This window comes from Pseudomonas sp. 2725 (assembly GCF_050434585.1).
Classification (GTDB): domain Bacteria; phylum Pseudomonadota; class Gammaproteobacteria; order Pseudomonadales; family Pseudomonadaceae; genus Aquipseudomonas; species Aquipseudomonas jessenii.
Genome location: NZ_JBNDIV010000006.1, coordinates 283565 through 339913, shown reverse-complemented (window position 1 = coordinate 339913; position 56349 = coordinate 283565). Strand labels below are relative to the sequence as shown.

Sequence of the window (56349 nt, the reverse complement as noted above, 5' to 3'; positions counted from 1 at the left end):
CGGACCGACGTCGCCCGGCCAGCAGGTTTGCACCGGCAGCATGGCCAGGTCGACGTCGTCGCCTTCGATGACCACTTCCTGGCACACCGCGTCCTTGACGACTTTCGGCGCCATCGAAATGATCTTGCGGAAGATCGGCAGCTTGGACCAGGCATCCTTCAAGCCTTTGGGCGGCTCGGGTTCCTTTAGGAACGCCAGCAGCTTGCCGATCTCGCGCAGCTCGCTGACCGACTCGGCACCCATGCCCATGGCGACCCGCTCGGGGGTGCCGAACAGGTTGCCGAGCACCGGGATGTCATAGCCTGTCGGCTTTTCGAACAACAGCGCCGGGCCTTTGGCACGCAGCGTGCGATCACACACCTCGGTCATCTCCAGCACTGGAGAGACGGGGATCTGGATGCGTTTCAACTCTCCGCGCTGCTCAAGCTGCTGCACGAAATCCCGAAGATCCTTGAATTTCATTGATGATGGCACCCGAAAAATAGGCGTACATCCTACCTGCTCTGCCGGCCGCTGGCAGCTTATCGCTGCTTATCTGGATGCATTCACCTGCGGTTTCCCCGGGTTTGCCCTGGCTTGCAGACTGACAAACAGCGGTTCGAGGATCGGCGCCACGAACCGCGCACCGACTTCCGAGAGGTGATTGTCATCGGTGTACAACGAGTAGCCGCCGCGTTCGGCGCGGCACAGGCCGCTGGCATCACACAGTCTTGGCGCCGGATCCACCACCTGTACCGCCGGGTCCTGCGCCAATTGTGCGAACAATTGACTGATGAATGCCTGGCGCTTGTGATGCTCTGCGAGCGCCAGCCCGACATCGTCGACCGGACGGGCCAGCATTGCCAGACGGGTGAGGCGATACGGTGGGCTGAAGGCCTGCAACGGCGCCTCTTTTACCAGCCAGACCCGATGCCCGCCGGCACGCAATTGCGCGACCCGGGTACGCAAGCCATCGGCCAGACGTTGTTCGGCAATTGCGCGATCGTAATGCCCGTCAGGGTTTTTCAGAACGTGGCCCAGATCACCTTTGGCATCGCCGTAGAGGTATAGGCTCCAGTGCGCAACCAGCACCACATCGCTGACAGCTTGCGGCTTCAGGGCTTGTTCAACACGTCGATTGAACCGCGCACAACGCGCATCGTGCTCCAGGCCTGCGACAGGCAAACAGCCGGCAGAACTGGCGAGCATCACATTGACGCCATGGGCCTTGGCACCCTCGTCGAAAACCGGAATCAACGCCGTGGCATGGCTATCGCCCCAGACAAGCGCTGGGGGCAGGCGGTTTTGCGCGCCATAACGGCAGAACAACTTGTCATCCGGCGTCTTGTCATCGGCCAGGCAGGCCATCAGCTCTGGCCGCCATTCGCGACCCTTGGCGTATTGCAGGGCCTGGTCAGACAGACGCCATGGCAAGCCGTCGGTCCATCGCAAGGCTTGTCCGGCCAGGCCGAGCACCAGGACGCCGCAGGCACCAGCGAGCAGAATCTGCCGGCGCCCGGCGAGCAGGCGACGCTCACGAAACGGGGTTTCGACGAATTTCCAGGACAGATAACCCAGCAACAGCGTCAGTAAAATCAACCCGACACTGTCGAAAACACTCGTTTCACCGACGCTGGCATAGCTGGAGAATACGAACACCGGCCAGTGCCACAGGTACCAGGAATATGAAATCAGACCGAGGCCGACCATTATCCGACTGCTCAAAAATTGACCAACCCAGGTTTCACGATGACCGTTGGCCAGAATCAGCAGCACCACACCCGGCACCGGCAGCAACGCCGCGACACCCGGGAATGGCGTGGCCTTGTCATAACCGAACACCGCCAAGAGGATCAGCAACATACCGAGCAGGCTCAGCCACTGCGCCGCCATCGGCTTGAGACGCCATGCAGACTTGGGCGCTACCGCCAGCATCGCACCGGCCAATAGCTCCCACGCACGCATAGGCAACAGGAAGAAAGCTTTTTCCGGATGATGGGCGACAGCCCACACGCTCAAACCAAAGGACAGCAGCAATACGCTGAACAGCGCCAGTCGCCAATGCTTGAGACGGCTCGACAGCAGTGTCAGCAGCAACGGGAAGACGATGTAAAACTGCTCCTCTACCGCCAGCGACCAGGTGTGCAGCAGGGGCTTGAGATCGGAGGCGACATCGAAATAGCCGTCCTGGCGCATGAACAGGATGTTGGAGACGAACATCACCTGGTAACGCACCGATCGCCCCAGCTCTTCGTAATCCTTCGGTGCCAGCAAAAACCAGCCGACCGCCAGCACCGCAATGATCATCGCGAACAACGCCGGCAAAATCCGCCGCGCACGCCGGGCCCAGAAATCGACGAAGCTGAATTGCCCGGCCTGGCGCTGACTCCAGATGATCGACGTGATCAGGTAACCGGAAATCACGAAAAACACGTCCACGCCGACAAAGCCGCCGGTAAACCCAGGAACGCCAAAGTGAAACAGCACGACGGCGATCACCGCCACTGCGCGCAAGCCGTCGATATCCCTTCGATAAGCCAGTGAGCTCATAAGCATTAAACCAGTCAGATCGTTATTTTCAGCGCGCTTGAGCATCGCCCCCGGAGATGACTGCAAACGCGGCTGGTTGAAGTGCTAACCAACTGACCTTGGCCAATCAAAAACCTCCCATGGCCCAGGCAAAAAAAAGGCGCCCCACCGGGGCGCCATTCTCTTGAACTCAACGGGCGATGTTACTTGCGCTTCATCGACAGGAAGAATTCGTCGTTGGTCTTGGTCGTTTTCAGCTTGTCGACCAGGAACTCGATGGCAGCAATTTCATCCATCGGGTGCAGCAGTTTGCGCAGAATCCACATGCGCTGCAGCTCGTCGTCGGCGGTCAGCAACTCTTCGCGGCGGGTGCCGGAACGGTTGATGTTGATGGCCGGGAACACGCGTTTTTCAGCGATGCGGCGATCCAGAGGCAGCTCCATGTTGCCGGTGCCTTTGAATTCCTCGTAGATCACTTCGTCCATCTTCGAACCGGTTTCAACCAGCGCGGTGGCGATGATGGTCAGCGAGCCGCCTTCTTCGATGTTCCGCGCGGCACCGAAGAAACGCTTCGGTTTCTCCAGGGCGTGGGCATCGACACCACCGGTCAGTACCTTGCCGGAGCTCGGGATCACGGTGTTGTAGGCGCGCGCCAGACGAGTGATGGAGTCGAGCAGGATCACCACGTCTTTCTTGTGCTCGACCAGGCGCTTGGCCTTCTCGATCACCATTTCGGCAACCTGCACGTGACGGGTTGGCGGCTCGTCGAACGTCGAGGCAACCACTTCACCGCGCACGGTGCGCTGCATTTCGGTTACTTCTTCCGGACGTTCGTCGATCAGCAGCACGATCAGGTGAACTTCAGGGTTGTTACGCGCGATGTTCGCGGCAATGTTCTGCAGCATGATCGTCTTGCCGGCTTTCGGCGGTGCAACGATCAGACCGCGCTGGCCTTTACCGATCGGGGCGCACAGGTCGATGACACGACCGGTCAAGTCTTCGGTGGAACCGTTACCGGCTTCCATCTTCATGCGCACGGTCGGGAACAGCGGGGTCAGGTTCTCGAAGAGAATCTTGTTCTTCGCGTTTTCCGGACGGTCGAAGTTGATCGTGTCGACCTTGAGCAGCGCGAAATAACGCTCGCCTTCCTTTGGAGGGCGGATCTTGCCAACGATGGTGTCACCGGTGCGCAAGTTGAAACGACGGATCTGGCTCGGCGAGACGTAGATATCGTCTGGACCTGCGAGATAGGAAGCGTCAGCGGAGCGCAGGAAGCCGAAGCCGTCCTGGAGAATCTCCAGCACGCCATCACCGGAGATTTCCTCACCGCTTTTCGCGTGCTTCTTGAGCAGGGAGAAAATCACGTCCTGCTTGCGCGAACGGGCCATATTTTCTATGCCCATCTGTTCGGCCAATTCGAGCAGTTCGGTAATCGGCTTTTGCTTGAGTTCAGTCAGATTCATATAGGAATGACGTAATCATTTATGGAGGGGGGAAATTAAGCTTTTGGCTTAATGAGGCCGCGCCGCAGAGAAGGCGACAGGATCGCGTACTTATTCGAAAAGGAGTGCGTCGGCGACGGCTAGCAGGGGGCAATGGAGAAACCAGTGCGGGGCCGAATGTACCACCTGAGTTTAGGAGCGTCTAGCCCTGAATACGCAAAAAGCCCCGCTATTTGCGGGGCTTTTTCAGGACACTTTGCAACGACGCTTAGATGTTGGCGTCGAGGAAGGCAGCCAGTTGCGACTTCGACAGTGCGCCGACCTTGGTCGCTTCAACGTTGCCGTTCTTGAACAGCATCAGGGTCGGGATACCGCGCACGCCGTGCTTGGCCGGGGTTTCCTGGTTTTCGTCGATGTTCAGCTTGGCAACGGTCAGCTTGCCTTTGTAAGTCTCGGCAATCTCGTCCAGAACCGGAGCGATCATTTTGCAAGGGCCGCACCATTCAGCCCAGTAGTCGACCAGTACAGCGCCTTCGGCCTTGAGTACGTCGGCCTCGAAGCTAGCGTCGCTAACGTGTTTGATAAGATCGCTGCTCATGGAATTCTCCAGGTTGTAAGCAAAAAAACGTGGCCCATCATAGCGGTCCTTCCCTCGTTCAGGAAGGTGCAGATGATTGAGTCTCGCTATGGTGATCCATGAGTTTGGGTATAGCTCAGGTCATGAAGTGGCGGGAGCGATGAACGCGATTCCGGTGCGCAACGCGGCGTTACGTACGTGCTCTTGCATGGCCTTTTGCGCGGCGCCAGACGCTCGGCGAGCCAGCGCACGAAGGATTTTGCGGTGTTCCTGCCAGGTTTCCATGGCCCGCTCGACCCGGATGAACGGTAGCTTCTGGCTTTCCAGGAAGATGTCGGCGCTGGCGGTCAGGATGCTCAGCATCGCCTGATTGCCGCTGGCCAGCAGGATGCGGCGGTGGAATTCGAAATCCAGGCGGGCCGCGGCTTCGAAGTCGCCGGACTTCAGCTCATTGCGCATGGCGGCGACATTGTCTTCCAGCGCATCGAGTTCGTCGGTGCTCAAGGTTACGGCCGCCAACCCCGCAGCAAAACCTTCCAGCGCATAGCGCAACTGAAAGATGTCCAACGGCGAAGCCTGCGCCGCGAACGGCCAGCCCGGCGCCGCATCGCCCCGCGGTAGCTCCACGGGCGATTGCACGAATACGCCTTTGCCCGGCTGGATACTGATGACCCCCAGCGCACTCAGCGATGACAACGCCTCGCGCAACGACGCCCGACTGACCCCCAATTGCACCGCCAGGTCCCGTTGCGAGGGCAAGGCATCCCCCGGCCCGAAGCCCTGTTCGGTAATCAGTTTGCGGATGGCTTGCAGCGCCACTTCAGGTACGGCGCGGGAGATCGAGTTCATGGTTTTCCAGACGAACCAGCCAATGTGCGCTCAGTTGTAAAGCTATTCGCGACGTCCGGCAAGTCGTGCCCCATGGGGGTTCGGAGATTTTCACGGCTGCGCCATCGGGGTGCGAAAAGCAACCTGACTGTTCAGACCAGTAAGACCGTGCGACGCCAGTAAAACCGTGCCCTGGCGCCCTCAAAACCCCATGTTGGCATGGCCCATGCTCTGTCGATCCGCAGAAATCACTTCTTGCCGATCCGGAGATTTGCCATGACCCAGCGTTACAGCGCCCTCCTCGCAGCCTTGTTCGCCAGCCTGATGCTGAGCCAGGCACCCGCCCACGCCGATGGTCTGGAGGATGTGGTCAAGCGCGGCGTCCTCAAGGTGGCCGTGCCCCAGGACTTCCCGCCATTCGGCTCGGTCGGCCCGGACATGAAACCCCGCGGCCTCGATATCGACACCGCGAAACTGCTGGCCGACCAGCTCAAGGTCAAACTCGAACTGACGCCGGTCAACAGCACCAACCGCATCCCGTTCCTCACCACCGGCAAGGTCGACCTGGTGATCTCCAGCCTCGGCAAGAACCCGGAGCGCGAAAAAGTCATCGACTTCTCCCGCGCCTACGCGCCGTTCTACCTTGCCGTGTTCGGTCCGCCAGACGCCGACATCAAGGGCCTGGACGATCTCAAGGGCAAGACCATCAGCGTCACCCGTGGTGCCATCGAAGATATCGAGCTGACCAAGGTCGCCCCCGAAGGCGTGACCATCAAGCGTTTCGAAGACAACAACTCGACCATTGCCGCGTACCTGGCCGGGCAAGTCGACCTGATCGCCAGCGGCAACGTGGTGATGGTCGCCATCAGCGAGAAGAGCCCGAAACGCGTGCCGGCGCTGAAAGTGAAGCTCAAGGACTCACCGGTCTACGTCGGCGTGAACAAGAACGAGTCGGCGCTGCTGGACAAGGTCAACCAGATTCTGGTGACCGCCAAGAGCGACGGCGCGCTGGAAAAGAACGCCCTGACCTGGCTGAAAGAACCGCTGCCGGCCGATCTCTGATTCGGCGCGCTGGAGACGTTTTATGGCTTATCAGTTCGATTTCCTGCCGGTGGTGAACAACACCGATCTGTTGCTGCGCGGTGCGTTGTTCACCCTTGAGCTGACCGCCATCGGCGCTGTGCTCGGCGTGGGGCTGGGCATCGTCGGGGCGCTGGTGCGGGCGTGGAACATCCGGCCTTTCGCGGGGATTTTCGCGGTCTACGTCGAGTTGATCCGCAACACGCCATTTCTGGTGCAGTTGTTTTTCATCTTCTTCGGCTTGCCGTCCCTGGGCGTGCAGATTTCCGAATGGCAGGCGGCGGTGCTGGCGATGGTCATCAACCTGGGCGCCTATTCCACCGAGATCATCCGCGCCGGCATCCAGGCGATCCCTCGGGGTCAGCTGGAAGCCGCAGCGGCACTGGCGATGACGCGCCTCGAAGCGTTCCGCCATGTGGTGCTGCTGCCAGCACTGGGCAAAGTCTGGCCAGCCCTGAGCAGCCAGATCATCATCGTGATGCTCGGCTCGGCGGTGTGTTCGCAAATCGCGACGGAGGAGCTGAGCTTCGCCGCCAACTTCATTCAGTCGCGCAACTTCCGCGCCTTTGAAACCTACGCCCTGACCACACTGCTGTACCTGTGCATGGCGCTGCTGATCCGTCAGTTGCTGAACTGGCTTGGCCACCGCTTCATCGCAAGGAGCAGCCGATGAGCGACTTCACTTTCTGGGACATCGTGCGCAACCTGCTCACGGGCCTGCAATGGACGCTGGCGCTGTCGCTGGTGGCGTTCATTGGCGGCGGACTGATTGGCTTGCTGATCATGGTCATGCGCATCTCGAAAAAATCCCTGCCGCGCAGTTTCGCCCGCACTTACATCGAACTGTTTCAGGGCACACCGCTATTGATGCAGCTGTTCCTGGTGTTTTTCGGCGTGGCGTTGGCCGGGATCGAGATTTCGCCGTGGATGGCCGCGGCGATTGCACTGACGTTGTTCACCAGTGCTTATCTGGCGGAGATCTGGCGCGGTTGCGTCGATTCGATTCCCAACGGTCAGTGGGAAGCCTCATCGAGCCTGGCGCTGAACCCGCTGGAACAATTGCGCCATGTGATCCTGCCCCAGGCCCTGCGCATCGCCGTGGCGCCGACAGTGGGGTTTTCGGTGCAAGTGGTCAAAGGCACCGCCGTCACCTCGATCATCGGCTTCACCGAGCTGACCAAGACCGGCGGCATGCTCGCCAACGCCACCTTCGAACCGTTCATGGTCTACGGCCTCGTCGCCCTCGGCTACTTCCTGCTCTGCTACCCCTTGTCGCTCAGTGCGCGATACCTGGAAAGGAGACTGCATGCCTCTGCTTAGAATTTCCGCCCTGCATAAATACTATGGCGATCACCATGTGCTCAAAGGCATCGACCTGAGCATCGAGGAAGGCCAGGTGGTGGCGATCATCGGCCGTAGTGGCTCGGGCAAGTCCACCTTGCTGCGCACCCTCAACGGCCTGGAGTCAATCAATGACGGTGTGATCGAAGTCGACGGCGAGTACCTCGACGCCGCCCGCGCCGACCTGCGCAGCCTGCGGCAGAAAGTCGGCATGGTGTTCCAACAGTTCAATCTGTTCCCGCACCTGACTGTGGGCGAAAACGTCATGCTCGCGCCGCAAGTGGTGCAAAAAGTGCCGAAAGCCAAGGCCGCCGAACTGGCGCGGCAGATGCTGGAAAGGGTCGGACTGGGGGAAAAGTTCGATGCCTTCCCTGATCGGCTGTCGGGCGGGCAGCAACAGCGGGTAGCGATTGCCCGGGCACTGGCGATGTCGCCGAAGGTTTTGCTATGTGACGAAATCACCTCGGCACTGGACCCGGAACTGGTCAACGAAGTGTTGAGCGTGGTCCGGCAACTGGCCAGGGAAGGCATGACGCTGATCATGGTCACCCACGAAATGCGCTTCGCCCGGGAGGTTGGGGATAAGTTGGTGTTCATGCACCAGGGCAAGGTGCATGAGGTTGGGGATCCGAAGATTCTGTTCGCGAATCCGCAGACGGCGGAGCTGGCGAATTTCATCGGGACGGTTGAGGCTGTGGGCTGACAGAGCTTCAGCACCAGCGAGACCGTCATCGCGAGCAAGCTCGCTCCCACAGAGGGCCTGCGTCGGTCGCGGGATTAGAGACACCCTGGAACCCTGTGGGAGCGAGCTTGCTCGCGATTGACCGCGAAGCGGTCACCGGTTTTCATGCACTGGATCAAGGCTTTGAACACTGCGCGTTGGCGCCAGCCTTTGATCGTGGCACGATGTCGAGGTTATCGACCGAGACCCCTGACCATGCCGCAATCCAAAGCCAAGAATCTGTCCCTGATCGCCGCAATCGACCTGGGCTCCAACAGTTTTCACATGGTCGTGGCCAAGGCCCAGAACGGCGAGATCCGTATTCTCGAGCGTCTCGGGGAGAAGGTTCAGCTGGCCGCCGGCATCGACGAAGAGCGCCACCTCAATGAAGAATCGATGCAACGCGGGCTCGATTGTCTCAAGCGTTTCGCCCAACTGATCAGCGGTATGCCCACCGGCGCCGTGCGAATCGTGGGCACCAACGCCTTGCGTGAAGCCCGCAACCGTGCCGAATTCATCCGTCGCGCCGAAGAAATTCTCGGCCACCCGGTGGAAGTCATTTCCGGTCGTGAAGAAGCGCGCCTGATCTATCTCGGCGTGTCCCACACCCTCGCCGACACCCCGGGCAAGCGCCTGGTGGCCGACATCGGTGGCGGCAGTACCGAGTTCATCATTGGCCAGCGCTTCGAACCGCTGCTGCGCGAAAGCCTGCAGATGGGTTGCGTCAGCTACACCCAGCGCTATTTCAAGGACGGCAAGATCACCCCGGCCCGTTACGCCCAGGCGTACACGGCAGCACGGCTGGAGATCATGAGCATCGAGCATGCCCTGCATCGCCTGACCTGGGATGAAGCCATCGGCTCCTCGGGCACCATCCGCGCCATCGGCCTGGCGCTGAAGGCTGGCGGCCACGGCACCGGTGAGGTCAACGCCGAGGGCCTGGCTTGGCTCAAGCGCAAACTGATCAAGCTGGGCGACGTCGAAAAAATCGATTTCGAAGGTATCAAGCCGGATCGCCGGGCGATCTTTCCGGCGGGCCTGGCGATCCTCGAAGCGATCTTCGACTCCCTGGAACTGCAACGCATGGATCACTGCGAAGGCGCCCTGCGCGAAGGCGTGCTCTATGACCTGCTGGGCCGCCATCATCACGAAGACGTGCGCGAACGCACCCTCACTTCGCTGATGGAACGCTACCACGTCGACCAGGAACAGGCGGTACGGGTCGAGCGCAAGGCGCTGCATGCGTTCGATCAGGTGGCCGAGGACTGGGACCTGGAAGACGGCGTCTGGCGCGAACTGCTCGGCTGGGCGGCCAAGGTTCATGAGGTGGGCCTGGACATCGCTCACTACCAGTACCACAAGCACGGCGCCTACCTGATCGAGCACTCGGACCTCGCCGGGTTCTCCCGCGAAGACCAGTTGATGCTCGCGCTGTTGGTACGCGGCCACCGACGCAACATTCCCAAGGACAAGTTCGCCGATTTCGGCGATGACGGCATCAAACTGATTCGCCTGTGCGTACTGCTGCGCTTTGCGATCCTGTTCCACCACATCCGTGGCACCCAGCAAATGCCCCAGGTGGAACTGAATGCCAATGGCAACAGCCTGGAAGTGGTGTTCCCGGAGAACTGGCTGGACGAAAACCAGCTGACCCAGGCCGACTTCGAAATCGAAGCGCAATGGCTGACCCGGGTCGACATTGTGTTGAGCGCTCGCTGAAATTGAAAAAAGGCCTTCTTCGGAAGGCCTTTTTTTGTCTGCGATTCTGCAAACGCCACTATCCCCTGTGGGAGCGAGCTTGCTCGCGATGGCGGATGGTCAATCAACACATCGTTGCCTGACACACCGTCATCGCGAGCAAGCTCGCTCCCACAGGTTGCAGTCGTTACCGAACAGCCAGGATCGGACTGCCCAAACGCTCCAGCAATGTCGCCTGGGCGCTGCGCGGGTTCTGGTTGCCGGTCGGAGTGTTACGGATGTAACGGCCGTCCGACTGCAGGCTCCAACTGTGGGTGTTATCGGTCAGATACAACTCCAGCTCTTTCTTGACCCGCATGATCAGCTTCTTGCCCTCCACCGGGAAGCAAGTCTCGACGCGCTTGTCGAGGTTGCGCTCCATCCAGTCGGCACTGGACAGGAACATCTGCTCGTCGCCACCGTTGAGGAAATAGAAGACCCGGGTGTGTTCCAGGAAGCGGCCGATGATCGAACGCACGTGGATGTTGTGGGAAACCCCGGCGATGCCCGGTCGCAGGCAGCACATGCCACGCACCACCAGATCGATGCGCACGCCCGACTGGCTGGCCTTGTACAGTGCGCGGATGATCTTCGGATCGGTCAGCGAGTTGAACTTGGCAATGATGTGCGCCGGTTTGCCATCGAGGGCGAACTGGGTTTCGCGGGCAATCATGTCGAGCATGCCCTTTTTCAGGGTGAACGGCGCATGCAGCAGTTTTTTCATGCGCAGCGTCTTACCCATGCCGATCAACTGACTGAACAGTTTGCCGACGTCTTCGCACAAGGCGTCGTCGGAGGTCAGCAGGCTGTAGTCGGTATACAGGCGGGCGTTGCCGGCGTGGTAGTTACCCGTACCGAGGTGCGCATAACGCACGATTTCACCCGCTTCGCGCCGCAAAATCAGCATCATCTTGGCGTGGGTCTTGAAGCCGACCACACCATAGATCACCACCGCACCGGCCGCTTGCAGACGGCTGGCCAGTTGCAGGTTGGACTCTTCGTCGAACCGTGCGCGCAGTTCGATCACCGCGGTGACCTCTTTGCCGTTACGCGCCGCATCCACCAGCGCATCGACGATTTCCGAGTTCGCACCGGAGCGGTACAGGGTCTGGCGCACAGCCAGCACGTGCGGGTCCTTGGCGGCCTGGCGCAGCAGGTCGACCACCGGAGTGAACGACTCAAACGGGTGCAGCAACAGGATGTCCTGCTTGCTGATCACGCTGAAAATGTTCTCGCTGTTCTGCAGCAGTTTTGGAATCTGCGGGGTGAACGGCAGATATTGCAGCTCGCGCTGGCTGTCCAGGCCGGTAATGCTGAACAGCCGCGTCAGGTTCACCGGACCGTTGACCTGATACAACTCCGTCTCGCTCAGGTTGAATTGCTTGAGCAGGTAGTCGGACAGGTGTTTCGGGCAGGTGTCGGCCACTTCCAGACGCACCGCATCGCCATAGCGACGGGAGAACAGTTCGCCGCGCAAGGCACGGGCCAGGTCTTCGACGTCTTCGGAGTCCAGCGCCAGGTCGGCGTTACGGGTCAGGCGGAACTGGTAGCAGCCCTTGACCTTCATCCCCTGGAACAGGTCATCGGCGTGGGCGTGGATCATCGACGACAGGAAGACATAGTTGTCGCCGGCGCCGCCGACTTCTTCCGGCACCTTGATGATGCGCGGCAACAGGCGTGGCGCCGGGATGATCGCCAGACCGGAATCGCGGCCAAAGGCGTCGATGCCTTCGAGCTCGACGATGAAGTTCAGGCTCTTGTTCACCAGCAACGGGAACGGGTGCGTCGGGTCGAGGCCGATCGGGGTGATGATCGGCGCGATCTCGTCACGGAAATAGCGACGGACCCAGGTCTTGAGCTTGGCCGTCCAGTTACGGCGACGGATGAAGCGGACCTGATGCTTTTCCAGTTCCGGCAACAGGATGTCGTTGAGGATCGCGTACTGGCGATCGACGTGACCATGGACCAGTTCGCTGATGCGGGCCAGGGCCTGATGCGGTTGCAGACCATCGGCGCCGGCCTGTTCACGGGCGAAGGTGATCTGCTTCTTGAGGCCGGCGACACGAATTTCGAAGAACTCGTCCAGGTTGCTGGAGAAGATCAACAGAAACTTCAGCCGCTCCAGCAATGGATAGGACTCGTCCAGCGCCTGCTCCAGCACGCGGATGTTGAACTGCAGTTGCGAGAGCTCGCGGTGGATGTACAGGCTGCTGTCATCCAGGCCGGGAATGGCCAGCGCTGGCGCCGGCGCTGTCACGGCGGTTTCGACGACCGCCGCGGGCGGAGCTGGCTCCAGCTCCGGCGGGGTCTCGTCGACTTGCTCCACCACAGGTTGAGCGTCTTTTACGGCAACTTCAGTGAGCACTTCGGTATTCATCGAATGTTCCTGGGAGGGCTATTTTTGCTCTCGTAACAATTGAGCGGCACGAACGGCGAAGTACGTCAGGATGCCATCAGCCCCTGCACGTTTGAAAGCGGTCAGGGACTCGAGGATAACCCCTTCGCCCAACCAGCCATTCTGGATCGCCGCCATGTGCATGGCGTATTCGCCGCTGACCTGATAAACAAAAGTCGGCACTTTGAATTCTTCTTTTACCCGGCACAGGATGTCCAGGTACGGCATGCCTGGCTTGACCATGACCATGTCTGCACCTTCTGACAAGTCCGCCGCCACTTCGTGCAGGGCTTCGTTGCTGTTGGCCGGGTCCATCTGATAGGAGGCCTTGTTGGCCTTGCCCAGATTCAGCGCCGAACCGACCGCATCACGGAACGGGCCGTAATAGGCACTGGCGTACTTGGCCGAGTAGGCCATGATCCGCACATTGACGTGACCGGCCACTTCGAGAGCTTCGCGGATCGCCTGGATGCGACCGTCCATCATGTCCGATGGAGCCACGACCTGAGCGCCGGCTTCAGCGTGGGACAGGGCTTGCCTGACCAGTGCGTCGACGGTGATGTCGTTCTGCACGTAGCCTTCTTCATCAAGAATGCCGTCCTGGCCGTGGGTGGTGAACGGGTCCAGGGCAACGTCGGTGATCACGCCCAGCTCAGGGAATTGCGCACGCAGCGCACGGGTTGCGCGCTGGGCGATGCCTTGCGGGTTCCACGCTTCGGCGGCGTCCAGGGACTTGAGTTCCGCTGGCGTCACCGGGAACAGTGCCAGCGCCGGTATCCCCAGTTCGACCCACTTGGCCGCCTCTTCCAGCAACAAATCGATGGTCAGGCGTTCGACACCCGGCATCGAAGCCACCGCTTCGCGACGGTTTTCACCGTCCAGTACGAACACCGGCAGGATCAGGTCATCGACGGTCAGGACGTTTTCACGGACCAGACGACGCGAGAAGTCGTCACGACGATTGCGGCGCAGGCGGGTTGCTGGGAACAAACGGTTGGCGGGGGTAAAGCTCACGGCAGACTCCTGAGCCCGCAGGCGTGCGAGCGTGACAGTTATAAGCGGCCATTATGACGAACGTATTACAGTTGTGTGCACCCCTGTGACAGGTAGCCGCATTCCATTGTCGTTGTAGGAAATGTTCACGTCGAGACACATTTGGACACTTTCCTGAATGTGTCCGAAGGGTTAGGCTGCGCGTTCATTTCGCCAGCACCCAGACAATGCTCCAACAATTTCTGCATGACTTCGGCTATTTTGCCCTTTTTCTAGGCACGTTCTTCGAAGGCGAAACCATCCTGGTACTCGCGGGCTTCCTCGCGTTCCGCGGATACATGGACATCAACCTGGTGGTGGTCGTGGCCTTCTTCGGCAGCTATGCCGGCGACCAACTGTGGTATTTCCTGGGACGCAAACACGGCCGCAAACTGCTGGCGCGCAAACCCCGCTGGCAAATGATGGGTGACCGGGCGCTGGAACACATTCGCAAGCATCCGGACATCTGGGTATTGAGCTTCCGCTTCGTCTACGGTTTGCGCACGGTCATGCCGGTGGCCATCGGGCTGTCGGGCTATCCGCCGGGCCGTTACCTGCTGCTCAACGGCATTGGCGCAGCGATCTGGGCCACAGCCCTGGCGGCCGCCGCGTACCATTTCGGCGCGGTGCTCGAAGGCATGCTCGGCAGTGTGAAGAAGTATGAACTCTGGGTGCTCGGTGCGCTGCTGGTCCTGGGCTTCGTGCTGTGGCTGCGTCGGCGCTTCAAGAATGCCCGCCTGGCCAAGCAGGTCTACGCCGACGAACAAGCCCTGAAGGCCGAACGAACCAAAGCCGAAGGCCCTACTACGCCAGCCGAGTGATGCGGTTTCTGCAACAGTAGAGACCGATACCGCTCAACAGACTGTAACTGAACAGGCCGACCCAGCCCACAGCGCTGGCCGGCCACAGCCCCACCATCGGGGCCAGCCATACCAATGGCAGATTCGACGTCAGCCGCAGCAGCTCCAGCTTCAACGCCCACGGGCGATTCTCCAGAGCCACGCCCAGCACAAACAGACCGAACGCCACCGCTCCCCAGCCCAACACCAGGGCGACGACGGGCAGCTTCGGTTCAAGATTCATCAAGTAACTGCCCAGCGCGATATAGACGCAGAACTGCAGGAGGACGTAGAGCTGCTGACGCCCGTCCAGCGCCACCTCGAATTTGCGAAACTGGCTCAGGTCCGGCTTGTTCATCGGGTATCTGGCAGCCACCTCCGCCGGGCGCCAGCCGGTGCGCATGAACCAGATCCGCAGCTTGTCCCAGGTGCTTTCGGCACGACGCGCATCTGCCCACAACTGCGCGTAGAACTGCACGTTCGCCCACACGGGGTTCCAGCTCGCCAGTGGCGTGGTCACGCCGAAAATCACCGGCTCGTTGTCGTCTTCTTCCTGGAACGAGCCGAACAGACGGTCCCAAATAATGAACACGCCGCCGTAGTTGCGATCCATGTAGAGAGCGTTCTGTGCATGGTGAGCCCGATGATTGGACGGCGTGACAAAGAACCATTCGAACCAGCCAAGCTTGGGAATGTGCCGCGTGTGCACCCAGAACTGGTACAGCAGGTTCAGCGCCGCGACGCTGACGAACACCAGCAGCGGCACGCCGGACACCGCCATCGGCAGATAGAAGATCCAGCCCAGCAGGAAGCCGGTACTGGTCTGGCGCAAGGCCGTGGACAGGTTGTAGTCCTCGCTCTGGTGATGCACCGAATGGGCGGCCCAGAGGATGTTGCGCTCGTGACCCATGCGATGCAGCCAGTAGTAGCAGAAATCGTAGAAGACAAAGGCAAACACCCAGGTCCAGATGCTGTCGGCCGACAACTCGAACAACGCCAAGTGCTTGAGGGCAAAGGCGTAGGTCACCAGCCCCACCCCCTTGGTCAACAGACCCGTAGTGGTCGACAGCACGCCGGTGCTGATGCTGTTGATCGCGTCTGCCACCCGATAATTGCTCACCCCGCGCCAACGGTCGGCCAACAGCTCGGCGGCGATCAGCACAAAGAAAAACGGCACCGCATACAGAATGAAGTCCATGACGCGCCCTGATCGGAATCTTGAGGACAGATGCTATGTGCAGCCGTGAATTAACCCTATGGCAACGCGGGACAAATTAGTGGACATTTAACGCCATGAATCTGGAGAAAAGCCCATGAGCAAAAAAGTTGCAGTGATCCTTTCCGGTTGTGGCGTGTACGACGGCGCCGAGCTCCACGAGAGCGTCATCACCCTGCTGCGCCTGGACCAGCGCGGGGCCCAGGTGCAGTGTTTCGCACCTGACATCGCGCAGTTGCATGTGATCAACCACCTGACCGGCGAAGAAATGCCCGAATCGCGCAACGTGCTGGTGGAGTCGGCGCGGATTGCCCGGGGCAACATCAAGGATATCCGAGACGCGAACGTCGATGAGTTCGATGCACTGATCGTGCCCGGAGGCTTCGGCTCGGCGAAGAACCTGTCCAGCTTCGCCATCGAAGGCGCCGCCTGCACCGTTCAACCGGATGTGCTGGCACTGACCGAAGCCTTTGCCGAGGCCGGCAAACCGGTGGGGTTGATGTGCATCTCCCCTGCCCTGGCGGCAAAGATCTACGGCCCTGGCGTCACCTGCACCATAGGCAACGACACCGACACGGCAGCTGCGATGAACAAGATGGGCGCGACCCATACCGATTGCGCGGTCAGTGACATCGTCGAGGACAAGGCACGCAAACTGGTGAGCACACCGGCTTACATGCTGGCGCAATCGATCAGTGAAGCGGCTTCAGGCATCAATAAACTGGTAGACCGGGTACTGGAACTGACCCACGAAAACGACGCCTGACACCCTCCAAAACTGTGGGAGCGAGCTTGCTCGCGATGGGGCCAGCACATTCAACATCGATGTTGTCTGTAAGTCCGCTATCGCGAGCAAGCTCGCTCCCACAGGGTTCGCCACTGGTCTTAAGAACTGCGTGCCAAACGTGTGAGAATCCGGTCCAGCGCATTGGCAAACGCCTGCTTCTCACGGTCGCCAAACGGCGCTGGCCCTCCGCCCATTTGCCCTTGTTCGCGCAAATCGGTGAACAGGTTGCGAACCGCCAGCCGCTCGCCCATGTTCTGCGCATCAAACTCCTTGCCCCGTGGGTCGAGCGCTGCCACGCCCTTCTTCACCAGACGATCGGCCAGCGGCACATCGCTGCAGATCACCAGCTCACCAGGCACCGCGTGTTCCACCAGGTAGTCATCGGCCGCATCCGGGCCGCTCGGCACCACGATCAGCTTGACCAGTGCCAGCCCCGGTTTGGTCTGCGGCTGCCCGGCCACCAGCACCACTTCGAACTGGCGCTTGAGAGCGAACTTCACCACCAGATCCTTGGCTGCCCGAGGACAGGCGTCGGCATCGATCCACACACGCATTGAATTTTCCTCTGTTGAAAAGCATCGCGGGCAAAGCGAATGCCGTTTAAGAAACCTGCACCCGCTGCCTCTCAACCACCCGGCTACGACCGTACAACACGACAATCGAAATGATCGCCACAGCCTGGGCGCTCAACGAATAGGCATCGGCATGGATCCCCAGCCATTCAAAGTCAAAGAACGGCACCGGCCGCGTACCGAAGATCCCGGCTTCCTGCAGCGCTTTCACGCCATGCCCGGCAAACACCACCGACAAGGCGCACAAAAGACCGGCGTTGATGCTGAAGAACAACGCCAGCGGCAACTTCGCCGAACCGCGCAAAATCACCCAGGCCAGGCCGATCAGCAACACCAGCGCCGTGGCCCCACCGGCCAGCACCGCGTTGTGCCCCGCGGGACCTGCCTGCAACCACAGGGTTTCGTAGAACAGGATCACTTCGAACAGTTCGCGATACACCGAGAAGAACGCCAGGGTCGCAAAACCGAAACGCCCGCCACCGCCCACCAGGCTGGTCTTGATGTAATCCTGCCAGGCCGCGGCGTGACGACGGTCATGCATCCACACGCCCAGCCACAGCACCATGACGCTGGCAAACAACGCCGTCGCACCTTCCAGCAATTCGCGTTGGGAACCGCTGACATCAATCACATAGGCTGCCAGCGCCCAGGTGCCCAGCCCCGCCACAAACGCCAGGCCCCAGCCGACGTTAACGCTGCGCACCGCCGCCTGTTGATCCGTGTTACGCAGGAAAGCAAGGATCGCCGCCAGCACCAGAATCGCTTCCAGACCTTCGCGCAGCAGAATCAGCAGGCCGGAAATGTAACTCAGCGACCAGCTCAAACCCTCGTTGCCCAACAGGCCGGCCGATGCCTTCAACTTGTCCTTGGCCACGTCCAGGCGCTGCTCGACCTCGCTCACCGGCAAGCCGTCCTGCAACGACTGACGGTAGGCCATCAGGGATTTTTCAGTGTCTTTACGCACGTTGGCGTCAATGTTATCCAGCGAGCTCTCAACCAGCTCGAAGCCTTCCAGATACGCCGCTACCGATAAGTCATAAGCCTGATCATGCTCACCGGCACGATACGCCGCGATGCTCTTGTCCAAAGTGGCCGCGGTGTAGTCGAGCAGTTGCGCCGGACCACGCTTGACCTGCGGCGGTTGCGCTCGCTGGGCACGGAAGGTCGCGGCGGCTTGCAGGCCTTCGACAGCCTGTACTTCGGCCGGGGTCTGACGAGCGAGGTCGGCGATGTTGTAGGTCTTTTCAGCCTTGGCCGTCGCCGGGTCGACACTGAAGCTGGCGATATAGGTGGCCAGGTCCCAACGCTGACGATCATCCAGTTGATCGGCAAAGGCCGGCATGTCAGTCTCTTCGACCCCCAGGCCCAGGGTGCTGTAGACCGCGTAGAGGCTCAGTCGGTCCAGTCGTGTGGTATCACGCAGATTGGATGGCGGCGGCGTCATGCCGACACCTGCCGGGCCGTCGCCGGCCCCTGTATCGCCATGGCAGACCGAGCAATGCTGAGCGTACAGCGGCGCACCACGCACCGGGTCCGGCGTAATGACCGGGGCCTGGCTGACTTCATAGGCCACGGCCAGCTTCGCACCCAGTTGCCGGGCCTGGCGCGCGACGTCGGCACCGTCCTGATGGGCGTCAATGGAATTTCCCAGCGCGGCCAGGCTTTGCTCCAGAGCGGCTTTTTCCGGCTTGGCCGGCATGGCTGCAATCAGATTTCCCAGCGTCTTGACCGAGTCTTGCTGCACGCGAAATCCGGCCTGGTCCGTGATGCTGCCCGCCTGCACCGTGTCCGGGTAATCCGCGCCGATGTAATCGAGCAAGTGCAGCGCCTGCGGCGCACCTTCGGCGGGAGCGGCCAGTAGCTGAAAACTGCACGCAGCCAACAGCGGCAGCAACAGCCAGGCCAGGAAACGGGAGGGGGCAATCATGAATGAATCTCAATTGGAAATACGAAGTTACATATTGTTAACGCCAGACGGGTTTCGCTCAAGCTTTGTTGATATCTCTTCGTAATTGCATCAGTTTCGAGAGCGGCTCCTCCAAACAAAAAAGGCGACCTCCAGGGTCGCCTTTTTTTATATCGCCGTTTTACACAGCAGCTTTGCGCAACGTCGCCATGAACGCCGCCGCCCCGATGAACAGCCCGGCAAAGGTCCGGTTCATGCGCTTTTGCTGTTTCGGTGTGCGCAACAGACGCAGCACTTTGGACGCCAGACCGGTGTAGCCGGCCATGACGATCAGGTCGACGCAAACCATGGTCACACCGATTATCAGATACTGAATCAGCAGTGGCGCATGGGGGTCGATGAACTGCGGCAACACCGCCAGCATGAACACCAGCGCCTTGGGGTTGCTGATGTTCACCAGAAAACCACGGAACACCAAGGCCATCGGCTTGCCGATCTGGCGCAGCGCCGCGTCATCGCTCATATCGCTGGGCAGCGCACGCCATTGCTTGATCGCGAGGTAAACCAGATACGCCACGCCAAACCATTTGATGGCGTAGAAGGCCGTGGCCGACGCCGTGAGAATGGCGCCGACACCGGCGCCGACGATGGCGATCTGCAAAGCCAGGCCCAGTTGCAGGCCCAGGGCGTTCCAGTAGCCGCGCCAGAAACCGTATTGCAAGCCGCTGGACATCGACGCAATGGCGCCGGCACCGGGGGACAGGCTGATCACCCAGCAGGCGGCAAAAAACGCCAGCCATGTTTGAAGCTCCATTGCACACCTCGACTCAGACTCGTGACAGATGTCTAAGCTAATGCGGCTTTGATTGGATGACTACCGATTTTTTGTAGGACATGACGACTGCTGACTTGAGGCCCCCATCGCGAGCAAGCTCGCTCCCACAGAGAAGTCTCTGGTGCTCACAAGATTTGTGCTCACTGAAGATCGACTGTGGGAGCGAGCTTGCTCGCGATGGCGATATGTCAGGCGACAAAAAACTTACTTTTCAAACCCGCTGGAAGGAAACACATCCGTCCCGCGCCAGCGCCGTACCGAACGCTGGAAGAACAAACTGTTGGGCACCTGCACCATGGCGCTGCCAGTGCCGACTTCTTCGGCCTCGATCAGCGTGGTGTAAAGAAGATTGATCGCCACTACCCGGCCTTTGACGCCGGGCTTGTCGGTGGTGTCCACCAACTCGACCACGTCACCTATGCGAAACGGGCCGACGGTAAAGATCAGGATCGCGCACAGCAGGTTCGAGAGCACGCTCCACATGGCGAAAAACGCCACCGCCGCGACTGCGACGAATCCGGACAACGCGGTCCAGAGCACCGTGGCCGAAACACCGAGGCGCTCCAGCACGAAAATCAATGCACTGCCCATGATGAGCCAGCGCAGGCCACCGCGCAGCGGCATCAGCAACTGCGGCGGAAACGGGTAGCGCTCGCCGAGACGGGTCAGGCATTTGGCGACGAAACGCTGGGCGATGTATCCGGCCAGCAGGATCAGCAGGATTTGCACGCCGAGCCAGATCGGCTCGACCCACACCGCCGGCAGCGGCAGCTTGAAGGCGTCCATCAGGACAGCTCCTCCAGCTCCGCCTGCATGTTTTCCAGCAACTCCAGGGCTTCCATCCAGGCTTCTTCCAGCTCCGCCTCACGCACCTTCAGCTTGGCCTGTTCGGCCAGCAGATCCCGCAATTCGTTCTTGCGCGCCGGCTCGTAGATGTCGCTGTCGCCGAGGCTGGCGTCGATCTTCGCCAGCTTTTCGTGGAGCTTGCCGAGTTCGGCTTCAAGCTTGTCAGCTTCGCGTTTGTGCGGCGCCAGTTGCTGACGCAACGCAGCAGCGGCCTGACGCTGGGCTTTCTTGTCGGTCTTGTCCGGGTTGACCGGCGTGTTGCTGACCGGGGCGTTGCGCTGGCGATACTCCACCAGCCAGCGGGTGTAGTCCTCCAGGTCGCCGTCGAATTCCTCGACCTTGCCGTCCGCCACCAGATAGAAATTGTCGGTGGTGCTTTTGAGCAAGTGGCGATCGTGAGAGACCACCAATACCGCACCACTGAATTCCTGCAGGGCCATGGTCAGCGCCAGACGCATTTCCAGGTCCAGGTGGTTGGTCGGTTCGTCGAGCAGCAACAGGTTCGGTCGGTCCCAGGCGATCAAGGCCAACGCCAGGCGCGCCTTTTCGCCACCGGAGAAATTCAGTACCGGCTCGTCGATTCGCGCACCACGGAAGTCGAACCCGCCGAGGAAGTCGCGCAGGGTCTGCTCACGCTCGGTCGGTGCCAGGCGTTGCAGGTGCAGCAACGGGCTGGCCTTGGAGTCCAGCGAATCCAGCTGATGCTGGGCGAAGTAACCGACAACGGTGTTCTCGCCACGGGTCAAGCGGCCGGCCAATGGCGAGAGTTCACCGGCAAGGTTCTTGATCAGGGTCGATTTACCGGCGCCATTCGGGCCGAGCAGACCGATTCGCGCACCCGGGGTCAGTTGCAGCTTGACCTTCTCCAGCACGGCCTTGTCGCCGTAACCCAGGCGGGCATCGGACAGGTCGATCAGCGGGCTGGAAATCTTCTGCGATTCACGGAAGACAAAGTCGAATGGCGAGTCGACGTGGGCAGCGGTCAGCTCTTCCATCCGCTCCAGTGCCTTGATCCGGCTCTGGGCCTGGCGGGCCTTGGTTGCCTGGGCCTTGAAGCGGGCGATGTAGCTTTCCATGTGTGCACGTTGCACCTGCTGCTTCTCGTACGCCTGCTGTTGCTGGGCCAGGCGTTCGGCACGGGCACGCTCGAAAGCGCTGTAGCCACCGCGGTACAGGGTGATCTTGCGCTGATCGACGTGGGCCACGTGGTCGACCACGGCATCGAGGAAGTCCCGGTCGTGGGAAATCAGCATCAAGGTGCCGGGATAACTCTTGAGCCACTCTTCGAGCCAGATGATGGCGTCGAGGTCCAGGTGGTTGGTCGGTTCGTCGAGCAGCAGCAGGTCCGATGGGCACATCAAGGCCTGCGCCAGGTTCAGGCGCATCCGCCAGCCACCGGAGAAATCCCCGACCTGGCGATCCATCTGCTCGTTGGTGAATCCAAGCCCGGCCAGCAGCTTGCGCGCCCGGGCATCGGCGGTGTAACCGTCGGCGCTGTCGAGTTCCGAGTGCAGTCGGGCCTGAGCGGCACCGTCATGGGCCGCTTCGGCTGCCGCCAGGTCGCGTTGCACCTGGCGCAGGCGCAGGTCGCCATCGAGCACGTAGTCGACCGCCAGGCGTTCGAGGGTGTCGACCTCCTGGCGCATGTGGGCGATACGCCAGTCGGCCGGCAGGAAGCAATCACCCGAGTCCGGGTGCAGCTCACCCCGAAGCAAGGCGAACAGGCTCGATTTGCCAGCGCCGTTGGCACCGATGAGGCCGGCTTTCTGGCCGGCGTGCAGGGTCAGCTCGGCGTCTTCTAGCAGACGTTGCGGGCCACGCTGTAAAGTCAGGTTCTGAAGTCGAATCATAATGGCGGCGGAGTCTACCAGCTTCGCTCGCAACTGGCGCGAGTAGCACTATGTCCTCTGACCTGTGGAGCTTTTCCCTAAGTACTTATGCCCAGCCCGGCGTTGAACCCGCATGCCTGCAATTGCAGTCGGCGGGCATCAATGTGTGCTTGCTCCTCTGCGGACTGTGGTTGGGAGAACGTGGCGTCGCCTTTAACGAACACCGATTGCAGCAACTGCGTAGCGTGGCCGAGCCGTGGGACGCAGACGTGGTGCGACCGCTGCGAGCCTTGCGGGTGAATTGGAAGGTCGTTGCCGCCGACGACGGCGAACTGAATGCTTTGCGCGAGCAAGTGAAGGCACTCGAACTGGAAGCCGAGCGACATCTGTTGGTACGACTGGAACGATCGGCGTTGAGTTGGCCGCAAGGTGAGGCGACCGATCTATCGGCCTGGCTCAATGGTGTGACGGCAGGCGCCGCCCACCTGGACCGCGACGCGCTGCATCAGCTGCGCGTCGCGGTAACCGGCACTTAGGAAGCGCTGGTTGGGGTGGTTGCTGCGATCGATGCGGCGGCCGGCGTTGGCGCTGGCGTGCCTGTCGAGGTGGCTGCTGCTAAAGCAGACGGTGCACCCGGAGCCGGATTGGCTGGCTTGGCAACTGGCGCGGCGGCCGGCTTGGCGGCAACAGGTTTCACTGCTGGTTTTGCAGCTGGCTTCGCCGCCGCTGGCTTGGCAGCGGGTTTGGCGGTGGCCGGCTTGGCAGCAGCGGCAGGTTTAGCCGCAGCAGGTTTGGCTGCCGGTTTAGCAGCTGGTTTAGCGGCCGGCTTGGCCGCTGCTTTTACAGCGGGTTTGGCCGCAGTTTTCGCAGCAGGTTTTGCAGCGGGTTTAGCCGCGACAGATTTGGCGGCCGGCTTCGCAGCAGGTTTCGCTGCTGCAGTTTTGGCTGCTGGTTTAGCGGCTGGTTTTGCAGCCGGTTTAGCGGCCGGTTTAGCGGCGGCGGTTTTAGCCACGGCTGGCTTGGCAGCAGCGGCTCTTGCAGCGGTAGGTCGTGCGGCGGCTGGTTTGGCAGCCGTGGTTTTAGCCGCAGGTTTTGCAGCGCTGGCAGCAGCCGGTTTTCTCGCAGCCGGTTTGGCTGCAGGTTTGGCTGCGGCAGTTTTAGCTGCTGGCTTGGCAGCTGCAGGTTTTGCGGCAGGTTTGGCCGGTGCTTTTGCAGCAGCCGGTTTGGCAGCGGCTTTCTTCGCAGGTGCCGCAGCAGGCTTGGCCGCACGCAAGGACAACACCTTGCCGACAGCCTCTTGTACACGACCGACGCCCTGGGCCAGTTTCAGGCTTTCCTGAGCATCGCGCTTGAGTTGCAGAATGTAGCCGCGGGTTTCCGATTGACGATCCTTGAGGGCATCGAGCAGTTCCTCAAGATCGGCCACTGCGCCCTTGGCCTTGGCTTGTGCCTTGGCTTTTCCGGCCGCCGCAGCGTCCTGCAATTTGGTGCGGGATTTGTGCAGTTTTTCTTGCGCTTTTCCGCGCTGCTTTTCCAGCTTGGCGAGCAGTTTTTCAGCATCAGCCAAGGCTTCGGAACAAGCGGTTTCCAGATGCTCGAGCAGGCTGCTCGAGAGTTGTTGGAGCAAGTGCAACGGAGTGTTTACTGGCTTCTTGGTGGCCGACATGGTTTACCTCCTGGCTGAAGTGAGTGCGGCTCATACTAGACCTCTGCTGCAACCGCCGCTAGGGCATGTTGACACTATCGAAAGCGCTGTGTTGCAAAGGATTGAAAAACTTCTGCCTCGGCGCAAAAGCAGTTCACCGTTGCGCGCATTCTCGCTGGCATAATCGCCCGCAATTCAGGTCGGAGAGTGCCCATGTCGCGCTACCTTTTTTTATCGCTGTGCGTGTTTTTTTCGGTGGCCCAAGCCGGCGAAACAACGCAGGAAAATGAAGCCCACGATCTCGCTTACAGCCTGGGTGCAAGCCTTGGCGAACGCTTGCGCCAGGAGGTTCCCGACCTGCAACTCCAGGCATTGGTCGAAGGATTGCAGCAAGCCTATCAGGGCAAACCGCTGGCGCTGAAGGACGAGCAGATCCAACAGATACTGACCGAGCATGAAGCCCGCATCGCCATGCAGTCCGACGAGCCGCAAAGCGAAATGGCACTGGAAAAAGAACAGCGTTTTCTCGCCACAGAAAAAGCCAGGCCCGGCGTGCGCGAACTGGCTGATGGCGTGTTGCTGACCGAGTTGACGCCAGGTACCGGCGCCAAGGCCGGACCGAACGGCAAGGTGCAGGTGCTGTACATCGGTCGATTGCCCGACGGCAGTGTGTTCGATCAGAACAGTCAGCCGCAGTGGTTCAGTCTCGACAGCGTGATCGCCGGATGGCGCAGTGCGCTGCAAAACATGCCGGTCGGGGCGAAATGGCGACTGGTGATTCCATCGGCTCAGGCCTATGGCGCCGACGGTGCCGGTGACGTGATCGCACCATTCACACCACTGGTGTTCGAAGTCGAACTGCGCGGCGCCACCAGCTGACGATGCAAACGAAAAACGGCGTGCCTTGGCACGCCGTTTCCGGATCTTGCAGAGAAGCGCTTCAGGCCTGAACCGAGTCGGCTTCCTTGTGGGCGGTGTGCAGCACTTCGATCAGGCAGTCTTCCAGTTCAAAGCGCTCGTGCAATAGTCCGCCGAGTGTCTTGAACTCTTCGGCGACACACTTACCTGCGTCACACAGGTCATTGAAGGCGAGCAGCTTTTCGGTGATGACGTCGATCCGCGGGTAGATCGTCTCGGCGAGCTCCAGGCCACGCTTGTCGTTGAAGGCCTTGGCCTCCCCCGTCAGCTGCTCGTAGATCTCGAAGTGCCCGGCCGATACATAATCGACCAGCACGCCGCAGAATTCCTGCAAGGGCTTGCGGTTCTCACCCAGCGCCTCAGGCTTTGCGCCGAGAGCGTCATAGGCCCCGATCAGTTCGTGTCGTTCCTGCAACCAGCGATCGATCAGCAGGTGCACTCCGCCCCAGCGTTCCTGAGCATTCTGACAACTTTCGAGCATGGTGATCTCTCTTCCCTTGTGGGTCAGCTGCTCTATGCCCGCTCGCCTCTTGTAACGTCGGTGGGCGGTCAGGCAGAGCGTCATCGAGCAACATAATTCCAATGACACGTGCGGGCCAGATTATGCCCGCACGACACTGGCTTCAAGGTACGCAGGCGATAAAGTTCATACAAGTGTTTAATCACCCGCAAAGGCCCGGTGCGACGACTCGCCGCTGAGTGGTCGCTGATAGCCGGTCCAGACCAGTCGCAGCGACTGGTAAACGGCCAGAATCATCATCGCGACGAAGAGCAGCAGGCTCCACTCGGTGAGACTCAGATCGAACAGCGTCCAGGAAATTTCCACACAATCGGCAGCGCCCTTGAACATTTGCTGTACGACCGAAAGCCACGGAGAGTTGGCCAACAGGTCCGCCAGATGAGTCGAGCATGTCGCTACCTGTTCCGCTGGAAGGCTTTGCAGCAGGACCTGTCGCCATGCAGTGACAGTGCCGGCCAGGCTGCAACAAAGACTGAACAGCCAATAGAGAACGTTTCCGATGCGACCGGGGCCATGGACCGAAGCCATCAGGCAGACGCCGGTAAGGAGCGCCAGGCAAAACCGCTGCACAAGACACAAGCCACAAGGCCGCAGGCCGACTGCATATTCCAGGTAGTAGGAAACACCCATCGCCAGGGCACCCGCAATGAAAGCCATGAAAAACAAGGAGCGTGAAAGACATGGCTTTTCCGTAAAAGTAGTGACAGACCATTACGGTAGAGGAAAGCGCGACAGCCTTTCAAGGCAAGTGCCCACAGAGACTTCAGCGCAGGTGTAGGGAAATCCCGACGCAGACGAGAGGATAAAATGTAGTCCTCTGTAGGACTTTGTCTGCGATGAGATTTCGCGACTGAATTTCAACTAATCATCGCACTGCGGCGAGGGTGATTGCCCCCTCGTCGCAGGTCATCGCTCAGGCGCCGGAGCCCGGTGCCTGCGAGTGGGTCAAGCGCCGACTGGCGTTGGCAGAGGGGCCGCGAGCAAGCGCTCATCCAACAACCCCAGGCCTTCCTGAAACAGCTGGTTGCTGCGCTCGGCATCGCCCATTTGCGCCAGCAAGCGTGCCAGCTCGGCACAGGCTTCCGGATTGCGCTGTACACGCAGGCTGCTTTCCAGATAGTCCCGGGCCTTGCCCCACAAACTGTTTTGCAGGCATAGACGACCCAGTGTCAGCAGCAGGCCCGGATCGGCCGGATGGTCCTTGAGCCAGCCTTCGGCGGCCTGCAGCTGGCGGGCCGGATCATTGCCGCGAACCAGTCCGTAGAGTCGGGCCAGATGACTGTCGTAGCTGCGCTTGAGCGCGGTGCGCAGCACTTCTTCGGCCTCGACCTGAGCCCCCAGTTGCCGCAACTGCTCGGCATACGCCAGCACCAGTTGCGGCTCCTGACGCTGTGCCGAAGTCAGTTGCTGCCAGGCACGTTCCAGCGATTGCAGCCCCACCGTTCCGTCTTCTTCCCGTTGCGCCGCCAGGGACAGGTTCGCCCCCCAGGCCCGACGCTCCAGCTCGGCGAGCTCCGCCGCCGGCAGGATTTTGTCCTTGCGCAGCTCCGGCAGCAGGCGAATCACTGCCGACCAGTCACCACGCTGCTGAAGCAGGCGCTGCAACTGACGCAGGGTCTGTGCGTTATGAGGATGGCGTTCACGCATGGCTTGCAGGGTGGCCAGGGCGCCTGCGGTATCACCGCGATCGGTCTGTAACTGGGCGTGGCTCAAGGCGATCGCCAACTCGGCCTGGGGCTGACGCTCGAGGGCGCGCTCCAGCAAGTTGTCGCTTTCTTCGTGATTGCCGAGTTCGTTCGCGGCACGAGCAGCGCCGAGGTAGTAAAGCAGCGGCTGACGCTCGGCTTCGGCAGCCCGATGCAAGTGACGTTGCGCGCTGGCCCAGCGACCCTCGGCCAGGTCCAGCTGACCGTGCTCGATCGCCACCTGCACTCGACGGCTGCGGTTACGCCGTGACCACGGATTGACCACGCCACTGGAAGCCATCACCAGTTCGACCAGCGACCTGATGCCCCAGATCACCAGCCAGAGCACAGCCACCAGCGCCAAAGTAGCCCACAGGCTCGACTCATAACGGAAGGTCTTGTAGGCAATCAGCACGTAGCCGGAATGCTCGGCAATCGCCAGCCCCAGCGCAGCGGCAGCGGCGATCACGAGGAACACGATCACATAGAGGCGTCTCATGGCGTGGCCTCCGGCGCGGCGCTCGCGGCAGGCCTGGCCAGTGGCTTGACCGAATCCTCGGCGTTGACGTTGCGCCGCTCCAGGTACCCCTGCACCGCGCTCAGGGTGCCGGTCATATCCGGCGTGACGACAGTGACAGGTTGCACGCTCAACTCGGCCACCTGTTCAAGCATGACTTTGCTTTGTGCGTTGTCCGGATTGAAGTTGCCCTTGAGGATGTCCCGCGCCTCGTCCAGCACTTGGGAGTAAACCGCCGCTTGGCCATTGAGTGCGGCCCACTGCGCCTGCTCCAGCGCCAGGCTCAGGGCCAGGCGTACCTGGCTCAGACTCTGGCCTGCCAGCAATGGGCGAACGTTCTTGTCGGCATTGAAGTCGATGCGGATGTAGCGCGAAATCTGATCCCACCATTGCGCCCAGCGACTGGCACCGTCGCCATCGGCAGTCAGGCCCAGCAGCGAATCGCCACGGTCCTTGTACTCCGGTGCCAGCTCGGTGAGGCTGGCCACTTGATCGCGCAGCGCGCCCAGACGCAGAAACAGCCCGGTGCGATCCGGTTGTTCGGTGCTGCGCAAGGCGATCAGGGTTTTGGCTACCTGCTCGCGAGCGGCAAAGGAGCCCGGATCGTTTTGCTCACGCAGTATCTCGTCGGCACCCTGGACCAGTGCCTGGGCACTGCTGATGTCCTGCAAGGCGGACAGTCGCAGGCTGGCCAGACGCAGCAGGTGCTCGGCCTCGGCCAGACGCCAGTCTTTGCGGCTGGCACCGAGAACGGTTTCCAGCCGCTGGTTCAACCGCTGCTGATCACCTTGCAGCTGAATCACCAGACGACTGCGTGCTTCCAGCTCATCGGCGGGAGGCAATTGCGCCAGGCGTGCGCTCAGGCGCTCCTCATTGAGCTTGAGGTTTTGCGCCTGGTCATTCAGCGCCTGCACCTGGCTCAGTTGCTGCTGATTATTGGCCTGCAGGTGACGCACCTGCCAGACACCCCAACCGCCCACCGCTACACCGGCCGCGCCCAACAGCAGCGCGATGATTGCCAGACCATTGCCTCGACGCTGCCCGGCAGCAGGTGTCGGCGGCGGCATTTCATCAACAGGTGCATCAACAGGTGCATCAAGCACCGGTCGCGAGTCATCTTTAGGCAAGGCTGTTTCGCTCACGTATCCATCCTTTGCATTAGAAAACGGGTACGGGATGCTCCCGTAACGCCGTCAGCAAGGCCGCGGCACTGGCGCCACGACAATCCACAACTGTTTTGGCCCCGGCGGCACGCGCCAGCTCGGCAACCCTGGGGCTCGGTACAAACAACGGCAACCGCGCCAACTGCGGCCAGGCATCGCCGGCCAGTTGATGCAGGTGCTCAAAACCTTGTCCACTGCTGACCACCAGCCCGTTCAGGCGTTCCGCCTGGATCCGTTGCGGCAGCAGTGTCGGCGGGTAAATCGGCAATCCCCGGCGGTACAGCTCCAGATACTCGACACTAGCACCAAGCTCACGCAAACGCTCAGCCAGCAACTCGCGCCCGCCCTCCCCGCGCAGGATCAGCACTCGTGCATCGGGTTGTGCGATAGCCTCGCGCAGTCGGGAAAGTTCGAGCAAGGCTTCACTGTCATCGCCTTCTGCCGGGAAGCTCACGTCCAGCCCGTGATCCCCGAGGATCTGCGCGGTCGCCGCGCCGACGCTGAACCACTTCACACCGGGCGGTGTTGGCCAATACCGCTCGAGCAGTTCGACGCCGATCCGGGCGGCCGGCTTGCTGACCACGATGACGGCGCAGAACTGATCCAGCGCCAGAATCACCTGGCGCATTGTGTCAGTGGCCTCAATGGGCATGATGTCCAAAAGCGGCAGACTGTTACTGAATATCCCCTGCTCGGCCAAAAAACTGCTCAGCGCCGCCGCTTCTTCGGCGGGACGCGTCAGCAGCAAGCGCCAGCCGATCACTCGTGACCAGCCTCGCCATAGACCGCTTTGAGGATGGCGTCGGCACCCTGGCTGAGCAGGTCTTCGGCGACTCGCACACCCAGTGCCTCGGCATCGCCGCGAGGGGCGCGGGCTTGTGCGCTGAGCAGCAGGCCACCGCCTGGATCGCCCACCAGTCCGCGCAACCAGACCTGGTCACCCTCCAGCACGGCGTAGCAGGCAATCGGCACCTGGCAGCCGCCATTGAGGTGCTTGTTGAGGGCTCGTTCGGCGGTCACGCGGGTGGCGGTGTCCTGGTGATGCAGGGGTGTCAGCAACGCATGGATTTCACTGTCGGCGCTGCGGCATTCGATACCCACCGCGCCCTGGCCACCGGCCGGAAGGCTGTCGTCGACGCTGATGGCCGAGGTGATGCGGTCTTCGAATCCCAGGCGGATCAGGCCGGCAGCGGCGAGGATGATGGCGTCGTATTCGCCGGCATCGAGCTTGGCCAGGCGGGTGTTGACGTTGCCGCGCAGGAAGCGGATTTCCAAATCCGGGCGACGGGTCAGCAATTGAGCCTGGCGGCGCAGGCTGGAGGTACCGACGATGCTGCCCTGTGGCAACTCATCCAGGTTGGTGTAAGTGTTGGAAACGAAGGCATCGCGCGGGTCTTCCCGCTCGCAGATACAGAACAGACCGAGGCCTTCGGGGAAGTCCATCGGCACGTCCTTCATGGAGTGCACGGCGATGTCGGCTTCATTTTCCAGCAGCGCGGTTTCGAGTTCCTTGACGAACAGGCCCTTGCCGCCGATTTTCGACAGCGGAGAGTCAAGCAGCTTGTCACCACGGCTGACCATGGGGACGAGGGTCACCAGCAGGCCCGGATGGGCTGCTTCAAGACGGGCCTTAACGTATTCGGCCTGCCACAGGGCGAGAGCGCTTTTGCGGGTGGCGATGCGGATCTGGCGAGAGGACATGGATCAATCCGTACTGAATAGATATGACGGATAATAACAGCTCAGCCAAATCCACTTTGACTTGTATCAGATACTACTCGGCCTCCCTGGCCCCGGATGTCCGGCAATCGGGTGTGAAATTGGCCTGCGAACAGCTTTTTAAAGCTGTTGCATCATTTTGCGTACCCCAGCCACATGACGACGGCTGACGATCAGCGCATCACCGTTGAGGCCTTTGAGGAACAGCTGAAAATGCCCCAGGGGTGTGCGTTGCAATCGCTCGATACGCTCGCGGGCAACCAGTGCATTGCGATGGATACGCACGAAACGGTCACCGAATTCATCTTCGAGGGCCTTGAGCGGCTCATCGAGCAACACTTCGCCGCTTTCGTGGCGCAAGGTCACGTATTTGTGGTCGGCAATGAAATACACCACCTGATCCAGCGGAATCAGCTCAATCCCTTTACGGGTTCGGGCGCTGATATGGCTGCGCGGGCCGTTGCCGCTTTCGGCAGCAGGGCGGGTCAGGGCGGAGAGCTGGGCACGATTGGGGCGCTCGGCTCTCTTTAATGCGTCATGTAATTGTTCAGTTCTCACAGGTTTCACCAGATAGCCTACGGCGCTGGCCTGTAAGGCTTCCACGGCAAATTCATCGGGCCCGGCGCAGAACACCACGGCGGGGGGAGTTTCGCGTTCACACAACCGAGCAGCCACTTGCAGGCCATCCAGGCCGGGCATGCGGATATCGAGCAGCACGATATCCGGCTTGTGGCTGTCGATCAGTGCCAACGCCTCTTCGCCATTCGTGGCACTAGGCTCCAGGACACTGTACCCCTCGAGTTCGCCAACCATTCGGCTCAGGCGCTCGCGGGCCAAGGGTTCGTCATCAACGATCAGGACATTCATATTGCGCTGGATTCCTGCGTGAGTCTCGCACAAGGATAGCGTAGACAGGTGAAGTGACGTCCGTCACCGCGATCCACGCTAAGACTAGCGCGAGCGTCAAAAAGTGCCGCTGGTCCGACGGCTAAATTTTCATCTGCCGGGCGATTGGCGGCCCAGGCCCGCGTTGGCGATGCATCGCCACAGGGTTTGCTGATACGCAATATGAACACCCCACTCTTCTTATAGTCAGCGGCTGCACCGAGAAATGCGCTGATCCTACTGTCCAACTGTAGACGGTTGCCGGGACGATATTGCTCAATTGGAAAATATCGTTCGGCAAAAATGCGCGGCTCTTGCCCCGGCCCGGACTTTCCCTCCCCCAAAAAAACGTATCGACCAGTGTCAGCGACAGGATTGGTAACCCTGTTATTATCCGCGCCAGCGTTCCACGCCTTCTTACTTCAAGCCGATACGAGCGAATTCATGAGCACTGACAAGACCAATCAGTCCTGGGGCGGCCGCTTCAGTGAACCCGTCGACGCCTTCGTCGCCCGCTTCACCGCCTCCGTCACCTTCGACCAGCGCCTGTATCGCCACGACATCATGGGCTCAATCGCCCACGCCACCATGCTGGCCAAGGTCGGCGTGCTGACCGATGCCGAGCGCGACAGCATCATCGATGGCCTGAACACCATCCAGGGTGAAATCGAGGCCGGTCAGTTCGACTGGCGCATCGACCTCGAAGACGTCCACATGAACATCGAGGCGCGCCTGACCGACCGCATCGGCGTGACCGGTAAAAAACTGCACACCGGCCGCAGCCGTAACGATCAGGTCGCCACCGACATCCGTCTGTGGCTGCGTGACGAGATCGACCTGATCCTGGCCGAAATCACCCGCCTGCAAAAAGGCCTGCTGGAGCAGGCCGAGCGCGAAGCCGCCAGCATCATGCCGGGGTTCACCCACCTGCAGACCGCACAACCGGTGACGTTCGGGCACCACATGCTGGCCTGGTTCGAAATGCTCAGCCGCGACTACGAACGCCTGGTCGACTGCCGCAAGCGCACCAACCGCATGCCACTGGGCAGCGCGGCGCTGGCCGGCACCACCTACCCGATCGATCGCGAATACACCGCCCAACTCCTGGGTTTCGACGCGGTTGGCGGCAATTCGCTGGACAACGTCTCCGATCGTGATTTCGCCATCGAATTCTGCTCGGCGGCCAGTATCGCGATGATGCACCTGTCGCGTTTCTCCGAAGAGCTGGTGCTGTGGACCAGCGCGCAGTTCCAGTTCATCGATCTGCCCGACCGTTTCTGCACCGGCAGCTCGATCATGCCGCAAAAGAAAAACCCGGACGTGCCGGAGCTCGTGCGTGGCAAGACCGGTCGCGTGTTCGGCGCCCTGATGGGCCTGCTGACCCTGATGAAAGGCCAGCCTTTGGCCTACAACAAGGACAACCAGGAAGACAAGGAACCGTTGTTCGACGCCGCCGACACCCTGCGCGACTCACTGCGGGCCTTTGCCGACATGGTCCCGGCGATCAAGCCCAAGCACGCGATGATGCGCGAAGCGGCCCTGCGCGGTTTCTCCACCGCCACTGACCTGGCCGACTACCTGGTGCGTCGCGGCCTGCCATTCCGTGATTGCCACGAAATCGTCGGCCATGCCGTGAAGTACGGCGTGGACAGCGGCAAGGACCTGGCGGAAATGAGCCTGGAAGAACTGCGCAAGTTCAGCGACCAGATCGACCAGGACGTGTTCGCCGTGCTGACTCTGGAAGGCTCGGTCAATGCCCGTAACCACATCGGCGGCACCGCGCCGGCGCAGGTGAAGGCTGCAGTGGCTCGCGGTCAGGCGCTCCTCGCCAGCCGCTAAAAGCTTCGCGGGCAAGCCCGCTCCCACAAGGATCCAGTACTTGCCAAAAATCCATGGCAAACAAAGAAACCTGTGGGAGCGGGCTTGCCCGTGATGACTGACCTCAAAACGCTACGAAACTTATCTCTTGGACGCGATCATCGCCATAAACGCAGGCATCGCCGCGTCCTTGTCCGCCGCAATCCGCTGCACGTTCGGATTGTCCCCCAGACGCTCCAGTAGCGCCTTGGCCGCCGGCAATTGCGCCAACAGATCGATATCAAACAGCTTCTTCGCCACACCACACGCCAACGGCACGCTGTACAGGAAGTACAGATCCGCCACGCTCAAGCTGTCGCCGGCCACATACGGGCTGAATTTGCCGTGCCGGCCCAGCGCCGCCATCCCCTGCAACAATTCGGCTTTGGTTTTTTCCTTGATCGCATCCGGCAGGGTCATGCCGAAAAAGGCTTCGGGATAGCAGGCCCGGCCTGGCAATTCGATGTACAGCTCGATTTCCTTCGCCAGTGCCAGCACCTGCGCGCGCTCGAACGGATCGCTCGGCAGCAGCGGCGTGCCTTTCTGGCTTTGCTCGATGTATTCGAGGATCACGCTGGTTTCATTGATGAAGCCCTGCTCTACCTGCAGCACCGGGACCTTTCCGCGAGGGCTGATGGCCAGTGCCTCGGGGCTGGTGCCAGCGTAAAACGGTACTTCTTCGAAGGGCAGGCCTTTTTCCAGCAGCGCCAGTTTGACCATGTTGTAGTAGTTACTGACGGAGAATCCATAAAGCTTGATCATCACAAAGCCTCCAGGCCATGCGGGGTGGGCAGTGCCTGTTTATAGAACGCTGCCGGGATTCTTGCCAGCAGCATCACGCCGCTGAATGCGGGTAAACTGGCCGCCTTTCCCTGAGGAGCCTGCCATGAGCGAGCCAACCGATATCGACAACGACGAAGAAGAGTTCGCCGAAACCACCCTGATCCAGGCCATCGAAAACCAGATCGAAAGCGACAACCCGCCGGCTGCCAAGGCGACGTTCAACAAGCTGACGCTGGTGGGTTACGAGCGGGAAGAAATCCTCAACCTGATGGCCCACGTTTTGGCGGTAGAAATCGACGCGATCCTCGAAGAAGACCGCGCGTTCAACACCGAATGGTACGAAGCTGCCCTGCGCGCCTTGCCCGAGTTGCCGCTCGAAAAGCAGTAAGCCCACCCCCCCTGTAGGAGCGAGCTTGCTCGCGAAAAACCCGAGAGCGCCACGGGGCATCTGGTTTTACGCGTCATCGTTGACGACCTTCGCGAGCAAGCTCGCTCCTACAGAGTAAAAAAACCCTGTCGCGAGCACTGGACATGCCGGACAAGCGGGTTCACCTTAGGGGCGCTGTCGTCCAATTCCTAGAAAGTCTGGAGTCCTTATGTCGCTTACCCCTGAGTTGGTTGCCGAACTGGAAGTCCTCGCACTCTTCAACCTGGACAGTTCCCAGGAAGGTCTGAAAATTCATCAGACCGCTGCCCCGAAACACATTGCCGCCGCCAAACGCCTCTTTGAAAAAGAACTGACCGACCAGCCTGATGGCGGTTACCTGACCAGCCTGGGTCGTGACGCCGCGCAAAATGTGCAAACCGTGCTGACCATTCTTAACGCCGAAGTAACAGCCTGAATTCTGCCGCATCGCCCACGGAGACCCCGACCCAGGGATTTCCGCGGGCACATCCCCCTGATTTCTGTCTGCAGCCGATAGAAATCTGACGCCAGAAAAACAAAATCAGCTTAAAAGTCCTCGCCTCAAGGCGCTAAACTGCCCCTCATCCGAAGCCCCACGTCCGAGCCCTGCGAGCCGGTTTGAGCTGACATGACGCGCACCCACGAAATCCACCCCGATCTGGACGAGGGAATCGACCGCAAGGTTCTCAGCCAGCTGCGCGCACGTTTTCTGAAACTCAACGAAGGACGCATGGCTCGCGCCATGGAAGGGTTGTCGACCCGCCAGCAAGGGGTCCTGACCTTGCTGCCGCTGTTTTTCCACGTTAACCATCCGCTGTTGCCCGGTTACGTTTCCGGCAGTACGCCGGCCGGGCTGTCGAATTTCGAGCCGGATGCCAATGTCCTCGCTGAAGCCCAGCGCCTGACCCGCTCGTTTTCCTACAAGCCGCGCCACGGCAGCAACCCGCCGAGGCCGATTCACGGACTGTTCCTGATGGGCAGCCTCGGCACCCTGGCCCAAGCCGACCAGAGCGACATGGATGTGTGGGTCTGCCATGGACCGGACCTGACCGAAAACGAACTCGCCGAGCTGCGCAAGAAATGCCAGTTGCTGGAAGCCTGGGCCGCCAGCCAGGGCGCCGAAGCGCATTTTTTCCTGATCGACCCGAGCCGTTTCGTCCGCGGTGAGCGCGATACCCAGCTGAGTTCGGAAGATTGCGGCACCACCCAGCACTACCTGTTGCTGGACGAGTTTTACCGCACCGCGATCTGGCTCGCCGGGCGCACACCGATCTGGTGGCTGGTGCCGGTCTACGAAGAGTCGAGCTACGACCGCTACACCCATGCCTTGATCTCCAAACGCTTCATCCGTGCCGATGAAACCCTCGACCTCGGCAACCTGGCCTACATCCCGCCCGGCGAATTCATCGGTGCCGGGCTCTGGCAGTTGTTCAAGGGCATCGAGTCGCCCTACAAGTCGGTGCTCAAGCTGCTGCTGACGGAGGTTTACGCCAGTGAACACCCCAGGGTCCATTGCCTGAGCCTGCGCTTCAAGCAAGCAGTGTTCGCCAACCGCCTCGACCTCGACGAACTGGATCCGTATGTCGTGGTGTATCGGCGCATCGAGGAATACCTGATCGCCCGCAACGAACCGGAACGGCTGGAACTGGTGCGGCGCGCGCTGTACCTGAAGGTCAATCGCAAACTCACCGGCAACAGCCGCACCCAGAGCTGGCAGCGCTCCTTGCTCGAACGCCTGGCCCATGAATGGCACTGGGACCAGCGTCAACTGACCCTGCTCGACAGCCGCAGCCAGTGGAAAGTCCGCCAGGTCAGCTCCGAGCGGCGGGCACTGGTCAACGAGCTGAACTACAGCTACCGCTTCCTCACCCAGTTTGCCCGTCACGAACAAACGGTCAGCCGCATCAACAAGCGCGACCTGAGTGTCCTCGGCCGTCGCCTGTACGCCGCTTTCGAGCGCAAGGCCGGTAAAGTCGAATTCATCAATCCCGGCATCGCCCCGGACCTGGCTGAAGACACCCTGACGCTGGTGCACGCACCGAACAAGAAAGAGCCGGGGCAAAGCCAGTGGGGCTTGTACAACGGCAGCCTGACGGCACTAGAGTGGGAGCATTTCGCGCCGATCAAACGCAGCCGTCACTTGCTCGAACTGCTGACCTGGTGCCACCGCAATGGCGTGATCGACAGCAGTACCCGCCTGGCCTTGCACCCCGGCACCAGCGACTTGAGCGAATTCGAACTGTTCAACCTGCTCGGCAGCCTGCAACAGACCATCGCCCTACCCTTGCCCACCGTCGCCGAGGAACCTCTGTTGCGCGCCAGCGTGCCGAGTGAAGTGCTGATCCTGGTGAATGTCGGCATCGATCCGCTCAAGCACCATCGCGACCTGAACATCCTCATGACCACCGAGCGCACCGACTCCCTGAGCTACGCCGGTGTCCGGGAAAATCTGGTACTGACTCTGGACCAGGTCACGCTCAATAGCTGGAACGAAGCGCTGGTTGGCCGCTACGACGGCCCCCACGCCCTGCTCGACTGCATTCGCGACTACCTCAACAACCTGCCGGCCGGACCACAACAGCCGAAGCTGCGGGTGCGTTGCTTCTGCCATAACCGCGCGCAGTTCATCGCCCAGCGGGTGGAAGAAATCCTCGATACCGCGCAGAACCTGCTGCTGAGCCGGCTCAATCATCGTTACCTGATCCAGGTCCAGCAGCACTACCACGTGCTGGAGTTGGTGCCGGGCCAGGTCCAGCACATCGCGCTGGCCACTCTGCCGGCGCTGATCGATTACCTGGGCGAAGAAATGGCGAGCTACAGCCCGTTGCACCTCGATCCGAAGGCACTGGAAGACCACGACCTTGCGCTGTTCCTGCCAGCGGGCCAACCGGACTGCATTCAAGTGTTCTATAGGGTCAACGAAGATCAGGCTGATCTGTACGTGCTCGATGAGTTCAACGCCCTGTGGCAGCAACGCCTGCCCTGGCACGATGAGCAAAGCCTGCTGGTGCCGCTGCAGCGTTTCCTGCAATCGATCCAGTACCGTCGCGATGCCTTGTTGCCGATGGACGCAGCCCACCCGCTGAACCTCGACACCCTGTACTGCCAGTTGCTACCGTCAGGCCCTGGCCGCGCACGCCGCATCGAAGCCCGGCCGGTGCCGCAGACGCCAGTGAACAAGCCGTTCTACGACGTGCAGGCGATCGTCGGCAAAGCCGCACCGGGTCAGGTGCAGGTGACGCTGTATTGCAATCAACGGGAATTTTCCGAGCTGGAACATGGCGACCAGTTGTTCCGCGTGGTCGCCCGGGAAATCGTCGGGCAGCGCCGGGAAACCGAACGCTACCGCTGCTACATCACCGACCTCGACCTGTCAGGCCTGCTCGGCGAAGGTCAGAGTTCCACCCATCTGTACCTGCGCTACAAAGCCGACCTGGAGCACGCATTGAACGAGGCGCTCGATCAGGTCTGAGGGGGAGTCACTCCGGGAACGCGCCGCCATTGGCCGGCTGCGATTCGACTTCCAGCAGTGTCAGCTTCAGGGTCTTGCCGCCCGGAGCTGGCCAATCGATGTGCTGGCCAACCTTCAGGCCGAGCAGCGCGCTGCCCACCGGCGCCAGGATCGAGACCTTGCCTTCGTCGGCGTTCGCATCCTTGGGGTACACCAGGGTCAGGTGGTAGTCCTTGCCACTGCCTTCTTCGCGGCAATGCACACGGGAATTCATGGTCACGACATCCGCCGGCACTTCATCGTGGCCGACCACGGTATCGGCGCGATCCAGTTCGGTTTGCAGCGCAATAACGCCCGGCAGCGTGTCGTCCAGGCTGTCGATCAGACGCTCCAGACGCTGGACGTCCAGACGGGTAAGGGTGATGGAAGGTGAGGTCATGATCTGGGCAGACTCCTTTCTTCTGCACGAAAAAAGCAAAACCCCGCCAGAAAAAGGCGGGGTTTTCACAAGCCTCGATGGGTTGAGGCGTTTCTGGACACTATCACAGCTCAAAAAATATACAAGTCATGGCCAAACCGACGCTATGGACTTGTAGAGAACTCCTGTGGCGAGGGGGCTTGCCCCCGTTCGGCTGCGCAGCAGCCGTAAAAACTTGGGGCCGCTACGCGACCCAACGGGGGCAAGCCCCCTCGCCACAATGACTCACTAGACTGAAGCTTTGCGGTGGGCAGCCTGCGCACAAATCACCCGCCTACGCTCGTCATCAGCCGAGCGCCACTCACGAATATCTTCGACATGGCGGAAGCAGCCCAGACACACTTTCTGCTCGTCCAGCCGGCACACACCGCTGCAGGGCGACGGTACCGCCGGGCTGACATTGCTGTAGAGCGGTTTGGGCGCACGGACAGGCGCAGGCTGGGTCACGATCTCACAGGCCTTCGAAATCGAGTTCGACACCGGCCTGCTGCTGGACGATACGCTCAAGCATTTCACCCAACTGCTCTTCGCTCTTGTCGCACATCCAGCGCTCGCTTTCTTCGTCGTAGTCGAAGTGGAAACCACCGGATACCGCTGCCAGCCACAGCTGGCGCAGCGGCTCCTGGCGACTGAAGATCAACTGGCTACCGTTCTCGAACTTGACCGTCAGCACACCGGCCGAGCTTTCGAGGTCGATATCCAGGTCGCTCTCGTCAAAGATGTCCTCCAGGGATTGCTGGGTGGCATCGACCAGGTCATGGAAACGCGCTTCGGACAAACTCATTACGGCAACCTCAAAAAGTGTCTGATCAGGCTCAAGCGCCGCAAGATACGGGCGAGTCCCGGTGATTGCAAAGGATAACGACCTTTGGGAGCGGGCTTGCTCGCGAATACGGACTGACATTCAACATTGATGTCGACTGACACGACGCCTTCGCGAGCAAGCTCGCTCCCACAAGGATTGCATGATACCGACCGGCATCGGGCCGAGCCCCGCCGGACGGACGGTCCGTTGCATAGGCAAGCTGCCGGGTGGCCGGTATACTCCGGCGCAATTAATGCATTTTCAAGGATTTCGCCATGAAGCGCCTGATCTCTTCCCTTGCTGCGCTCCTCGCGGTTGCCTGCCTTGTGTCGGCCTGCGGTCAAAAAGGCCCGCTGTACCTGCCCGATGAAGACCAGGACCCTGTGGAGCAAGCCAAGTCGTCGCAGCAGCAGCCTGCCTCCAAAGCACACAAGCACGACGTCTACCAATAATAAGGGAACCTCATGGACGCTTTTAACTACCGTGACGGTGAACTGTTCGCGGAAGGTGTTGCCCTGTCTGCCATCGCCGAGCGCTTTGGTACACCCACCTACGTTTACTCGCGCGCACACATCGAAGCCCAATACCTGGCTTACGCCGATGCGCTGGTCGGCACACCGCACCTGGTGTGCTATGCGGTCAAGGCCAACTCCAACCTGGGCGTCCTGAATGTCCTGGCGCGTCTTGGCGCCGGTTTCGACATCGTCTCCCGTGGCGAGCTGGAACGTGTACTGGCCGCTGGCGGCAGCGCCGACAAGATAGTGTTCTCCGGCGTAGGCAAGACCCGTGACGACATGCGTCGCGCCCTGGAAGTCGGCGTGCACTGCTTCAACGTCGAATCCACCGACGAGCTGGAACGCCTGCAGGTGGTCGCCGCCGAACTGGGCGTTCGCGCGCCGATTTCGCTGCGCGTGAACCCGGACGTCGATGCCGGCACCCACCCGTACATTTCCACCGGTCTCAAAGAGAACAAGTTCGGCATCGCCATCGCCGACGCCGAAGACGTGTACGTGCGTGCCGCGCAGCTGCCGAACCTGGAAGTGGTCGGCGTCGATTGCCACATCGGCTCGCAACTGACCACCCTGCCGCCGTTCATCGACGCTCTCGACCGCCTGCTGGGCCTGGTCGATCGCCTTGGCGATTGCGGCATCTACCTGCGCCACATCGATCTCGGTGGTGGCTTGGGCGTGCGATACAAGGACGAGGAGCCGCCACTGGCTGCCGACTACATCAAGGCCGTGCGCGAGCGTCTCGACGGTCGTGACCTGGCGCTGGTGTTCGAGCCGGGCCGCTTCATCGTCGCCAACGCCGGCGTGCTGCTGACTCAGGTCGAGTACCTCAAGCACACCGAACACAAAGACTTCGCCATCGTCGACGCCGCCATGAACGACCTGATCCGCCCAGCGCTGTATCAGGCCTGGATGGACGTCACTGCCGTGAGCCCGCGCACCTCCGCTGCCCGCGCCTACGACATCGTCGGCCCGATCTGCGAGACCGGCGACTTCCTGGCCAAGGATCGTCAGCTGGCGCTGGAGGAAGGCGACCTGCTGGCCGTGCATTCGGCCGGTGCCTACGGGTTTGTCATGAGTTCCAACTACAACACCCGCGGCCGTGCCGCAGAAGTGTTGGTGGACGGTGATCAGGCATTTGAAGTGCGTCGCCGTGAAACGGTAGCCGAGTTGTATGCTGGCGAAAGCCTGCTGCCGGAGTAAAACCATGCTGCTGCGTTTTACCAAGATGCACGGCCTGGGCAATGATTTCATGGTCCTCGACCTGGTCAGCCAGCACGCGCACATTCTGCCCAAGCATGCCAAGCAATGGGGCGACCGGCACACCGGCATCGGTTTCGACCAGTTGCTGATCGTTGAAGCGCCGAGCAACCCGGACGTGGATTTCCGCTATCGGATCTTCAACTCCGACGGTTCCGAAGTGGAACAGTGCGGCAACGGTGCGCGCTGCTTCGCCCGTTTCGTGCTCGACAAGCGCCTGACTGCAAAACGTGTGATTCGCGTCGAGACCAAAAGCGGCATCATTGAGCTGGACGTGCGTAACGACGGGCAGATCAGCGTCAACATGGGCGCCCCGCGCCTGGTGCCAGCGGATATTCCGTTCCAGGCGCCGGAGCAGGCCAAGAGTTATCAGGTCGACGTCGACGGCACCCCGGTCGATCTGGCTGCCGTGTCCATGGGCAACCCCCATGCGGTGGTACGGGTCAGCGACATCAACAACGCGCCGGTGCATGAACTGGGCCCGAAAATCGAACATCACCCGCGCTTCCCGGCACGGGTCAATGTCGGCTTTCTCCAGGTCATCGACCGGAGCCGCGCGCAGTTGCGCGTATGGGAACGCGGGGCCGGGGAAACCCAGGCTTGCGGAACCGGCGCCTGTGCCGCCGCAGTGGCCGCGATCAGCCAGGGGTGGATGGATTCGCCGCTATTGATCGACCTGCCTGGCGGGCGCTTGTCCATCGAATGGGCAGGCCCTGGCCAACCGGTGATGATGACCGGCCCGGCAGTACGCGTGTATGAAGGACAAGTGCGTCTTTGAGTGAGCGAAATCCATGACCGACAAGCCTCAGGTACCCGCACGACAAGCTGACGAATCACCGTCCGAAAGCCTCGAGGCGGCGGCTGTAGCCGCGTACCTGGAGGCTCATCCGGACTTCTTCGTCGAGCACGAAGAACTGCTCCCGTCCCTGCGTATCCCCCATCGGCGCGGCGATACCGTGTCGCTGGTCGAGCGTCAGATGACCATCCTGCGCGACCGCAACATTGAACTGCGTCATCGCCTGTCGCATTTGATGGACGTGGCCCGGGACAACGACCGCCTGTTCGAAAAGACCCGTCGCCTGATCCTGGCATTGATGGATGCTGCCAGCCTGGAAGACGTGGTGATGTGCGTCGAAGACAGCCTGCGCCAGGAATTCCAGGTGCCCTTCGTCAGCCTCATCCTGCTCGGCGACAACGCCATGCCGGTGGGCCGCTGGGTCACTCACGCCGAAGCTCAAGTGGCCATCGGCGGTTTGCTCTCGGAAGACAAAAGCGTCAGCGGCAGCCTGCGCGAGCATGAACTGGACTTCCTGTTCGGCGAAGAACAGCGCAAGCAGATCGGCTCCACCGCGGTTGTCGCCATCAGCCACCAGGGCATCCACGGCATCCTGGCCATCGCCAGCCGTGATCCGCAGCACTACAAAAGCTCGGTGGGCACCTTGTTCCTGAGCTACATCGCTGAAGTCATGGGTCGCGTGCTGCCACGGGTCAACAATTCCCTGCGCTCGGTACGCTGAACATGGAACGACAACTGGACGCTTACTGCGAACACCTGCGCAGTGAGCGGCAGGTGTCGCCGCACACACTGTCGGCCTACCGCCGCGACCTCGATAAAGTGCTGGGCTGGTGCGTCAAACAGAATATCGGCAGCTGGACGGCGCTGGACATCCAGCGCCTGCGTAGCCTGGTTGCCCGTCTGCACGCCCAAGGCCAATCGTCCCGCAGCCTGGCGCGATTACTGTCAGCCGTTCGCGGGCTCTATCACTACCTGAACCGCGAAGGCCTGTGCGACCACGATCCGGCCAATGGCCTCGCACCGCCCAAAGGCGAACGCCGCCTGCCGAAAACCCTCGACACCGACCGCGCCCTGCAACTGCTGGAAGGCGGGGTCGAGGATGACTTTCTGGCACGTCGGGACCAAGCGATTCTCGAGCTGTTCTATTCCTCCGGCTTGCGGCTTTCGGAGCTGACGGGGCTCAATCTCGATCAGCTCGATCTGGCTGACGGCATGGTCCAGGTGCTCGGCAAAGGCAGCAAGACCCGCCTGCTGCCTGTAGGAAAAAAGGCCCGCGAAGCGCTGGAGCAGTGGCTGCCATTGCGAGCCATGGCCAACCCGACGGACGATGCGGTGTTCGTCAGCCAGCAAGGCCGCCGCCTCGGCCCCCGGGCGATCCAGGTGCGGGTCAAGGCTGCCGGCGAGCGTGAACTGGGGCAGAACCTGCATCCGCACATGTTGCGACACTCCTTCGCCAGCCATTTGCTGGAATCGTCCCAGGACCTGCGCGCGGTGCAGGAACTGCTCGGACACTCGGACATCAAGACCACACAGATCTACACCCACCTGGACTTCCAGCATCTGGCAGTCGTCTACGACAGCGCCCACCCACGGGCCAAACGCATGAAAGGCGACGATTCATGAGTATTCAGTTGATCACCTTCGACCTCGACGACACCCTGTGGGACACCGCCCCGGTGATCGTCAGCGCCGAAGCCGTTTTGCGTGAATGGCTGACCGAGCACGCGCCCAACCTGGGGGCAGTGCCGGTGGAACATTTGTGGGCCATTCGTGAGCGCGTATTGAGCAACGAGCCTGGCCTCAAGCACCGCATCAGCGCCCTGCGTCGGCGGGTGCTGTTCCATGCACTGGAAGAGTCCGGTTATGGGCATGACGAAGCCTCGGACCTGGCGGACAAGAGCTTTGAAGTATTCCTGCATGCCCGGCATCAGATCGAAGTGTTTCCGGAGGTCGAACCGACCCTGGAAATCCTCGCCAATCATTACGCCCTCGGCGTGGTCACCAATGGCAACGCCGATGTGCGTCGGCTGGGCCTGGCGGATTACTTCAAGTTTGCGCTTTGCGCCGAAGACATCGGCATTGCCAAACCCGATGCGCGATTGTTCCAGGAGGCCTTGCAACGCGGTGGCGCGACCGCTGAATCGGCGGTGCACATTGGCGATCATCCAGGTGATGACATTGCCGGTGCGCAGCAGGCGGGAATGCGGGCGATCTGGTTCAACCCGGCGGGCAAGGTCTGGGAAGCCGAACGGTTGCCGGATGCGGAGATTCGCAGCCTGAGCGATTTGCCGGCATTGCTGGCGCGGTGGAATTCGGTATCGAACTGACAAAAAACCCGTGGGAGCGAGCTTGCTCGCGATGAGGGCTTAACATTCAAAATAAATGTTGCCTGACACTCCGCCATCGCGAGCAAGCTCGCTCCCACAGGGATCACCACTGGTTTCATGTTTTTTGTTTCAGGCATGAAAAAGCCCGCAGCGACGGCGGGCTTTTTCAGTAAGCGGGTAGCAGGCTCAGATAGGCCGGCTGCCGTACTTGTTGTCCGGCTTCTTGGGCGGATCGGCGACCACATTGGCCTCCACTTCCTGCACCTTGCCACCCTTGGCCAAAAACTCCTCCATGGCCCGCGCGAGAGCATCGCGTTCCTTGTTCTTGGCTTCGACACTCGGCAGCTCATCGACCGATACCGCTGCCTTGGCCTTGCCTTTGGCGGTCGGAACCGGCGCATCACCACCGTCGTCTTCAGCGACGTCTTCCGCCGCTGCTTCCAGACCTTCTTCGGTTTCGTCGTCGTCGCCTACTTCGAGGTCGTCGTTTTCCAGATCATCGTCGCTCATGTTCTACCTCATGACTTGCGAAAAGCAGATTAGTTATAGCCCAGCTTTGCCCTCTGTCGAAGGCTGCCGGAAAAAAATCAACAGCCGCTGCTGACCAGCGGTTATGCCTCTTCACCGTGCACGGTGGCGAGGACTTTACGGGCACCGCCATGATCACGGTGCTCGCCCAGATAAACGCCTTGCCAGGTCCCCAACGCCAACCGGCCTGCCGCAATCGGCAAACTGAGCTGACAGCCAAGCACGCTGGCCTTGAAGTGCGCCGGGAGGTCGTCCAGGCCTTCGTCGTTATGCTCATAGCCGTCTGTTCCTTGTGGGATCAGACGATTGAAAAATCGTTCGAAGTCGCGACGTACCGCCGGATCGGCGTTCTCGTTGATGGTCAACGACGCCGAGGTATGCTGCAGCCACAAGTGCAACAGACCGACCCGACACGCCTTGAGTTCAGGCAGGCCGGCGAGTAACTCGTCCGTTACCAGATGAAAGCCCCGGGGCCTCGCCCGCAAGGTAATCAGAGTCTGTTGCCACATACAGTTCTCCGCACGTTCGGGGCGCATTCTAGCGCGCTCTGTGAAAAAACAAAGGCCCTAATATTCCTTCAATCCTGTAAGCCTTTGGCTGCACAAAAACACCCGACGTAAACATCATAAAAGCTGTAGGAAAAAACCTTTCAGCTCAGCCTTCAACGACAAATTCCAGACAAAAAAATGCCCGGCAAGCCGGGCAGTTTTTTACGCGCTTGCTTACAAGTTGTAGCCGCGTTCGTTGTGAAGCGCCAGATCGATGCCGACCGCTTCTTCTTCTTCGTTGATACGCAGGCCCATGACCGCATCCAGCACCTTGAGGATGATGTATGTAGCGATCGCGGTGTAGATCACCGTGAAGCCCACGCCTTTGCACTGAATCCACACTTGTGCGGCGATGTCGGTCACGGTGCCGAAGCCACCCAGGGACGGAGCAGCGAACACACCGGTCAGGATTGCGCCGAGGATACCGCCGATACCGTGCACGCCGAAGGCATCCAGGGAATCGTCATAGCCGAGCTTGCGCTTGAGGGTGGTAGCGCAGAAGAAACACACCACGCCAGCCGCCAGACCGATTACCAACGCGCCCATCGGGCCAACGGTGCCGGCAGCCGGGGTGATTGCCACCAGACCGGCAACCACGCCCGAAGCGATGCCCAGTGCGCTAGGCTTGCCGTGGGTGAGCCACTCGGCAAACATCCAGCCCAGTGCAGCAGCAGCTGTAGCGATTTGCGTCACCAGCATCGCCATGCCGGCGGTGCCGTTGGCCGCAGCGGCGGAACCGGCGTTGAAACCGAACCAGCCAACCCACAGCATGGCCGCGCCCATCAGGGTGTAACCGAGGTTGTGCGGCGCCATCGGCGTGGTCGGGAAACCCTTGCGCTTGCCCAGCACCAGGCAAGCAACCAGGCCTGCTACACCGGCGTTGATGTGCACCACGGTGCCGCCAGCGAAATCGAGCACGCCCCAGTCCCACATCAGGCCACCGTTGCCGGACCAGACCATGTGCGCAATCGGCGCATACACCAGGGTGAACCAGATACCCATGAAAATCAGCATCGCGGAGAACTTCATCCGCTCGGCGAACGCACCGACGATCAGCGCCGGGGTGATGATCGCGAAGGTCATCTGGAAGGTGATGAACACCGCCTCGGGGAACAGCGCTGCCGGGCCGGTCAGACTCGCTGGCGTGACACCCGCAAGGAACGCCTTGCCCATGCCGCCGAAGAACGAGTTGAAGTTGACGACGCCCTGCTCCATGCCCGTGGTGTCGAACGCGATGCTGTAGCCATAAATGACCCACAGGACGCTGATCAGACCGGTAATGGCGAAGCACTGCATCATCACGGAAAGAATGTTTTTCGACCGAACCATGCCGCCGTAGAACAGCGCGAGGCCGGGAATGGTCATGAACAGCACGAGAGCTGTCGAGGTCAACATCCAGGCGGTGTCGCCGGAGTTGAGGACTGGGGCCGCCACTTCGTCTGCCGCCAGAGCAAGGCTGGGCATTACGATGGACAACAGGGCTCCTAGCCCTGCGAATTTACGCAGAGTCATATTGTTTTCTCCTGGGGCGTTGGGTTTGTGGCGGCTTAGATCGCGTCGGTATCGGTTTCGCCGGTACGGATGCGAATCGCCTGTTCCAGATTGACCACGAAGATCTTGCCGTCACCGATCTTGCCGGTGTTGGCAGCCTTGGTGATGGCCTCGATTACCCGGTCCAGATCCTTGTCGTCGATGGCGACGTCGATCTTCACCTTGGGCAGGAAATCGACCACGTATTCCGCGCCGCGATACAGCTCGGTGTGACCCTTCTGCCGACCAAAGCCTTTGACTTCAGTGACGGTAATGCCCTGCACGCCGATCTCGGACAGCGACTCGCGTACGTCGTCCAGCTTGAACGGCTTGATGATGGCAGTGACTAGCTTCATGAAAACTCTCTCCCGAATTTGGTGGACTTGCCCCAGGAAAACAAACCCGTCTCAAGTCTAAGCGCAGTGCCTGGCTTTGTAACGCATCGTCGGCCTTACCTGCCCGTTCGACGCCAGCTAACCGCTCCTCACGAAACACTCCCCCGCGTTCCGTTTGGCGCACTGCATTCGTCACAGCGACTGCATCAGTGCATGGGTCACCAGCATCTAAGCAGAAAGCTTGCCATCTCCACAAAACCGACTGTTTTCAAGCCATTACAGGTGGATGGTGGATACTTCGCGACAAGACCCCGCACGTTACGCACAACAACGGTGCAACGCCGCCTGTCCCAATGCGCGAAAAGCGTGCATCCCTTGCCCGCGCAAATGACTATAGACACTGCGTGATACACTGCCCGTCATTGTTTCCAGGACATTGCCCATGCTCGCGCCAAAAGACTTCCTCGACGCCCTCACCGGCACCGCCTCCCGCCTTTTCAGCGGTGACACGCCACTGCCGAAAGCTGAAATCGAAAGCCAGTTCAAAATGTTGCTGCAGAGCGGCTTCAGCAAACTGGACTTGGTGAGTCGCGAAGAATTCGACAGTCAGATGGTCGTGCTGGCGCGCACACGGGCCCGCCTCGAAAGCCTCGAAGCGAAAGTCGCCGAGCTGGAAGCGAAACTGAACCCACCAACCGAATAACACCGCAAATGCTCACTGTGGAACCCAATCCACTGTGGGAGCGAGCCTGCTCGCGAAATGGTCGCCACGACCTTCAGACTCACCTGTAGGAATTGCCGCAACCTGCGCTCTTCAAGCCCGCAAGAATCCCGGCAACTTCCTACGAAGATCTCATTCCCCGTCCGATTGCGCCGCAAAGCTCCGGTTCCTAAGCTCACTCCCAACTGATTAGCCAGCAATGGGTTTAGCGACTCGAACAGCACCCGACGCACCGTGACCACGTTCGAACCAGAGATTTATTCCTTTCTCGAATTACGGCCGTGCATGGAAGACCTTCGGGCCTGCCAGTATTTCCGCAGGCTTCGGTTCGCCAATTCGCTCGAAAAAGTTTAAGCCCATGTTACATGGCTTAGATAATAGTTTGTGATGAGCACAACTTTTTAAATGGAATACTGTTACCAACACCACAAGGAGCAACACCCATGAAAATATCCAAGTCTTTAATTGCCGTTTTCGCATTGACTGCATTTCACATAAGTTCAGCGGTCGCTGGGCCGTCCGTTACAGTCACATTCAAGAACCTTGGAACACAGACTGCTACGTATACCCCCATAACAAACAACGAAGCTATAACGAAAGCAAACGCATCACCTACTCCACAAGCGTCCGTGATTGCAAATGACTCAGATACGTACGTCATACAAAGCCAGATATCACCTGATTACAATCATGCTAATTTGCGATATCAAATTGGTAACAAGAAATGTATTTATTTAGCTACATTTGTGACTACTCCTGGCTTTGGCGCGAGTAAAATTCCAAAGTGGAATAATACGGCCACGCCTAGTGGTGGGGCCACCTGCACCATCAAGGTAACCAAAGCAAATCCGTCCTCCTATGCTTGGTCAGTAGTAATCACCATGAAGTAAAGCATGTAGCGGGCCTTAAGTGGCTTGTAAGATCTTGCTAAGGCATCAACATTTATTAGGCGATGCATCATATTTTAGTCATCGAACAGGGAGCAGAAAAGAATGGTTAATTCACTAAACAATTTTGCAGCTAACAGCGGCCAAGCGCTCGCTGGAACAAAAAAATTGACAGCGACTCCCGGCAAAAACCCAGGCGTCAACCAAAGCACACCCCAAGGCCCACTTGGCAACGCACGAGATAGTAGTACCGTTTCCACCCTAGCGAGCCAATTGAGCGAAGCCTCAGTACGCGCACAGGCCCGGGATGCACGCCTAACTAGAACGGAACTGAGCTCGATGGCTAATAACACATTCAACGAGTTAGTGAGTGCTAATTATACTGCCAATAAATCAATATACGACTCTGAAGTTCCTGACACAGATAATGCCACATTACTCGCGCGCGCCAAAAGTGCGACACAGTATACAAACGGACTCGGCAAAAATCCGTTTTCGGGGATGCCCATGGATCAGCTTGCCTTAATTACTTACGATGACAGCGGCACCTTTACCATCAATGAAAGACGGGCAGCACTGGAAGAGTCAGCCAAACAAGAATTTGCATGGCGACAGAAAGTGGTGGCCGAAGCAGAGTTTGAATACAACAACACTGGAAAACTCACAAACTTCTCCAAAAGTGTCCTTGACCATTACAAGGGCTTGCCCCCAGTTCAGCAAGCACAGTACCCAAACAACTACGAAGCCAAACTTAAGCACTGGATAGATTTAGACTTCAACTATTTTACGAATGTCGCAGAAGGTAAAAAGAAGATGGATGCCGAGAGCTTCGCCGGCAAAATCCTGAACGGCGATAATAGCTTGTTTGACGACACAACTTCTTCCAAACAAGCTGCCTCAACATAAGTTGCTTGATTTACACGCGAAATAAATGCGCAGGGGCGTGTCAGGCTGGCTTTGTCAGCAGGTTTTACGACAGCTGTGCAGCCAAACTCAGCGTTTGGCTGCTGTTACAGAGCGTGGCTTCAGCAACATTCTGCGAAAGTTTCCCTCCTCTCCGACCGGACTCTACGACTACCCTTCAAAAACCCGCAGGAAGCGGCTCCCGTCATCTCAAGGAACGACCATGTCCCTCTCCATCGTCCACAGCCGCGCCCAGATTGGCGTGGATGCGCCCGCTGTCACCGTTGAAGTCCACCTGGCCAATGGTTTGCCGTCGCTGACGATGGTCGGTCTGCCCGAGGCGGCGGTTAAGGAAAGCAAGGACCGGGTGCGTAGCGCGATCATCAATTCGGGGCTGCAGTTTCCGGCGCGGCGGATCACGTTGAATCTGGCGCCGGCCGATTTACCCAAGGATGGAGGGCGGTTCGATCTGGCGATTGCCCTGGGGATTCTCTCGGCCAGTGTGCAGGTGCCTACGTTGACGCTCGATGATGCGGAATGCCTTGGGGAGTTGGCGTTATCAGGTGCCGTGCGGGCGGTTCGTGGGGTCTTGCCAGCGGCGCTGGCAGCGCGCAAGGCCGGGCGCTGGTTGATGGTGCCGCGAGCGAACGCCGAGGAAGCGTGCCTGGCCTCGGGACTGAAAGTAATTGCGGTGGATCATCTGCTTGAGGCCGTTGCGCATTTCAATGGGCATACACCGATTGAGCCTTATGTCTCCAATGGCCTGCTCTACGCCAGCAAACCCTACCCCGACTTGAATGAAGTGCAGGGGCAACTCGCGGCCAAGCGTGCGCTGCTGATCGCTGCCGCTGGTGCTCACAACCTGTTGTTCAGCGGGCCGCCGGGAACGGGAAAAACCCTGTTGGCGAGCCGCTTGCCGGGATTGCTGCCGCCCCTGGCCGAAAATGAAGCGTTGGAAGTGGCGGCGATTCAGTCGGTCGTCAGTTGCTCGCCGTTGAGCCATTGGCCGCAGCGGCCGTTTCGCCAACCGCATCACTCGGCGTCCGGCCCCGCGCTGGTGGGGGGCGGCTCGAAGCCGCAGCCCGGCGAAATCACCCTCGCCCACCACGGCGTCCTGTTTCTGGACGAACTACCGGAGTTTGATCGCAAGGTTTTGGAGGTGCTCCGGGAGCCACTGGAATCCGGCCACATCGTGATCTCCCGTGCCAAGGACCGCGTACGCTTCCCGGCGCGCTTTCAACTGGTCGCCGCGATGAATCCCTGCCCCTGTGGATATCTTGGCGAACCGAGCGGCCGTTGCTCCTGTACGCCGGACATGGTTCAGCGCTATCGCAACAAATTGTCGGGGCCGCTGCTGGATCGTATCGATCTGCACCTTACGGTTGCTCGCGAAGCCACGGCGCTGAATCCTGCGTTGAAACCCGGCGACGATACTGCCACCGCCGCCGAGTTGGTTGCCGATGCACGAGAACGGCAACAAAAGCGCCAAGGCTGCGCCAATGCATTCCTCGATTTGCCGGGCCTGCGCAGACACTGCAAGTTATCCACAGTTGACGAAACCTGGCTGGAAACGGCGTGTGAACGGCTGACCTTGTCGCTGCGAGCGGCCCATCGACTGCTCAAGGTTGCTCGCACCTTGGCGGACCTTGAGCAAGTCGATGGCATCACCCGTGAACACTTGGCCGAGGCGCTGCAATATCGGCCGACAACACTCTAGTCAGCATCACCCCTTGTTGAGGTCAACCAACGGCGTCTGCCGCACCTCAGTCTCCCGCCCACCCTGAATCTCGCTCACCTGCTTCAAGGCCTTATCCACAGCTGCCTTATCCGCCAACAAGCTGTAGCTGATGCGGAACTGCTTGTGTTCCTTCGGCCCAATCGTCGGCACCAGGTTCAATGGGCGCTGATACCGGCGGTTGTAGGAAAAACTCGTCCCCGGTTCCAGCCCCGTGACATAGCCCTGCCCCTGGGTATCGGTGTTTTTCCACAGGGAGAACACGGGCAGTGTTTGAGTATTGAAGCCGACCGAAACCCCCAGGCTGCCGGCCTTGTTATGTAACACGGTCAACGTATCGCCCTTGGCATCGGCATACGGCACCACGTTGTAAACCGTCTCGTCGTAGTCCTTGGTCGGTGCGCGGTAGGTTTGCCAGTCGGGCAGATCGCCTTTGGCTTTGTCGTTGAACGGTGAGACCTGTTTCACCGGCGCGGCGAAGCGGGCGCCCTGTTCCAGGAACGGCGTGCTGAAGTTGCTGTGATACAGCGCCTGGTATTCCTTCGGATAGTCACCGTTGTTGGTCAAGGTGTCGTTGAGGGCGAACGTTACGCTGCCGGGTTCGGTGACCAATTCGGTCGCCACGGAGAAGTCGACTTTCTTGAACGCCTGCTCTTTCAGCTCGCCACGCAGGCTGATGGCGTATGGCGGTTTTTCATCGATGTGCAGGGTGACTTTGTTGGCCGGAATGTTGGCGGCGCGGCCGTGCAGGGTCAGCAGTTCACCGTTGTCCATGCCGGGATGGCCGACCCATTCGTAGCCGCAGCGGGTGACCAGCTCATTGAAACCTTCCAGCCAGCCCAAGCCACCGCGGCCATTGAGTTCGATGAAGGACGGGTTGACCACTTCCTTGACCGGCGAATCCCAGCCCATGCGCACATTGCCGACCGAGGCCTGCAAGACGTTCATGCCGCGAGTCGGCACCACCGAGAGTTTCATCGTGCCGTTATCGATGTCGACGATGCTGACGCCCTCCTGCCGACCGCCGTGCAAGGTGCGCAGGGTCACGGAGAAGGGTTTGTCGGTTTTCACCCCGAGTTGCTGGCTGGTGATCTGCCAGCTCTGGGCGGCTTTGTCGGTGTCGAGCAGGACGTAATCCCAGGCCATGGCGTGGGAGGCAGCGGACAGCGCGCTGAGGGCAACGAAGAGTTTGAGCGGGGACATGGGGAAAGCCTTTCTTGGAGTTGTGCATTTTTTATAGCGCTGATGAAACGATTCAGCAAGCATAAAAAAGCTTACGCCAGAGCCTTCCCAAGCTAATTAAATTTGACCTTATGCAACCTCCGCACGCTTACGTTAGTCTCATAAGGTTTAAACCTCCGGCAGATTGACGGCGATATCATTATGACACTAATGTCGCCCGCTAAATGCAGGAGCAAGTACAGACACATTTGTCTGTCATTTTTGCGCAACGGATCGTATGGAGTTTGAATGCGCGGGGCACTATTACGCAGCGGTAAGAGCGGGTCATTCACTGCCCTCGGCGAAACAGGTCAACCGGTCTACCGAGCAGCCCTGCAATTGCGCGAAGCCATTCGCCGCAAGAACCCCGAGTTGGTCGATCATCTGGCCATCCCTCAAAGCGATGAACTCGGGAACCAGATCGATTGGTACAGCGCTCTCGACGGCGATGTGATTCCGTGGAGCAGCGCGACCGAAGAAGAACGTGCCCCTGCCCGCCGCCAGCTTGAAGCGCTGAAGACCGCGCTCGAAGAATTGAGCCAGCGTTTCCTGGGTACGGACTCCGCCGAACAGCCGCAAGGCGACAAAGCCGTGTTCGGTAAGCTACTTAAGCGCGTGATTCATTTCCCGGACGAAAACTTCGTCTACCTGGTGCAAGGCAAACCGGTGCTGACTTTCTGGGGTTTCGAGCATGCCGGCACCGGCAATGGCGATCCCCTGCACTGCCTCTATCAGGTACCACCCGCGTTCACGCTGCCACCCGAGGTCGCAGCGCCTGTTGTTCCGCCCGTTGTGCCGGTGGTTGCTCGTCCGTGGTGGCGTCGTTGGTGGTGGCTGTTGCTGCTGCCGCTCCTGCTGCTGCTTTTGTGGCTGTTGCTCGGCCTGCGAGGGTGCGTACCGATTCCGTTGGTGGCGGTAGATTTGCTGCCTGACGGCGTTGTGCCAGTAGAAAAACAACTGGAAGAGCCGCCACTGACCGGAAATGTCACGACACTCAACAACGTTCCGGTGACAGGCACCGTTATAGGCTCGACCACTGGAACCGGCACCGCCGTGACTGGAACGCATGGTGTGGAAACGCCGGCCGTCGAGGGTAACGAGGCTGACATGGCACCCGCCGACTTGACCAAAGACCCGGCCATAGACCCGGCAGCTGAAAACAAAACTGCGCCACCCGAAAACAAAACTGAGCCACCAGAAAACAAAACCGCGCCGCCGGATGTCACATCGCCCGAGGCAGAAAAACCCGCCGCTGCCAAACCCGGCCCGCCCCTGAGCATCCCGCCAGACGCCGCCGACGGTGCCGCCAAGTTTCTCGATGGACAGTACAGCGCAGGCGCCGGGATTCAGGATCGCCGAACCGGCAAACCGCTACGTCTGGAGTACCAACTCAAGGACGGTAAGGGCCAAGTCACCGTACATCAGGCCGACGGCTCGAAATGCAGCGGGCCGGTGAGCGCTACTATGAAGGGTGGCAGCCTGGCCATCGACAGCCAGGGCCAGGCCGTTTGCGGCGATGGCAGCACTTACGACATGCCCAAGGTCAGCTGCCGCCCAGGGGCGACCACGATCGCAGACTGCACCGGTGGTTACGGAAAAGAACAATTCCCCATGTCCATGCGGCAAGTGGCCGAATAAAAACGGAATAACCCGACATGTTGCCTGAAGTCACTCAATTCGAAGACACCGTCACACTGGTCAGCGACACCGGCATCCAGTTCATGGATTTCGCCCTGCGCCTGGATCCCCGCAAGGAACCAGCGGGCGAGTTCGCACCGATGATCAGCGGGCTGATCTGCCGCCTGGCGTACAACGAAGAGAAAGACTTCTTTTTCTACGAACCCGAACCGGAAAAGGTCGAAAAAGCCAAACCTGCGTTCAGCGTCGACATGAAAAGCAGCCTCGATTTGCTCGACGGTATCTGGCTGCCGATCCCGTTTTTCCGCTTCATGCCGCCGCATCGCTTCGACGAAGGTCCGACCAACTGGTCGCGCATGCGTTTGGTGAAATTGGCAACTCCTGACATCGACGGTAATACCCACCGCCTGACGATGGCGTTCGACAGCCGTGTGATGCCCAAACGTGACGGCACTGCCTATCTGGCGCCGAACGATGAAGACATCAGCTCCGGCGTGTCTTTCAAACTGGCGACCAAGGCTAGCGAAACCCGCTGGTTCCTGGCGCAGCCGTGGGTCAACGAGTGGTTGCTGGAAGTGTTCAATGAGGGCAATGCCCACCGTTCGCGCGCAGAGCTGGACATCGATATTCGCGCCAACCATCACCTGGCGCACTACCTCAACTTGCTCAGCCTGTTGAGCAAACCGTCAGCCGCCCAGGAGTCGAAGGCCCGGGCGAAAGTTGAAATCCCCGAGCTGAAAGTGGTCGCCAACGACAGCAATGGCCTGGTCAAACCCATACCGGTGGACCTGGTGCTGGACGTCGGCAACTCGCGCACCTGCGGCATCCTGATCGAAAATCACGGTCAGGCCGGCTCCGGACTGAAGCAGAATTATGTGCTGGAACTGCGTGACCTGATCACCCCGGAACACACCTATAACCTGCCGTTTGAAAGCCGCGTGGAGTTCTCCCAGGCGTACTTCGGCAAGGACCACTGCTCGGTCAAGAGCGGTCGCCACGACGCGTTCCAATGGGCGACGATTGCCCGTGTCGGCAATGAGGCCAGTCGTCTGGCCAGTCGTCGTCGCGGCACCGAAGGCTCCACTGGCCTGTCCAGCCCGAAACGCTATCTGTGGGACGAAAACGCCTATGGCCACGGCTGGCGTTTCAACTGCTCGTATATAAAGACCGACAATGAGCCGTACGCCACCGCCGCGCCGTTCTCGCACCTGATCAACGAAACCGGCGAGGCGCTTTACAGCCTCGAAGAAGACGATCGTCTGCCGGTGTTCATGCCGCGTTACTCACGCAGCTCGCTAATGACCTTCATGCTCGCCGAAGTACTGGCCCAGGCGCTGTCGCAAATCAACAGCCCGGCCCAGCGTTCGCGCCAGGGTCACACCCGCGTGCCGCGCCAGCTCAACAGCATTACCCTGACTGTGCCACCGGGCATGCCACAGGCCGAGCGCAGCATCCTCAACGAACGCATGCTGCAAGCCATCGGCCTGGTGTGGAAAAGCCTCGGCTGGCATGCCGGCGAGGAAGATCCACATCAGGATCAGGCCGTCAGCCCGCGCACGCCGATCCCGAGTATCCGCGTGGAATGGGACGAAGCGTCCTGCGGCCAGTTGGTGTACCTGTACACTGAGGTCAACGAGAACTTCGCCGGTCACCCGGAAGAGTTTTTTGACACCATCGCCCGGCCGGACAAAGTCGACCGCCAACGCATCACCCTCGCGACCATCGACATCGGCGGTGGCACCACCGACCTGGTGATCACCGACTATCGCCTCGACCGTGCGGGCAATACCGGCAGCGGCAGCAACGTGCACATCGTGCCGGAACAGCGTTTTCGCGATGGCTTCAAAGTGGCCGGCGACGACATCCTGCTGGACGTGATCCAGGACTTCATCCTGCCGAGTTTCGAAAAAGCCTTGCAGAACGCCGGCGTAAAGGCCCCGAATTCACTGATGTCACGGCTGTGTGGCGATGAATCGGTCAGCGCCCAGGACATGATCTTGCGTCAACAATTGAACCTCCAGGTGTTCGCCCCGCTGGGCCTGGCGCTGCTCAAGGCGTATGAGCATTACGATCCGCAGGTCCCGCAAG

55 protein-coding genes and 1 pseudogene (2 of these 56 only partly in view) are annotated in these 56349 nt (G+C 60.3%); 25 read left to right on the top strand and 31 right to left on the bottom strand.

Annotated elements, in window-relative coordinates; translation table 11 throughout:
* The 5 genes from ubiD to ABIE16_RS19280 all read right to left on the bottom strand — a co-directional run.
* Positions 1–462: the 5' end (the start) of a 4-hydroxy-3-polyprenylbenzoate decarboxylase gene (gene ubiD, locus ABIE16_RS19300; protein ID WP_008048693.1), read on the bottom strand. It extends 1005 nt beyond the left edge of the window; the window shows 462 of its 1467 coding nt (coding positions 1–462); its start codon is at positions 460–462; its stop codon lies beyond the left edge, outside the window.
* A 69-nt stretch (positions 463–531) separates the two neighbouring features.
* Positions 532–2529: an acyltransferase family protein gene (locus ABIE16_RS19295; RefSeq protein ID WP_429521745.1), complete on the bottom strand. Its 1998-nt coding sequence runs from the start codon at positions 2527–2529 to the stop codon at positions 532–534.
* 182 nt (positions 2530–2711) lie between these two features.
* Positions 2712–3971, bottom strand: coding sequence for a transcription termination factor Rho (gene rho / locus ABIE16_RS19290; RefSeq protein ID WP_057712815.1), 1260 nt, complete (start codon positions 3969–3971; stop codon positions 2712–2714).
* Between the two features lie 247 nt (positions 3972–4218).
* Entirely contained in the window at positions 4219–4548 is a 330-nt protein-coding gene (gene trxA / locus ABIE16_RS19285) for a thioredoxin TrxA (RefSeq protein ID WP_003206727.1), read from the bottom strand.
* Between the two features lie 120 nt (positions 4549–4668).
* Positions 4669–5376: a FadR/GntR family transcriptional regulator gene (locus tag ABIE16_RS19280; protein ID WP_154909838.1), complete on the bottom strand. Its 708-nt coding sequence runs from the start codon at positions 5374–5376 to the stop codon at positions 4669–4671.
* Between the two features lie 255 nt (positions 5377–5631).
* On the opposite strand from ABIE16_RS19280, the gene ABIE16_RS19275 reads away from it, so the two are divergent.
* The 5 genes from ABIE16_RS19275 to ppx all read left to right on the top strand — a co-directional run bounded on the left by ABIE16_RS19275 (position 5632) and on the right by ppx (position 10216).
* Positions 5632–6417, top strand: coding sequence for a transporter substrate-binding domain-containing protein (locus tag ABIE16_RS19275; protein WP_057712813.1), 786 nt, complete (start codon positions 5632–5634; stop codon positions 6415–6417).
* 22 nt (positions 6418–6439) lie between these two features.
* Positions 6440–7108: an amino acid ABC transporter permease gene (locus ABIE16_RS19270; RefSeq protein ID WP_429521744.1), complete on the top strand. Its 669-nt coding sequence runs from the start codon at positions 6440–6442 to the stop codon at positions 7106–7108.
* A complete protein-coding gene (locus ABIE16_RS19265) occupies positions 7105–7755 on the top strand; it encodes an amino acid ABC transporter permease (RefSeq protein WP_057712811.1) in 651 nt (216 codons plus the stop codon). Before ABIE16_RS19270 ends, ABIE16_RS19265 begins: the two co-directional genes overlap by 4 nt.
* The gene (locus tag ABIE16_RS19260; RefSeq protein WP_090452085.1) at positions 7742–8479 is read left to right on the top strand and encodes an amino acid ABC transporter ATP-binding protein; all 738 of its coding nucleotides are present in this window, start codon (positions 7742–7744) and stop codon (positions 8477–8479) included. Before ABIE16_RS19265 ends, ABIE16_RS19260 begins: the two co-directional genes overlap by 14 nt.
* A gap of 234 nt (positions 8480–8713) precedes the next feature.
* Positions 8714–10216, top strand: coding sequence for an exopolyphosphatase (gene ppx, locus ABIE16_RS19255; protein WP_429521743.1), 1503 nt, complete (start codon positions 8714–8716; stop codon positions 10214–10216).
* Between the two features lie 166 nt (positions 10217–10382).
* Here the strand turns inward: ppx and ppk1 are convergent, their stop codons facing one another.
* Together ppk1 and hemB are read right to left on the bottom strand one after the other, a co-directional pair.
* Positions 10383–12611 carry a polyphosphate kinase 1 gene (gene ppk1 / locus ABIE16_RS19250; protein ID WP_150813728.1) on the bottom strand — a complete coding sequence of 743 codons (2229 nt, stop codon included), beginning with the start codon at positions 12609–12611 and terminating at the stop codon, positions 10383–10385.
* Between the two features lie 18 nt (positions 12612–12629).
* Positions 12630–13643, bottom strand: a complete 1014-nt coding sequence (hemB, locus tag ABIE16_RS19245) for a porphobilinogen synthase (protein WP_102669342.1) — start codon at positions 13641–13643, stop codon at positions 12630–12632.
* 206 nt (positions 13644–13849) lie between these two features.
* Here hemB and ABIE16_RS19240 point away from each other — a divergent pair, with 206 nt between their 5' ends.
* Positions 13850–14482: a DedA family protein gene (locus ABIE16_RS19240; RefSeq protein ID WP_057712806.1), complete on the top strand. Its 633-nt coding sequence runs from the start codon at positions 13850–13852 to the stop codon at positions 14480–14482.
* Here ABIE16_RS19240 and ABIE16_RS19235 read toward each other — a convergent pair.
* Positions 14466–15698 carry a sterol desaturase family protein gene (locus ABIE16_RS19235; protein WP_429521742.1) on the bottom strand — a complete coding sequence of 411 codons (1233 nt, stop codon included), beginning with the start codon at positions 15696–15698 and terminating at the stop codon, positions 14466–14468. The genes ABIE16_RS19240 and ABIE16_RS19235 overlap by 17 nt on opposite strands.
* A gap of 115 nt (positions 15699–15813) precedes the next feature.
* Here ABIE16_RS19235 and elbB point away from each other — a divergent pair, with 115 nt between their 5' ends.
* Positions 15814–16482, top strand: coding sequence for an isoprenoid biosynthesis glyoxalase ElbB (gene elbB, locus ABIE16_RS19230; protein ID WP_057712804.1), 669 nt, complete (start codon positions 15814–15816; stop codon positions 16480–16482).
* Between the two features lie 119 nt (positions 16483–16601).
* Here the strand turns inward: elbB and ABIE16_RS19225 are convergent, their stop codons facing one another.
* The 5 genes from ABIE16_RS19225 to ABIE16_RS19205 form a co-directional block, all read right to left on the bottom strand.
* A complete protein-coding gene (locus ABIE16_RS19225; protein ID WP_090452091.1) occupies positions 16602–17057 on the bottom strand; it encodes a YaiI/YqxD family protein in 456 nt (151 codons plus the stop codon).
* Between the two features lie 46 nt (positions 17058–17103).
* Positions 17104–19002, bottom strand: a complete 1899-nt coding sequence (locus ABIE16_RS19220; RefSeq protein WP_429521741.1) for an FTR1 family protein — start codon at positions 19000–19002, stop codon at positions 17104–17106.
* 160 nt (positions 19003–19162) lie between these two features.
* Entirely contained in the window at positions 19163–19795 is a 633-nt protein-coding gene (rhtB, locus tag ABIE16_RS19215) for a homoserine/homoserine lactone efflux protein (RefSeq protein ID WP_057712801.1), read from the bottom strand.
* Between the two features lie 225 nt (positions 19796–20020).
* Positions 20021–20602 carry a mechanosensitive ion channel family protein gene (locus tag ABIE16_RS19210; protein WP_057712800.1) on the bottom strand — a complete coding sequence of 194 codons (582 nt, stop codon included), beginning with the start codon at positions 20600–20602 and terminating at the stop codon, positions 20021–20023.
* Positions 20602–22512, bottom strand: a complete 1911-nt coding sequence (locus tag ABIE16_RS19205) for an ATP-binding cassette domain-containing protein (protein WP_090452095.1) — start codon at positions 22510–22512, stop codon at positions 20602–20604. Before ABIE16_RS19205 ends, ABIE16_RS19210 begins: the two co-directional genes overlap by 1 nt.
* Positions 22513–22562: 50 nt before the next feature.
* On the opposite strand from ABIE16_RS19205, the gene ABIE16_RS19200 reads away from it, so the two are divergent.
* Positions 22563–23027, top strand: coding sequence for a TIGR02444 family protein (locus tag ABIE16_RS19200; RefSeq protein WP_057712798.1), 465 nt, complete (start codon positions 22563–22565; stop codon positions 23025–23027).
* Here the strand turns inward: ABIE16_RS19200 and ABIE16_RS19195 are convergent.
* Positions 23024–24157: an AlgP family protein gene (locus tag ABIE16_RS19195; protein WP_429521740.1), complete on the bottom strand. Its 1134-nt coding sequence runs from the start codon at positions 24155–24157 to the stop codon at positions 23024–23026. The two genes, ABIE16_RS19200 and ABIE16_RS19195, sit on opposite strands and share 4 nt — an antisense overlap.
* Positions 24158–24349: 192 nt before the next feature.
* Here ABIE16_RS19195 and ABIE16_RS19190 point away from each other — a divergent pair, with 192 nt between their 5' ends.
* Entirely contained in the window at positions 24350–25015 is a 666-nt protein-coding gene (locus ABIE16_RS19190; protein ID WP_429521739.1) for an FKBP-type peptidyl-prolyl cis-trans isomerase, read from the top strand.
* 61 nt (positions 25016–25076) lie between these two features.
* Here ABIE16_RS19190 and ABIE16_RS19185 read toward each other — a convergent pair whose 3' ends face one another.
* The 8 genes and pseudogenes from ABIE16_RS19185 to ABIE16_RS19150 all read right to left on the bottom strand — a co-directional run.
* Entirely contained in the window at positions 25077–25535 is a 459-nt protein-coding gene (locus tag ABIE16_RS19185; protein ID WP_057712794.1) for an Rsd/AlgQ family anti-sigma factor, read from the bottom strand.
* A 177-nt stretch (positions 25536–25712) separates the two neighbouring features.
* Positions 25713–26240 (bottom strand): disulfide bond formation protein B, encoded by a 528-nt coding sequence (locus ABIE16_RS19180; protein ID WP_429521738.1) that lies wholly within the window; start codon positions 26238–26240, stop codon positions 25713–25715.
* A gap of 279 nt (positions 26241–26519) precedes the next feature.
* On the bottom strand, positions 26520–27758 hold the full coding sequence (locus ABIE16_RS19175; RefSeq protein ID WP_218494645.1) for a heme biosynthesis protein HemY: 1239 nt from the start codon (positions 27756–27758) through the stop codon (positions 26520–26522).
* Positions 27755–28918, bottom strand: coding sequence for a uroporphyrinogen-III C-methyltransferase (locus ABIE16_RS19170; protein ID WP_429521737.1), 1164 nt, complete (start codon positions 28916–28918; stop codon positions 27755–27757). The genes ABIE16_RS19175 and ABIE16_RS19170 overlap by 4 nt, the downstream gene beginning before the upstream one ends.
* 16 nt (positions 28919–28934) lie before the next feature.
* Positions 28935–29702: a uroporphyrinogen-III synthase gene (locus ABIE16_RS19165; RefSeq protein ID WP_218494643.1), complete on the bottom strand. Its 768-nt coding sequence runs from the start codon at positions 29700–29702 to the stop codon at positions 28935–28937.
* Complete coding sequence (hemC, locus tag ABIE16_RS19160; RefSeq protein ID WP_057712789.1) at positions 29699–30640, bottom strand: hydroxymethylbilane synthase; 942 nt, start codon at positions 30638–30640, stop codon at positions 29699–29701. Before hemC ends, ABIE16_RS19165 begins: the two co-directional genes overlap by 4 nt.
* Positions 30641–30778: 138 nt before the next feature.
* Entirely contained in the window at positions 30779–31525 is a 747-nt protein-coding gene (locus tag ABIE16_RS19155) for a LytR/AlgR family response regulator transcription factor (protein ID WP_057712788.1), read from the bottom strand.
* A pseudogene (locus tag ABIE16_RS19150) lies at positions 31522–31638 on the bottom strand (sensor histidine kinase); the annotation flags it as partial. The pseudogene ABIE16_RS19150 and the gene ABIE16_RS19155, both read right to left, overlap by 4 nt.
* 349 nt (positions 31639–31987) lie before the next feature.
* On the opposite strand from ABIE16_RS19150, the gene argH reads away from it, so the two are divergent.
* Entirely contained in the window at positions 31988–33382 is a 1395-nt protein-coding gene (argH, locus tag ABIE16_RS19145) for an argininosuccinate lyase (protein WP_008001478.1), read from the top strand.
* Positions 33383–33502: 120 nt separating this feature from the next.
* Here argH and ABIE16_RS19140 read toward each other — a convergent pair whose 3' ends face one another.
* A complete protein-coding gene (locus ABIE16_RS19140; RefSeq protein WP_340312820.1) occupies positions 33503–34162 on the bottom strand; it encodes a glutathione S-transferase family protein in 660 nt (219 codons plus the stop codon).
* A 124-nt stretch (positions 34163–34286) separates the two neighbouring features.
* Here ABIE16_RS19140 and ABIE16_RS19135 point away from each other — a divergent pair, with 124 nt between their 5' ends.
* The 3 genes from ABIE16_RS19135 (at position 34287) to ABIE16_RS19125 (ending at position 38061) form a co-directional block, all read left to right on the top strand.
* Entirely contained in the window at positions 34287–34571 is a 285-nt protein-coding gene (locus tag ABIE16_RS19135) for a hypothetical protein (protein WP_429521736.1), read from the top strand.
* A 208-nt stretch (positions 34572–34779) separates the two neighbouring features.
* A complete protein-coding gene (locus ABIE16_RS19130; protein WP_057712785.1) occupies positions 34780–35025 on the top strand; it encodes a TIGR02647 family protein in 246 nt (81 codons plus the stop codon).
* 192 nt (positions 35026–35217) lie between these two features.
* The gene (locus ABIE16_RS19125) at positions 35218–38061 is read left to right on the top strand and encodes a class I adenylate cyclase (protein WP_429521735.1); all 2844 of its coding nucleotides are present in this window, start codon (positions 35218–35220) and stop codon (positions 38059–38061) included.
* A gap of 7 nt (positions 38062–38068) precedes the next feature.
* Here ABIE16_RS19125 and rnk read toward each other — a convergent pair whose 3' ends face one another.
* The 3 genes from rnk to cyaY form a co-directional block, all read right to left on the bottom strand.
* Positions 38069–38479, bottom strand: coding sequence for a nucleoside diphosphate kinase regulator (gene rnk / locus ABIE16_RS19120; protein ID WP_057712783.1), 411 nt, complete (start codon positions 38477–38479; stop codon positions 38069–38071).
* 267 nt (positions 38480–38746) lie between these two features.
* Positions 38747–38965 carry a DUF1289 domain-containing protein gene (locus ABIE16_RS19115; RefSeq protein ID WP_079246817.1) on the bottom strand — a complete coding sequence of 73 codons (219 nt, stop codon included), beginning with the start codon at positions 38963–38965 and terminating at the stop codon, positions 38747–38749.
* 4 nt (positions 38966–38969) lie between these two features.
* Positions 38970–39302, bottom strand: coding sequence for an iron donor protein CyaY (cyaY, locus tag ABIE16_RS19110; protein ID WP_057712782.1), 333 nt, complete (start codon positions 39300–39302; stop codon positions 38970–38972).
* 296 nt (positions 39303–39598) lie between these two features.
* Between cyaY and lptM the strand changes: the two genes are divergently transcribed.
* From lptM to ABIE16_RS19080, 6 genes are read left to right on the top strand one after another with little or no spacing between them, the layout of a single operon-like run.
* A complete protein-coding gene (lptM, locus tag ABIE16_RS19105) occupies positions 39599–39775 on the top strand; it encodes an LPS translocon maturation chaperone LptM (protein WP_007980804.1) in 177 nt (58 codons plus the stop codon).
* Between the two features lie 12 nt (positions 39776–39787).
* Complete coding sequence (lysA, locus tag ABIE16_RS19100) at positions 39788–41035, top strand: diaminopimelate decarboxylase (protein ID WP_057712781.1); 1248 nt, start codon at positions 39788–39790, stop codon at positions 41033–41035.
* Between the two features lie 4 nt (positions 41036–41039).
* Positions 41040–41870 carry a diaminopimelate epimerase gene (dapF, locus tag ABIE16_RS19095; RefSeq protein WP_008015513.1) on the top strand — a complete coding sequence of 277 codons (831 nt, stop codon included), beginning with the start codon at positions 41040–41042 and terminating at the stop codon, positions 41868–41870.
* A gap of 13 nt (positions 41871–41883) precedes the next feature.
* Positions 41884–42609, top strand: a complete 726-nt coding sequence (locus ABIE16_RS19090; RefSeq protein WP_015097340.1) for a DUF484 family protein — start codon at positions 41884–41886, stop codon at positions 42607–42609.
* 2 nt (positions 42610–42611) lie between these two features.
* A complete protein-coding gene (gene xerC / locus ABIE16_RS19085; RefSeq protein ID WP_429521734.1) occupies positions 42612–43511 on the top strand; it encodes a tyrosine recombinase XerC in 900 nt (299 codons plus the stop codon).
* Positions 43508–44215, top strand: coding sequence for an HAD family hydrolase (locus tag ABIE16_RS19080; RefSeq protein ID WP_429521733.1), 708 nt, complete (start codon positions 43508–43510; stop codon positions 44213–44215). Before xerC ends, ABIE16_RS19080 begins: the two co-directional genes overlap by 4 nt.
* Before the next feature lie 186 nt (positions 44216–44401).
* On the opposite strand, the gene sutA is transcribed toward ABIE16_RS19080, so the two are convergent.
* The 4 genes from sutA to glnK form a co-directional block, all read right to left on the bottom strand.
* Positions 44402–44725: a transcriptional regulator SutA gene (gene sutA, locus ABIE16_RS19075; RefSeq protein ID WP_008050867.1), complete on the bottom strand. Its 324-nt coding sequence runs from the start codon at positions 44723–44725 to the stop codon at positions 44402–44404.
* Between the two features lie 101 nt (positions 44726–44826).
* Complete coding sequence (locus ABIE16_RS19070) at positions 44827–45252, bottom strand: secondary thiamine-phosphate synthase enzyme YjbQ (protein WP_150724915.1); 426 nt, start codon at positions 45250–45252, stop codon at positions 44827–44829.
* A gap of 213 nt (positions 45253–45465) precedes the next feature.
* Complete coding sequence (locus ABIE16_RS19065; RefSeq protein ID WP_057712776.1) at positions 45466–46803, bottom strand: ammonium transporter; 1338 nt, start codon at positions 46801–46803, stop codon at positions 45466–45468.
* Positions 46804–46838: 35 nt separating this feature from the next.
* On the bottom strand, positions 46839–47177 hold the full coding sequence (gene glnK, locus ABIE16_RS19060) for a P-II family nitrogen regulator (RefSeq protein WP_002555808.1): 339 nt from the start codon (positions 47175–47177) through the stop codon (positions 46839–46841).
* A gap of 421 nt (positions 47178–47598) precedes the next feature.
* On the opposite strand from glnK, the gene ABIE16_RS19055 reads away from it, so the two are divergent.
* From ABIE16_RS19055 to ABIE16_RS19040, 4 genes are all read left to right on the top strand, one after another.
* Positions 47599–47859 carry an accessory factor UbiK family protein gene (locus ABIE16_RS19055; RefSeq protein WP_046038993.1) on the top strand — a complete coding sequence of 87 codons (261 nt, stop codon included), beginning with the start codon at positions 47599–47601 and terminating at the stop codon, positions 47857–47859.
* Between the two features lie 461 nt (positions 47860–48320).
* Positions 48321–48767 (top strand): hypothetical protein, encoded by a 447-nt coding sequence (locus ABIE16_RS19050; protein WP_429521732.1) that lies wholly within the window; start codon positions 48321–48323, stop codon positions 48765–48767.
* Between the two features lie 102 nt (positions 48768–48869).
* Positions 48870–49670 (top strand): hypothetical protein, encoded by an 801-nt coding sequence (locus ABIE16_RS19045; RefSeq protein WP_429521731.1) that lies wholly within the window; start codon positions 48870–48872, stop codon positions 49668–49670.
* Between the two features lie 220 nt (positions 49671–49890).
* Positions 49891–51384, top strand: coding sequence for a YifB family Mg chelatase-like AAA ATPase (locus ABIE16_RS19040; RefSeq protein WP_057712774.1), 1494 nt, complete (start codon positions 49891–49893; stop codon positions 51382–51384).
* 6 nt (positions 51385–51390) lie between these two features.
* Here the strand turns inward: ABIE16_RS19040 and ABIE16_RS19035 are convergent, their stop codons facing one another.
* Positions 51391–52605, bottom strand: coding sequence for an aldose 1-epimerase family protein (locus ABIE16_RS19035; protein WP_340312816.1), 1215 nt, complete (start codon positions 52603–52605; stop codon positions 51391–51393).
* 267 nt (positions 52606–52872) lie between these two features.
* Here ABIE16_RS19035 and ABIE16_RS19030 point away from each other — a divergent pair, with 267 nt between their 5' ends.
* Together ABIE16_RS19030 and ABIE16_RS19025 are read left to right on the top strand one after the other, a co-directional pair.
* Positions 52873–54261 carry an SrfA family protein gene (locus ABIE16_RS19030; protein ID WP_429521730.1) on the top strand — a complete coding sequence of 463 codons (1389 nt, stop codon included), beginning with the start codon at positions 52873–52875 and terminating at the stop codon, positions 54259–54261.
* A 17-nt stretch (positions 54262–54278) separates the two neighbouring features.
* Positions 54279–56349 carry the 5' portion of a virulence factor SrfB gene (locus ABIE16_RS19025; protein ID WP_102669372.1) on the top strand. Its footprint extends 995 nt past the window's final position, so the window shows 2071 of its 3066 coding nt (coding positions 1–2071); it begins with the start codon at positions 54279–54281; its stop codon lies off the right edge, out of view.

Bases quoted from the DNA above. Each gene is read 5' to 3' on its own strand.
- ABIE16_RS19225 (WP_090452091.1), bottom strand. From the start codon at position 17,057: ATGCGTGTGTGGATCGATGCCGACGCCTGTCCTCGGGCAGCCAAGGAT.
- ABIE16_RS19135 (WP_429521736.1), top strand. From the start codon at position 34,287: ATGAGCGAGCCAACCGATATCGACAACGACGAAGAAGAGTTCGCCGAA.
- rhtB (WP_057712801.1), bottom strand. From the start codon at position 19,795: ATGGAGCTTCAAACATGGCTGGCGTTTTTTGCCGCCTGCTGGGTGATC.
- rho (WP_057712815.1), bottom strand. From the start codon at position 3,971: ATGAATCTGACTGAACTCAAGCAAAAGCCGATTACCGAACTGCTCGAA.
- sutA (WP_008050867.1), bottom strand. From the start codon at position 44,725: ATGAGCGACGATGATCTGGAAAACGACGACCTCGAAGTAGGCGACGAC.
- ABIE16_RS19235 (WP_429521742.1), bottom strand. From the start codon at position 15,698: ATGGACTTCATTCTGTATGCGGTGCCGTTTTTCTTTGTGCTGATCGCC.
- ABIE16_RS19055 (WP_046038993.1), top strand. From the start codon at position 47,599: ATGCTCGCGCCAAAAGACTTCCTCGACGCCCTCACCGGCACCGCCTCC.
- ABIE16_RS19080 (WP_429521733.1), top strand. From the start codon at position 43,508: ATGAGTATTCAGTTGATCACCTTCGACCTCGACGACACCCTGTGGGAC.
- ABIE16_RS19185 (WP_057712794.1), bottom strand. From the start codon at position 25,535: ATGCTCGAAAGTTGTCAGAATGCTCAGGAACGCTGGGGCGGAGTGCAC.
- ABIE16_RS19190 (WP_429521739.1), top strand. From the start codon at position 24,350: ATGTCGCGCTACCTTTTTTTATCGCTGTGCGTGTTTTTTTCGGTGGCC.
- ppk1 (WP_150813728.1), bottom strand. From the start codon at position 12,611: ATGAATACCGAAGTGCTCACTGAAGTTGCCGTAAAAGACGCTCAACCT.
- ABIE16_RS19210 (WP_057712800.1), bottom strand. From the start codon at position 20,602: ATGGACGCCTTCAAGCTGCCGCTGCCGGCGGTGTGGGTCGAGCCGATC.
- ABIE16_RS19040 (WP_057712774.1), top strand. From the start codon at position 49,891: ATGTCCCTCTCCATCGTCCACAGCCGCGCCCAGATTGGCGTGGATGCG.
- ABIE16_RS19200 (WP_057712798.1), top strand. From the start codon at position 22,563: ATGTCCTCTGACCTGTGGAGCTTTTCCCTAAGTACTTATGCCCAGCCC.
- ABIE16_RS19270 (WP_429521744.1), top strand. From the start codon at position 6,440: ATGGCTTATCAGTTCGATTTCCTGCCGGTGGTGAACAACACCGATCTG.
- ABIE16_RS19220 (WP_429521741.1), bottom strand. From the start codon at position 19,002: ATGATTGCCCCCTCCCGTTTCCTGGCCTGGCTGTTGCTGCCGCTGTTG.
- ppx (WP_429521743.1), top strand. From the start codon at position 8,714: ATGCCGCAATCCAAAGCCAAGAATCTGTCCCTGATCGCCGCAATCGAC.
- ABIE16_RS19265 (WP_057712811.1), top strand. From the start codon at position 7,105: ATGAGCGACTTCACTTTCTGGGACATCGTGCGCAACCTGCTCACGGGC.
- glnK (WP_002555808.1), bottom strand. From the start codon at position 47,177: ATGAAGCTAGTCACTGCCATCATCAAGCCGTTCAAGCTGGACGACGTA.
- xerC (WP_429521734.1), top strand. From the start codon at position 42,612: ATGGAACGACAACTGGACGCTTACTGCGAACACCTGCGCAGTGAGCGG.
- ABIE16_RS19070 (WP_150724915.1), bottom strand. From the start codon at position 45,252: ATGTGGCAACAGACTCTGATTACCTTGCGGGCGAGGCCCCGGGGCTTT.
- lysA (WP_057712781.1), top strand. From the start codon at position 39,788: ATGGACGCTTTTAACTACCGTGACGGTGAACTGTTCGCGGAAGGTGTT.
- ABIE16_RS19130 (WP_057712785.1), top strand. From the start codon at position 34,780: ATGTCGCTTACCCCTGAGTTGGTTGCCGAACTGGAAGTCCTCGCACTC.
- cyaY (WP_057712782.1), bottom strand. From the start codon at position 39,302: ATGAGTTTGTCCGAAGCGCGTTTCCATGACCTGGTCGATGCCACCCAG.
- ABIE16_RS19030 (WP_429521730.1), top strand. From the start codon at position 52,873: ATGCGCGGGGCACTATTACGCAGCGGTAAGAGCGGGTCATTCACTGCC.
- ABIE16_RS19240 (WP_057712806.1), top strand. From the start codon at position 13,850: ATGCTCCAACAATTTCTGCATGACTTCGGCTATTTTGCCCTTTTTCTA.
- ABIE16_RS19065 (WP_057712776.1), bottom strand. From the start codon at position 46,803: ATGACTCTGCGTAAATTCGCAGGGCTAGGAGCCCTGTTGTCCATCGTA.
- ABIE16_RS19045 (WP_429521731.1), top strand. From the start codon at position 48,870: ATGGTTAATTCACTAAACAATTTTGCAGCTAACAGCGGCCAAGCGCTC.
- ABIE16_RS19275 (WP_057712813.1), top strand. From the start codon at position 5,632: ATGACCCAGCGTTACAGCGCCCTCCTCGCAGCCTTGTTCGCCAGCCTG.
- ABIE16_RS19280 (WP_154909838.1), bottom strand. From the start codon at position 5,376: ATGAACTCGATCTCCCGCGCCGTACCTGAAGTGGCGCTGCAAGCCATC.
- trxA (WP_003206727.1), bottom strand. From the start codon at position 4,548: ATGAGCAGCGATCTTATCAAACACGTTAGCGACGCTAGCTTCGAGGCC.
- ABIE16_RS19125 (WP_429521735.1), top strand. From the start codon at position 35,218: ATGACGCGCACCCACGAAATCCACCCCGATCTGGACGAGGGAATCGAC.
- ABIE16_RS19140 (WP_340312820.1), bottom strand. From the start codon at position 34,162: ATGATCAAGCTTTATGGATTCTCCGTCAGTAACTACTACAACATGGTC.
- dapF (WP_008015513.1), top strand. From the start codon at position 41,040: ATGCTGCTGCGTTTTACCAAGATGCACGGCCTGGGCAATGATTTCATG.
- ABIE16_RS19260 (WP_090452085.1), top strand. From the start codon at position 7,742: ATGCCTCTGCTTAGAATTTCCGCCCTGCATAAATACTATGGCGATCAC.
- ABIE16_RS19155 (WP_057712788.1), bottom strand. From the start codon at position 31,525: ATGAATGTCCTGATCGTTGATGACGAACCCTTGGCCCGCGAGCGCCTG.
- ABIE16_RS19295 (WP_429521745.1), bottom strand. From the start codon at position 2,529: ATGAGCTCACTGGCTTATCGAAGGGATATCGACGGCTTGCGCGCAGTG.
- hemC (WP_057712789.1), bottom strand. From the start codon at position 30,640: ATGTCCTCTCGCCAGATCCGCATCGCCACCCGCAAAAGCGCTCTCGCC.
- ABIE16_RS19090 (WP_015097340.1), top strand. From the start codon at position 41,884: ATGACCGACAAGCCTCAGGTACCCGCACGACAAGCTGACGAATCACCG.
- ABIE16_RS19035 (WP_340312816.1), bottom strand. From the start codon at position 52,605: ATGTCCCCGCTCAAACTCTTCGTTGCCCTCAGCGCGCTGTCCGCTGCC.
- ABIE16_RS19205 (WP_090452095.1), bottom strand. From the start codon at position 22,512: ATGATTCGACTTCAGAACCTGACTTTACAGCGTGGCCCGCAACGTCTG.
- argH (WP_008001478.1), top strand. From the start codon at position 31,988: ATGAGCACTGACAAGACCAATCAGTCCTGGGGCGGCCGCTTCAGTGAA.
- rnk (WP_057712783.1), bottom strand. From the start codon at position 38,479: ATGACCTCACCTTCCATCACCCTTACCCGTCTGGACGTCCAGCGTCTG.
- ABIE16_RS19175 (WP_218494645.1), bottom strand. From the start codon at position 27,758: ATGAGACGCCTCTATGTGATCGTGTTCCTCGTGATCGCCGCTGCCGCT.
- ABIE16_RS19195 (WP_429521740.1), bottom strand. From the start codon at position 24,157: ATGTCGGCCACCAAGAAGCCAGTAAACACTCCGTTGCACTTGCTCCAA.
- lptM (WP_007980804.1), top strand. From the start codon at position 39,599: ATGAAGCGCCTGATCTCTTCCCTTGCTGCGCTCCTCGCGGTTGCCTGC.
- elbB (WP_057712804.1), top strand. From the start codon at position 15,814: ATGAGCAAAAAAGTTGCAGTGATCCTTTCCGGTTGTGGCGTGTACGAC.
- ABIE16_RS19050 (WP_429521732.1), top strand. From the start codon at position 48,321: ATGAAAATATCCAAGTCTTTAATTGCCGTTTTCGCATTGACTGCATTT.